Source organism: Streptomyces sp. NPDC028991, from assembly GCF_055564775.1.
Genome location: NZ_JBVHVP010000003.1, coordinates 283522 through 339379 on the forward strand (window position 1 = coordinate 283522; position 55858 = coordinate 339379).

A 55858-nucleotide genomic window follows, 5' to 3' on the forward strand; every position below is an offset into this window, starting at 1 on the left:
CTCGGGCCCCGACGGCACGCACTGCAAGTACTCGCCGTCCGACATCACCTACAAGTGACACGGCGCGTGACCGTGCGCTGATGCCGCCCCTCAGGTCCGGGCGCCCCGCGCCCGGACCTGTCCGGCCTGCTCCCGCTGGTAGTCCGTGTAGGCGTCGCGCAGGGCCGTGCCCGGCCAGCGGGCCGGGAGGAGCTCCGCGGGCAGGACCGGGTCGGCGAGCAGGTGACGCACGACGGCCGCGAAGGCGGTGAGACGGTCGGCCGGACGCCGGGCCCGGTCGACATGGGCGAGCAGCGCCCGGGCCGTGGCGGACCAGTCGTCCAGCGGCCACAGGCCCCCGGCCAGTTCGGCGGCCGGACGGCCGGGGCGTGCGGCACAGCGCTCGGCCACCAGATCGAGCTCGGCGGGCAGCGGCCGGCGCAGGTTGGCGGGGCGCAGCCAGACGCCCTCGCGGAGTTCGGCGAGGCGCAGGGCGGTCAGCCGGGCACGCAGGTCGGAGCGTTCGGCGGGACCGCGCCCCGTCGCGGTGATCACGACCATCTCCCAGTCGCCCTCCCACGCGCGCGTGTGCGGGCGCACGGCCTCGTCCTGGCGCCGCTGGCGCTCCAGCAGCCGCTCGCTGAGGCGGTAGCCGGTGTCCGTGCGCCGCAGGTCTCCGGCGGCGACCATCCGGCTCAGCGCGGCCCGCACGGTGGACCCGCCGACGTCGAAGCCCTCGACGAGCCGCACCAGCTCCCGCACCGGCAGTTCGGGGGGATGGGTGCCGAGCAGCAGACTCAGGACGACCGACCGCGCGGACAGCGGGCGCAGGGTGAGCCCGCCGGGGACCGCCGAGTCGTTCATCCGCGCGGGCACGTGTCGTCCATCCACATGAGCACGTACTGTACGCGCGCTCCCGGTGTTGCACTATTGCTGCGCCTGTAGAAATGGTGCAACACTCGAACCATGACGACACGCGCGCAGGAGCCGTACGAGGAGCCCGCGGGCCATCCGGAGGGGTGCGCCACACACGAGGTCACCAACCAGCCCCCGCCCCTGGCCCCTTACGACGCCTCCGACGACCCGGCCCTGCTGGAGGGCCTGCGGCGGGAGGACGCCGGGTGGGCCGAGGAGGACCTGCGGCGGCTGGGCAGGCGGGCGGGGAGCGCTCAGGCGCAGGAGTGGGGGGACCTGGCCAACCGCCACGAGCCCGTGCTGCGCACGCACGACCGGTACGGCAACCGGGTCGACGAGGTCGAGTACCACCCGAGCTGGCACCACCTGATGCGCGTGGCGGTCGGCGAGGGGCTGGCGGGTGCGCCCTGGGCCGACGACCGGCCGGGCGCCCACGCCGCCCGGACCGCCGGCGGGCTGGTGTGGGGGCACACCGAGGCCGGCCACGGGTGCCCGACCTCGATGACCTACGCGGCCGTCCCCGCGCTGCGTGCGCAGCCCGAGCTCGCGAAGGTCTACGAGCCGCTGCTGACCGGCCGGGAGTACGAACCGGGGCTGCGCACGCCCACGGAGAAGCGTGGTCTGCTGGCCGGCATGGGGATGACCGAGAAGCAGGGCGGCTCCGACGTCCGTACGAACACCACGGCGGCCACCCCGACCGCCGAACCCGGCGTCTACACGCTGCGCGGGCACAAGTGGTTCACGTCGGCGCCGATGTGCGACGTGTTCCTGGTGCTGGCCCAGGCGCCAGGGGGCCTGTCCTGCTTCCTGGTGCCGCGCGTGCTGCCCGACGGCGGTCGCAACACCTTCCGCATCCAGCGGCTGAAGGACAAGCTCGGCAACCGGTCCAACGCCTCGTCCGAGCCCGAGTTCGACGGGACGGTCGCCTGGCTGGTCGGGCCCGAGGGCCAGGGCGTCAAGACGATCATCGAGATGGTCAACTGCACCCGGCTGGACTGCGTGATGTCCTCGGCGACGCTGATGCGCAAGACCCTCGTCGAGGCCGGGCACCACGTACGGCACCGCAGCGCGTTCGGCGCCCGGCTGGTCGACCAGCCGCTGATGCGCAACGTGCTGGCGGACCTGGCACTGGAGTCCGAGGCGGCGACGACGCTCACCCTGCGACTCGCCGGCGCCGCGGACCGTTCGGTCCGCGGGGACGCCGGGGAGACGGCGTTCCGGCGGATCGCCACCGCCGTCGGCAAGTACTGGGTGACCAAGCGGGGCCCGGCGTTCACCGCGGAGGCCCTGGAGTGCCTCGGCGGCAACGGCTACGTGGAGGAGTCGGGCATGCCCCGGCACTACCGCGAGGCTCCCCTGCTGTCGATCTGGGAGGGCTCGGGCAACGTCAACGCCCTCGACGTGCTGCGGGCGCTCGGCCGCTCCCCCGCCAGCACGCACGCCCTCTTCGGGGAACTCGCCCTCGCCCGCGGGGCGGACGCCCGGCTGGACGCCGCCGTGGCCCGGCTGGAGTCGGGGCTGACGCAGGCCTCCGAGACCGGTGCCCGCCGCCTGGTGGAGCTGATGGCCCTGACCCTCCAGGCCTCCCTGCTGGTCCGGCACGCCCCGCCCGCCGTCGCGGACGCGTTCTGCGCCAGCCGGCTCGGCGGCGACTGGGGGCACGCCTTCGGCACGCTGCCGGCCGGGGCCGACCTCGGCGGCATCCTGGCGCGGGCGCTGCCCGGCGAGGGCTGAGCGGCGAAAGCTGAGCGGCTCATGCGGCGGGACCTCTCGCCGGACCCGACGTCACCGTCCTGACCTGCTACGACAGCCCTTCCAGAGGTGACTGTCAGTGCCGGGGTGCAGACTGGCCCGTGTCCGAGACAAAGGCGTCGACGACGACGCCGCGGAGGTGATCGGCATGACCGAGGTACTGCTCGCCGTGGGCACCCGCAAGGGCCTGTTCATCGGGCGCCGGCGGGGTGGCACCTGGGAGTTCGACGAGAGTCCCTACTTCAACGCACAGGCCGTCTACTCGGTCGCCCTCGACACCCGCGGCGACACCCCTCGGCTGCTGGCCGGCGGGGACAGCGCACACTGGGGCCCGTCGGTGTTCCACTCCGACGACCTGGGCCGCACCTGGACCGAACCGGGGCAGCCGGCCGTCAAGTTCCCCAAGGAGACCGGCGCTTCGCTGGAGCGGGTGTGGCAGCTGCACCCGGCCGCCGCCGAGCCGGACGTGGTGTACGCGGGCACGGAGCCGGCCGCGCTGTACCGCTCGGAGGACCGGGGCGAGAGCTTCGAGCTGATCCGCCCCCTGTGGGAGCATCCCACGCGCTCCCAGTGGATGCCGGGCGGCGGCGGCGAAGGGCTGCACACCGTGCTCACCGACCAACGGGACCCGAAGTCGGTCACGGTCGCCGTCTCGACCGCCGGCGTGTTCCGGACAGCCGACGGCGGCGCGAGCTGGGCGCCGTCCAACTCCGGTGTCTCCGCGGTCTTCCTGCCGGACCCGAACCCGGAGTTCGGCCAGTGCGTGCACAAGGTGGCACGGGACGCGGCGACCCCGGACCGGCTGTATCTGCAGAACCACTGGGGTGTGTACCGCAGCGACGACGCGGGCGGGCACTGGACGGACATCGGCGAGGGCCTGCCGTCCACGTTCGGTTTCGCCGTCGCGGCCCATCCGCACCGCGGCGACACGGCGTACGTCTTCCCGATCAACGCCGACGCGGACCGGGTCCCGGCCGACCACCGCTGCCGGGTGTTCCGGACGGCGGACGCGGGCAAGAGCTGGGAGCCGCTCACGGCGGGGCTGCCCCGGGAGGACCACTACGGCACGGTGCTGCGCGACGCGCTGTGCACCGACGACGTGGAACAGGCGGGCGTGTACTTCGGCAACCGCAACGGCGAGGTGTTCGCGTCCGCCGACGACGGCGACAGCTGGCGGCAGTTGGCGTCCCACCTGCCGGACGTGCTGTGCGTGCGGGCCGCGACCGTCGGGTGAGGCGGACCCCGGGGGCGGCCTCGGGGGGCGGCCTCGGCCACCGGTTGATGGGCGTCACCCGTACGGCAGTAGGGTGACGCCCGTGGCACCACGACCCTTGCATGAAATCGTCGAAGCGGGCTGGGCGAAGGCCCTGGAACCCGTCGCCGGGCGCATCACCTCCATGGGTGAGTTCCTGCGCGCGGAGATCTCCGCCGGACGCACCTACCTACCAGCCGGAGCGAACGTCCTGCGGGCCTTCCAACAGCCCTTCGACGACGTCCGGGTCCTGATCGTCGGGCAGGACCCCTACCCGACCCCGGGACACGCGGTGGGGCTGTCGTTCTCGGTCGCACCCGAGGTGCGCCCCCTGCCCGGCAGTCTCGTCAACATCTTCCGGGAGCTGAACACCGACCTCGGTCTTCCGCAGCCCTCCAACGGGGACCTGACCCCGTGGACACGGCAGGGCGTGCTCCTGCTCAACAGGGCGCTCACCACGGCCCCGCGCAAGCCCGCCGCCCACCGCGGCAAGGGCTGGGAGGAGGTCACGGAACAGGCGATCCGCGCCCTGGCGGCGCGCGGCAAGCCGATGGTGTCCATCCTGTGGGGCCGCGACGCCCGCAATCTGCGGCCGCTGCTCGGCGACCTGCCGGCCGTCGAGTCCGCGCACCCTTCCCCGATGTCGGCCGACCGGGGCTTCTTCGGCTCCCGCCCCTTCAGCCGGGCCAACGACCTGCTGGTCCGGCTCGGAGGTCAGCCGGTCGACTGGCGCCTGCCGTGAGCGGCGGTTTCCTGGCCGTGGACTCCGGCGGCTCGGGCCTGCGCGTCGCCGTCGGCACGGCCGGGGACGACGCGGGCGGCGGCGGTCCGGAGGGGCTCGGGCGGCGGACCTCGCGGGAACCGGTCCGCACCGGTGCGCGCGGCATCGATCCCGAGCATCTGATGGCGCAACTGGTCCCCATGGCCAGGGCGTTGACCGCCGAGACCGGGGTGACCGGGTTCGGCACCGTCGTCGTCGGGGCCGCCGGGCTCGCCACGCTGGGCGACGCCCTGCGCGCCGAACTGCCGGGCGCGCTGGCCCGGGAGCTGGGCGCGCGCACGGTCGCACTGGCCGCCGACGCCGTCACCGCCTATGCCGGTGCGATCGGCCCCCGGGCGGGAGCGGTGGTCGCCGCCGGCACCGGGCTGATCGCCACCGGCACGGACCTGACCCGCTGGCGCCGGGCGGACGGCTGGGGACACCTGCTGGGCGACTGCGGGGGCGGCGCCTGGATCGGGCGGGCCGGCCTGGAGGCCGCGCTACGCGCCCACGACGGGCGCCAGGGCGGCTCAGCGCTGCTCCTGGCCCGCGCCGAGGAACGGTTCGGGCCGGTCGCGGGCCTGCCCGGTCAGCTGTATCCGCGTACCGACCGTCCCGCCGTCCTCGCCTCCTTCGCGCCCGAGGTGGCCGCCTGCGCCGCCGACGACCCCGTCGCCGCGGACGTCCTGCGGGCCGCCGCCCGGCACATGGCCGACTCGGCCGCCGCGGTCTGCCCGTCCGGCGGCGAGCCCCGCGTCGCGGTCACCGGTGGCCTGCTGAAGATGGGCGATCCCCTCGTCGTACCGCTGGAGCAGGAGCTGGCGAAGCGGCTGCCGCACGCACGGCGGACGGCCGCCGAGGGTGATCCACTGGACGGTTCGGTGCGGATCGCGGCCGCCCTGACGACCGGATCGCTCACTCTCCCGAGTGACGACGGGATGCTGTGGGTGACGACGGTGCCGGGCGGCCGATTTTCGGTCCGCCGGTGAGGTGAATCGTGCCGATGTCGTCCGATCCGTACATCACTCATCAGACAAAACCGGACGGATACCGCTCACCTGCACCCTCCCCGAACAGGGAAACCCAGGAAACCAGTAACATGCGGCGCCATGAGCTCCCCCACTGGGCCCGCGTCCGGCCTGCCAGTACGAATGCCGCGCCCCCGCCAGCCCGGACGGCACCGCCGTCCCGAACCCCTGGTGGCTCCCGAGGGCGCGCCGGCGCTCGTCCTCGCGGTGCCGGGGACGCCCAGTAGCGCCACCCGAGGCCTCGCCGACGAGGTCATCAGCATCGCCCGCTCCGAACTTCCCGGCCTCGACGCCCGAATCGGCCACCTCGACGGGGACGACGAGGAATTCTTCACCCTGTCGACCGTCCTCGTGCGTGCCGCCGAGGAGCGCACCGCCCGCTACGAGCAGGCACGCGCCGCCGGCCTGGAGGTGAAGGAGCCCGAGGGCCCCGTCGCCGTCGTCGTGCCGCTGCTCGCCGGCCCGGACGGCGCGCTGCTGCGTCGCATCCGGCAGGCCGTCATGGACAGCCGGATCGCGGCCGAGCTGACCGACGTGCTCGGCCCGCACCCGCTGCTGGCCGAGGCGCTGCACGTGCGGCTCTCCGAGTCCGGTCTGGCCCGCGCCGACCGTGCCCGCCTGTTCACCGTGGCGACCGCCGCGGACGGCATCATCCTGGCCTCCGTGGGCGGTGACGAGGCCGTCCAGGCGGCCGGGATCACCGGCATGCTCCTCGCCGCGCGCCTCGCCGTGCCGGTGATGGCGGCGGCGCTGGACGAGGAGGGCTCGATCGCGTCCGTGGCCGAGCAGCTGCGTTCCTCGGGCTCGCAGCAGCTGGCGCTGGCGCCGTACCTGATCGGTCCGGAGATCGAGGCTTCCCTGCTGGAGGAGGCGGCCAAGGAGGTGGGCTGCTCCACCGCCGAGCCGCTCGGCCCGTACCCGGCGATCGGCAAGCTGGCGCTGGCCAAGTACACGACGGCGCTCGGCATCTCGCCGCAGCAGCCGCAGGGCACGCCCGTCCGCTGACGCGCGGGCGCGCGAGAGACGCACGACCGAGAGACGCACGACTGAAAGGGCCCGCTCCGGTGCAGGAGCGGGCCCTTCGTCATGGTCGGGCCTTCCCCGTTCCATGCCGTCCCATGCCGTCCCATGCCCGCCTCGTGCCCGCCTCGTGCCCGCCTCCTGCCCGCCCGGTCTTCGCCTCGTCCCGCCTCGTGCTCGTCCGGTGCGGCGCACGTGCGGGGGGGGAGCCACGGGGCCGCCGCCGGGTCAGCCGAAGACCACGCAGGACGCCGCCGGTACCGCGAGCGAGCCGGAGCGCCTCGGTACGCCGGTCTCCGGGTCGAGGTCGAACCAGGTCACGTCTCCGGAACGCTCGTTGGCCGCGTACAGGAAGCCGTCCGACTCGGCGATCTCCCGCGGCCAGTGCCCGCCGCAGGGCACGGTCCCGAACAGCCGGAGCCCGTCCGGCTCCACCACGAGGACGGACACGACGTCCTCTCCCCGGGTCGCGGTCCACACGAAACGGCCGTCGGGCGAGACCACGATGCCGGACGGGAAGGCGTCGCCGGCCGGGGCACCCGGCAGTACCGGTACCTCGGTGAGGGGCTGGAGTACGCCGTCGGCGGCGTCCCAGCGGCAGACGGTGACGGTGGGGGCCAGTTCGTTGACCACGTAGGCGCGGGCGCCGTCGGGGTGGAAGGCCAGGTGGCGCGGGCCCGAGCCGGGGCGCAGCGCGATCTCCCGGTGCACGGCGAGGGCGCCGTCCGTCAGGGTGCAGACCCGCACGGAGTCGGTGCCGAGATCCACGCTGACGGCCCACCGCCCGCTGGGGTCGGGCCGCACCTGGTGGGCGTGCGGTCCCTGCTGGCGCTGGGCGTGCGGACCCGATCCGGTGTGCTGGAGGAGGCCGGACGCGGACCGGGCGAGGGCGCCGTCCGGGCGGACCGGCACGGCGGTGACGCTGCCGGAGCCGTAGTTGGCGGTCAGGACGTGCCCGGCGTACAGGCTGAGGTGAGTGGGCCCGTCCCCTCCCACGGGTACGGGCCGTCCGGCGGGTTCGGGCTTGTCCCCGGCCACGCGGTAGGCGGCCACGGCGCCCTCGGCCGTCTCACTTACGGCGTAGAGCATGTCCCCGTCGGGCGCCAGCGCCAGGTAGGAGGGGTCGGGCACCCGGTCCGTGCCGCTCAGGACCGTGAGCGCGCCGCTGTCGGGTGCGACGGCCGCCGTCAGGATTCCGGGGCCGCCGGCCGCCGTGAACGACCCGATGTACGCCCGCCGCTGCCGCCTCTCACCGTCCGCCACCGCTGCCGCCTCTCGTCACGCGTCGTCCCGCGTCGTCCCGCGCCTCGGTGAGTGCCTCGGCGCGAGTGCCGCTGATCGTCTGCCCCGGGGCGACGGTAGCAGTCGATCAGATTCGGTCTAGACCAAATGGGTGGCGCGTGCCCGGACGGCTCAGGCGCCGACGAGCGGCGAGCCGGAGGGAGCGCGCAGGGGTGCGGCGAGTTCGGCCAGGGCGCGCTCCAGGCCGTGGAGGTGGGCCAACGCGGGTTCGGTGGCGCGTGGCCCGCCCGCGTGGGCGGGGACGGTCCCACCACCGGTGAGCGCCTCGACCGCGCTTTCGACACGCCAGCAGGCTGCGGCCAGCCGGGCGTCGTGCGAGGCCTCCGGGTCGGCGGCGACGGCGACCAGGCCGCGGATCTCCCGGGCGCAGTCGTCGAGCAGGGCGAGTACCCGGCGGGCACGCCGCTTGCGGCCGTACATCGGGTTCAGGGGGTGCACGAGCGGGGCGACCGACAGCCGCACCCGGCCGAGCAGCTGTTCCAGTTCGGCCACCCGCGGTGCGGGGTCCGCGCCCTCGGTGCCGGCGAGGCGGGCGGCGGCCTCGGCGGTGCAGGCGTGGACGCAGCGCAGGGCGCGCTGGATCCAGGCGTCGGTGACGGCGTGCGTGGTGACGGGCAGGACGAGGAGCACCGCGAGTACGGCGCCGAGCGCGCCCACGCCGGTCTCGGCGAGCCGCAGGGCGAGCAGGCCGGGACTGAGGAGGTCCAGGAGGCCGTAGAGCAGCTCGGCGAGCAGGGTCACGCAGAGCATCATCCAGGTGTAGGAGACCGCGGCGGTGTAGAAGATCCCGAAGACGCAGGCGGCGACGAGCACGGCCGTGGGCACCGCGGATCCGGCCAGCGGCACGGCGATCAGGAAGCCGAGGCCGATGCCGACGACGGTGCCGAGGACCCGGCGGAAGCCGCGGACCAGGGTCTCGCCGCGCGAGGTGGTGTTGACGAACACCCACCAGGTGGCGCCGACGGCCCAGTACCAGCGCTCCTCGGACACCAGCTGGCCCACGACCAGAGCGAACCCGGCGCCGACGGTGGCCTGGACCGCCTGGCGGGTGGTGATCCGGGCGAGTCCGGTACCGGCGGGCGGTGCGGGGGCGATGGGCGGGGGCAGGCGGCGCTCGTAGCACCACAGGCCGAAGCGCACCGCGGCGGCGGCGGTCACGGACAGCAGGACGGCGGCGAACATCTCGGGCAGCCGGTCCGTGGTCGCGTGCAGGAACTGGGCGATGAAGAAGGTCATGAAGGCGAACACGCCGAGGCTGTGCCCGCGCGGGCCCCAGCGCCGGGCGTACACGCCCGCGCCGACGACGGCGAGGAAGGTGAGGTCCCTGGCGACCGGGAGGTCGTGCAGCGCGGCCGCGGCGGTCAGCACGGGCAGTCCGGTGACCGGCAGCAGCGCGGTGGTGACCGCCTGCCCGCGCACGGTGGCGTCGGTGACGGTGAACAGCGCGAGCAGCGCGGCGAGCCCGCCGATGACGGCACCCACGAGAGAGGTACCGGCCAGGCCGCAGACGACGACGGCCAGCCCGATGCCGAGGACGGCCCGAGCGGCGAACCGCAACCGGGACCGGCCCGGATCCGGGCTCACGAACACCTTCTTCAGCACTGCTTACCGCCCCCTCGCACACTGGCGCACTCTGACCCGAGGTCATTGGCATGTCACTGGCATGTCACTGGCATGAAAAAGGCGCCACGGGATCCGCAGCGCCATCGACCCTCCTATAGGAGCATCCCCGCCACCAGTGGCTCAACTGGCTCGTGCCAGAGTGGGCCATTGGTACAGTACTGGTGGCATTCCTACGGCCACCGAAGAGCCAATGGCCGACGAGGGGACCCGGGCCGCCATGGCAGTCGACGAACTCGACACCCGCATCCTGCGGCTGCTGCTGGAGCAGCCGCGCACCAGCGTGCGCGAGTACGCCCGCCTTCTGGGGATCGCCCGCGGCACGCTCCAGGCCCGGCTCGACCGGCTGGAGCGGGACGGCGTGATCACCGGCACCGCACCGTCCCTCTCCCCCGCCGCGCTGGGCCACCCGGTGCTCGCCTTCGTGCACATCGAGGTCACCCAGGGCCACCTGGACGAGGTGGGCGAGGCACTGGCGGCCGTGCCGGAGATCGTGGAGGCCTTCTCCATCACCGGCGGCGGAGACCTGCTGACCCGCGTCGTGGCGCGCGACAACGCGCACCTGGAGGACGTGGTCCAGAAGCTGATCAGCCTGCCGGGGGTGGTCCGCACCCGCAGCGAGGTGGTGCTGCGCGAGCGCGTCGCGCACCGGCTGCTGCCCTTGGTGGAGTCGATCGGGCGCACGGCACGAAAGTGAGCGCCGGGCCCTTGGCATGCTGGGCCTCATGAGCACTCTCGGCGGCATCTCGGTCATCTTCGATCTCGACGGAACGCTCGTGGACAGCGAGCCGAACTACTACGAGGCGGGCCGGCGGACCCTCGCCGAGTACGGCGTACCGGACTTCACCTGGGCGGACCACGAGGGATACGTGGGCATCAGCACCCAGGAGACGGTCGCCGACTGGAAGCGGCGGTACGGCCTGCGCGCCCCGGTGAAGGAACTGCTCGCCGTCAAGAACCGCCACTACCTGGACCTGGCCCGCGCCTCCGCCCGCGCGTACCCGGAGATGCGCGCGTTCGTCGAACTGCTGGCGGGCGAGGGCGTGCCGCTGGCGGTGGCGTCGGGATCCTCGCCCGAGGCCATCGAGGCGATCCTGTCCCGCACCGGCCTGGACGCGCATCTGCGCACGGTCGTCTCGGCCGACGAGGTCGCGCGGGGCAAGCCCGCGCCCGACGTCTTCCTGGAGGCGGCGCGCCGGCTCCGGGCGGACCCGCGGGACTGCGTGGTCCTGGAGGACGCCGCCCCCGGGGCCGCCGCCGCGCACGCGGCCGGGATGCGCTGCATCGCGGTCCCGTACGTCGCGGCGCAGGCCGACGCCCCGGAATTCACCACCGCCGGGCTGCTGCTGCGCGGTGGTCAGGGCGAGTTCACCGCGCGGGCGGCGTACGACTGGCTCGCCCGGGCGGTCCGGGCCGGCTGACCGTACTGACGGGAGGCCGACGAGGGCCGACGGGGCGGGCGAGGGCAGACGAGGCGGGCGAGGGCAGACGAGGGACGGGGCAGACGAGGGGCAGGGGCAGAGGGGCGGAGGGCCGACAGGCGGAGGGCCGACAGGCGGAGGGCCGACAGGCGGAGGCAGAGGGGCGGGGGCCGACGGGCGGGGCGGGCGGGAGCAAGTTTTTACCCGCGGAGGTGATCGGTCGGCCGTTCGTATCCGTACCTCCTGGTGTCCGAGCCTGTCTTGCCCCAGGAGGCACGATGCGCATCACGCGCACCACGGCAGGGACCGCCTTCGTGGCCGGTGCCCTGGTCCTCACCCTCACCGCGCTCGCCTACCCGACGATGCTCGGGGTGCAGAACACGGCCAGTACGCAGGACCGTGTCATCACCAACACGGTGTACGGGCCACTCACCGAGGCAGACCGGGACTTCGTGGTGAAGGTCCGGGCCGCGGGACTGTGGGAACACCCCCTGGGCCTGATGGCCATGGAGCGGGGCTCGTCTCCCGAGATGAAGGAGGCCGGCGAGCACCTGGTCGTCGGGCATGCCCGCCTCGACGCGACCTGCCGCAAGATCGCGCCCGAGCTGGGCGTCACCCTGCCCAACCAGGCGTCCCCGCAGCAGCAGCAGTTCGTGTCGACCGTGGACGGGACCACGGGCAAGCAGTTCGACACCACCGCGGTCAACATCATGCGGATCACGCACGGCCAGATCTTCCCGGTCATCGCCAAGGTCCGGGCCAACACCAAGAACAGCCTGGTGCGGCAGTTGGCCGATCAGGCCAACGACACCGTGCTCGACCACATCACCGTGCTGGAGAAGACCGGCCTGGTCAACTTCGACCAGGTCAACTTCCAGCAGTCGGCCCCGCCGAGCCTGCCCAAGGTGCAGCTCACCCCGCCGGCTCCGCAGCCGGGTGAGCCTGTGCTCTCCCTCACCGCGCCGCCGGGGCTGGAGGTCAACACCTCGGCGCCGACGCCCAGCCCGACGGTCCGCTGACGCCGTTCGGGAGCGCCGGGGGCATCAACCGCGGCGAGGCTTGCCGCGCCTGCCGCTCTTGGTACCGCCGCTCTTGGCGCCGCCCTTGCCGCTCTTGCCGCCGGTGCGGGTACTGCCGGCCGCGCCGCGCCGTGCCCCGCCGGCCTGCTTCCCGGTCGGCGGTTTGCGCCGCGCGGGGGACGTCTCGGTGCGCTCGCCCTTCGCGGGTGCCTGGGCGGGCTGCCGGCCGCGGGTGCTGTTGACGGTCCGGCCCCGGACGATGCCGATGAAGTCCTCCACCCGGTCCGTGTGCGCGTCCTCGGGCCAGGACAGCGCCACGTCCGACTCGGGGGCGTCCGTGACCGTCCGGTACGTGAGGTCCTTGCGGTGGTGCAGCCGGGCCAGCGACAGGGGCACGAGCAGCACGCCGATCCCGGCCGCCACCAGCTCGACGGCGTCCGCCGTGGTGGCCGGACGCTCGAGGGCGGGCCGGCCCGGCAGCCGCTCCCAGCCGAGGACGTCGTCCAGGGGGTGCAGCACGATCTCGTCGGCCAGGTCCTCGACGGTCACCTCGTCGGCCGCGGTGACGAGGTGGTCCTTGGGGGTCACCACCACCGTGGTCTCGGTGTAGAGGGGGATCGCGCTGAGGACGGTCCGGTCGACGGGGAGCCGCACCAGCCCGGCGTCGGCTTCGCCGCCCCGCAGCACGTCGTCCGCCTCGACGGCGGGCACCTGGGTCAACGACAGCGGGATGTCGGGCAGTCGCTCGTTCCAGATGCGCACCCATTTGTCGGGCGTCACCCCCGGGACGTAAGCGAGCCGGAACGAGGGGGGTTCTTCCGAGCCTGTCACCCGGCCAGGTTACCGGGCGTGGTCGAGTACGGCGGCCACCAGGCACGGCCGGAGCCGCGGTCACCGGGCGTGGTCGGCGGTCGCGCAGACGATCGATACCCTTGACACCATGACGTCGCACCAGAACACCCAGACCATGAAGCCCGCGACCGCGGCGAAGAAGCTGGGTGTGTACCTCGAGGCCACACCCGCCGAGTTCCGGGAGGGCGTCGTCACGCGCGCCGAGCTGAACGCGCTCCAGACCGATCCGCCCGCGTGGCTGCGGGAGCTGCGGCGCGACGGTCCGCACCCGCGCCCGGTGGTCGCGGCCAAGCTGGGCGTCTCCATCGCGGGTCTGCACCGGGGCGGGGTCACGGAACCGCTCACCACGGAACAGATCGAGACGCTGAAGGAAGAGCGCCCGGAGTGGCTGGAGCGGGAGCAGGCCGTCCAGGCCGACGTCCGCAAGGAGGCGGCTCGGGTGAAGCAGCTGCACGCCGAGCGGGCGGAGCGGGCCGAACGCGCGGAGCGCGACTGACGGTACCGACGGGCGGCGCGCTCGTGCAGCCCGCCGCTCGTGCAGCCCGCCGCTCGCGCACTGCGCGCTCCTCACTCGGCCGCCCCTCGGGCATGCCCCCTCTCGGTCACCCCTCGGCCTTCTGCTCCGTCACACTCCACGCGTACTGCAGCCAGTCCGACACCACGACGGCACTCAGGCCGGCACACAGCAGCCGGGCGGCACGGGGCGCGGCGGCATAGGTGCCGACGAGCCCGCCGGCCACCCAGGCGGAGGTGCAGAACGGGCAGGAAACCAGGTCGCCGACTGCGCGACGCAGCCCGTCGCCACGCGGCGCGTCCATCACCTCGTTGGCGTTGCTTTCGCGCTCGCGCCGCGTGAACGGGGCCCGCAGAAAGCTGGTGACCTTGTCCTTGGTCAGCAGCCGGGACGCCTTGAACGTCGCCACCCCCAGCAGTGCCACATCCCAGGCCGGGACGGTTTCGGGCAGCCGCACTCCACGGCGCCACGCGGTCGCGGCGAAGACCCCGGCACCCGCCGCGAAGGTGGTCGCGAGCGTCGCATAGCCCGCCAGCGGCGTGTCCCCCTCTTCGTCATAGCGTGCGTCGGGGCGGTCATCGCGGCGTTCGCCGGGGTGCTGCTCGCCGTCCGTCATCAATGCCTCCTCGCGGGTACCGTCTCTTCGGCCGGGACCGGGTGCCCGCTTCCCGCCCTCTTCAACGCGGGCGCGCGGACCGCCTCTCAGTACGGTGCCGGTCCGCCGAAGAGATCGGCGCAGTCCGCGGGCAGGTGGGCCAGGAGACGGTCGACGTGTTCGCCGGGGACCGCTTCGGTGAGGGTCGAGAGCACGGCGCCCGCGTCCCATTCCGCGGTGCGCGGCCGGGCGCCCGTCTGCTGAGCCACGCGCCGCAGGAACTCCTCGCGGTCGAAGGACTCGGGACGCCCGCGCTCCAGGCGCAGCGCGTCGTTCAGGGGCGCGGGCAGGTCGGCGGCCAGGCCCGCGGCCTCCTCCGGGCCGACGCGGGACGCGATCACCCACAGGACTGCCGTACTGACCTGCTCGGCCTCCTCGTCGCTGTGGTACTCGCCGCGGTCGCGGACCAGGGTCAGGAATTCGTCGAGCCGCACGGCGTCGCCTCCTTCGCCGGTTCACGCTCCGGGCCGGGTGCCCACCGACCGGGCCGGGGAAACGGGCGCGGTCTCACCGGTGTGCGCGCTCGACGTCGGCGAGGGCGGTCACCCGGGCCACCGCGTCGTCCGTGAACAGCGCGTGCCCGGCGGCGATCCGTTCCCGCCGGGCCGGGCCCGGGGCGGTGAGCCGCCGCAGCGCGCCGAGCAGCGCGGTCCCGTTCTCGGCAAGGTCCGAAACACCCAGCGCGGCCATCCGCCGGACACCGTCCGCGCCGTGTCCGGGTATCGGACGGTAACCCACGACCGGCAGTCCGGCGGCGAGCGCCTGTACGGCGGTCTGGCCGGCGGCGTTGTCGATCAGGGCACGGGCGGCGTGCAGCAGGCCGGGCATGTCCGTCACCCAGCCCAACGCGGCCACGTCCGGTGCGCCGGACAGCTCACGGCGCAGCCGTTGGTTGTCCCCGCAGAGTACGACCGGCAGGAAGCCGTGGTCCGTCAGGAGCCGGACGGTGGCGTCCAGGTGTGAGCCGACCCCCCAGGCACCGGCGGACAGCACCACGGCGGACCGCCCCGGACCGATCCGGTCGAACAGCCCCTGCCACTCGGCCGCTCCAGGAGCGAAAGGAGCGGAAGGAGCGGAAGGAAAAGGGGAGGCGGAGGAAACAGGTGGAGCGGAGGAAGCGGGGGTGTCGGGCGCGGGAGCGCCGGGAGTGGGGATATCGCGCGTGGCGGAATCGCGCGTGGCGGAATCGCGAGTGGGAGCGTCGGCGAAGAACTCCGGAGCGACGACCGGACCGCACGTCCACGCGGACGCGGACGCGCCGATACTCTCCCGCACCTCGCGCGCCGCGTCCTCCGTGAGGCACAGGTGGTGGTCGTTGCCGGGATGCAGCCACTGCCGGTGGACGGCGAAGTCGATCACGAGGACGACGCTGGGCACCGACAACAGCCCGCGTGCGCGGAGATGGCCGGTCAGCTGGGCGCCGAGATGGAAGACGGGGACCACCACGTCCGCACCCCAGCGCTCGGCCAGCTCGCGCAGCCGGCCGCCGGCGAGCCGGGCGAGGGGTGTACCGCCGGGCCGGCGACCGGCACCGGGACGCAGGAACAGGCGGTACAGGACGGCGTAGACCCAGGGGAAGTGGCGTACCGAACCGCGGTAGAAGTGCCGCAGCGCACTGCCCAGCCCGTACGGCAGCAGCGTGAGGACGTCGACGATCAGGGCCTCGTCCCCGCGTTCCCGGGTCCGGCGGACCAGTTCGGCCGCGACCGTGTCGTGCCCGGCGCCCATGCTCGCGCTGACCACCAGCACACGCCTTCCGGCCCGGGGGGCGCGTGGGCTCGTGGGCCGGTGGGGCGCCGGTGAGCTGCGAGGATGCACGGCGGTTCAAGTTACCTTTCCGGCATGTCCCAAACCACTGCACAAGTGGGCGTTTCGTGCGTTACAGCAGGGATACTCCGTGACCGCCCGTCCGGTCGAGCGCCGGAGCCCGACCGTCCGGTCGGTTTCTCCCGGTGTCCGCCCCGAGCCAAGGTGGTCCTCATGGTCCATGCGTTCTCCCGCCCCCGGGCCGCGCCCGGGACGCAGGTCGCCGCGTCCGACGCGGATCACGCCAGGACCCGTCGGGAGCCCGTCGGCATCCGGAGCACGCGGACGCGTACCGCGCTCGTGACGGGCGCGTCGTCCGGCATCGGCGCGGCCTTGGCCCGACGGCTGAGTGACGAGGGCGGCTGGCGGATGGTGCTCAGCGGACGCGATCCTTCCCGGCTGCGCGAGGTGGCCGAGGACGCCTCGGCCACCGCCTTCGCCGCGGACCTCACCCTGCCCGGCACCGACCGGCAGCTCGCCGACTTCACGCTGGCCACGGTGGGGCCGGTGGACCTCCTGGTGGCAGGTGCCGGGGTCGGCTGGGCCGGGGAGTTCCTGGACATGCCCCCGCACACCGTCGACGAGGTGCTCGACATCAACGTGCTGGCCACCCTGCGGCTGGTGCGACTCGTGCTGCCGGGCATGGTGGCGGCGGGATCGGGGCGGGTGGTGCTCATCGGATCGCTGGCGGGGAGTGTGGCGGTGCGCGACGAGGCCGTGTACTCCGCCGCCAAGGCCGCGGTCGGCGCCTTCGCGGACGCCCTGCGCTATGAGCTGCGCGGCACTGGCGTGGGGGTCACCCACGTGGTGCCCGGTGTCGTCGACACACCGTTCTTCGAGCGTCGCGGCACCCCCTACCTTCGGTCCCGACCGCGTCCGGTGCCCGCCGAGCGCGTTGCCGACGCGGTGCGGACCGCGGTGGTGCGGGGCCGGGACGAGGTCTACGTCCCCGGCTGGCTGCGCCTGCCGTGCCGGGTGCGGGGCGCGGCTCCGGGTCTGTACCGGCGGCTGGCCACGCGGTTCGGGTGAGCTCCGGATGAGCGGGAGCGCGCGGCGGTGAGTGTCCTCACCGTCGTCCTGGCCCTGTTCGCGGCGTTGTCCAACGCGGCGGCGTCGGTGCTGCAGCGCCGGGCCGCCGCGCAGGACGAGGACCGGGCCGGCGCCGTCCACACGGTGGTGCGCTCGCTGCTGCGGCTGGTGCGCGACCCGTACTGGGTGGCCGGCGCGGCGCTGCTCGCCCTGACGACGGTGCTGCAGGCGGCCGCACTGGCGGTGGGCAGTCTGGCCGTGGTCCAGCCGCTGATGGCCAGTGAGCTGCTGTTCACCCTGATGGTCGGCAGCGTGGTCTTCCACCGGCGTCCCGACCCGCGGACCTGGCTGGCGTTCGTCGCCCTGGCCGGGGGGCTCGCGCTGTTCCTGGGTAGCGCCGCGCCGGCGGCCGGCCATGACACGGCGACTCCGGGGCGGTGGGGCTGGGCCGGCCTGGCGCTGTTCGTCGTGGTGACGGCCCTCGCCTCGATCGGCAGCCTGGTACGGGGTGCTCCCCGCGCCGCGCTGTTCGGATCGGCGTCCGCGGTGGCGTTCGGTGGTACGGCGGGCCTGCTCAAGGAGGTCACCGGGCGGCTCCCGCAAGGGGTGGGCGCCGTCCTGACCCAGTGGCCGCCGTACGCCACGGCGGTGGTCGGTGTGATCAGCTTCCTGCTGCTGCAAAGCGCGCTGCGGGCCGGGACCCTCGCGGCGTCGCAGCCGGCGCTGACCCTCGGCGACGCGCTGACCAGCGTCGCCCTCGGCTGGGCCCTGTTCGGCGAACAGATCGCCCTCGGGGTCCGGGTGCTGCCCGAGCTGATCGGCGTGGCGCTGATCGGGCTCGGCAGCGTCGGACTGGCCCGCGCACCGTCGGTGCACGGCGCGTGGGACACGGCGCCGGCGGCACGGGACGGGCCGGATCCGTCCCGAAGTCACGACGCCACGAAGTAATGAAGCAAGAAAGCAAGAAAGCAACAAAGTATCGAAGTATCGAAGTAACAAAGTGACGAAGTGACGAAGTGACGAAGTGACGGAACAGACTGGAGCAGACGGATGCGTGAGGGCTTCCATGCCGGGCGGGCGGCCTGCGCCGTCGCGCCGGCCGTCGCCGCCGCCGCGCTGGCCCACATCGGTCCGGCCGCCACCTGGCTGCCGGAGCTGCGTCGGCGCCGGTTCCCGGGCCTGGCCGGACAGGGCCGCCCCGACCACGTCGCCCTCACCTTCGACGACGGCCCCCATCCGGCGTCCACACCGCACTTCCTCGACGTACTGGACGGGCTCGGTGTGCGGGCCACGTTCTTCGTGCTGGGCGAGAACGTCGTGCGCCACCCGGAGCCGGCCCTCGAGCTGGCCCGACGGGGGCACGAACTCGCCGTCCACGGCTGGGCGCACGACCGCCCTTGGCTGCCCTCGCCGACGCGTGACGCGCGCGAGCTGCGGCGTACGGTCCACGCGGTGGGCGAGGTCGCCGGGTGTCTCCCACGCTGGTACCGCCCGCCCTACGGCATCCTCACCTCCGGCCGCTGGGCCGCCGCCCGCCGGGCGGGGCTGCGGCCGGTGCTGTGGACGACGTGGGGCAAGGACTGGCGGCCGGACGCCACGCCCGCCTCGGTACGGGCCACCGTGGCGGCGGACCTGCGTGGGGGCGGCACGATTCTCCTTCACGACACCGACCACGTCTGCGCCCCGGGCAGCTGGCGGGCCGCCCTCGGTGCCCTGCCCGGCATCGTGCGCGACTGTCGAGAGGCGGGGCTCGTGGTGGGGCCGCTGGGCGAGCACGGGGTGGTCGGGGCGGAGGAGCGGGGGCAGGGACGCGCCGGGGCGGGCATGACGGCGGGCGTGGACTCGGGGCCGAGGACGGGTTCGGGCGCGAGCCCGTGAACGCGCGGTGCGGCTGTGGGGGGTGCGCGATGCGGCTGCGGGGTGTGCGCGGTGCGGTGAACGGGACGGCCGGCACGGGCCGGCTCAGGCGGGACGGCCGGCGCGCGACCACCGAAACGGGTCGGTCAGGGCGGGACGGGCCGCACTGGGGGCCGCCGAGACGGGCCGCACGGGGAGCGGCCGACACGGGGCGGCCACACGGAGTGGGCCGCGTCGGCGGGCGGCGGGCATCCCGGTGACGTCGGGAGCGTCGCCGTTTCGGTCTCCGGCGCCGGGATAGCCGTAGCGTCATGAACGACAGCGGCGATCAGCGTGCGGCGGGCCCGGACCCGTCGTGCCCTCCCTGGGCCCTGCGCGAGTACGCCGTGCTGGCCGACGGTGAGCGGGGAGCGGTCCTGGACCCCCGGGGCCGGATCGTGTGGCTGTGCGCGCCACGCTGGCACGACGACGCGGTGTTCTCCGCGCTCATCGGCGGGGCCGGGCACTTCAACGTGGAGCCGGCCGACCCCTGGCACGTCTGGGGCGGCTCCTACGAGGAGGGCACGCTGATCCGGGTGAGCCGGTGGGTGACCTCCGGGTGCGTGATCGAGTGCCGTGAGGCCCTCGCCCTGCCGGCCCGCACCGACCGGCTCGTGCTGCTGCGCCGGATGCGTGTGGAGCGGGGCGAGGCACGGCTGGCCCTGGACCTGGACCCGCGACCCGGCTTCGGGAACGGCCGGTTGCGCGGCCCCCGGCTGGAGAACGGGGTGTGGACGGCCGAGGCGGCAGGGCTGCGGATGCGGTTCGCCGGGGCGCCCGAGGCCGTCTGGCGGGCCGGCGGCGGCCTGTGCGGGGAGTTCCGGCTGCGCGAGGGCGAGATGCACGACCTGGTGCTGGAACTGTCCGAGCGCCGGGAGACCGGACCGCTCGACGCCGACGCGTTGTGGCGGTCCACGGAGCGCGCGTGGCGGCGGGCCGTGCCGGACTGCTCGCGGCTGGTCGCGCCACGCGACGCCCGGCACGCGTACGCCGTGCTGCGCGGGCTGACCAGCGTCTCCGGCGGCATGGTGGCCGCCGCGACCACGTCGCTGCCGGAGCGGGCCAACAGCGGACGCAACTACGACTACCGCTTCGCGTGGCTGCGCGACCAGTGCTACGCCGGTCTCGCGGTCGCCGCGCACGGCCCCCACCCGCTGGTCGACGACGCCGTGCGCTTCGTCGCCGAGCGCATCCTCGAGGACGGTGACAAGGTCCGCCCCGCCTACACGGTCGACGGGCTGCCGGTGGGCGGAGAACGCCCGCTGCGGCTGCCCGGCTATCCCGGCGGCGCCGACCACGTCGGCAACGACGCGGGGGCCCAGTTCCAGCTGGACACCTTCGGCGAGGCGCTGCAGCTCTTCGCCGCGGCCGCCGCGTACGACCGGCTGACCGAGGAGGCGGAACGTGCCGCCGCCGTCGCCGTGGACGTCGTGGAACGGCAGTGGCTCAAGCCGGACGCCGGACTGTGGGAGCTGGAGGACCGGTGGTGGACCCATTCGCGGCTGAGCGTGGTGTGCGGTCTGCGGCGGATGGCGCAGGTACTGCCCGGGGCGGCGGGGCGGCGCTGCGCCGCACTCGCCGACGCCGTGCTGCGGGAGACCCGGCGCCGGTGCCTGGGCGCCGACGGCCGCTGGTGGCGGGCCGCCGACGACGACGGGCCGGAGGCCGCGCTGCTGGTGCCGATGGCCCGCGGCTGCGCGTTGGGGGACGACGATGGTGCGGCCACCCGCGCGTACATCCGGTCCCGGCTGGCCGAGGACGGGTATCTGTACCGCTTCGAACACACCGGAGAGCCGCTCGGTGACGCCGAGGGGGCCTTCCTGCTCTGCGGCTTCATGATGGCCCTCGCCACGCACCGGAGCGGCGACCGGGCCGGCGCCTTCCGCTGGTTCGAGCGCACCCGGGCGGCCTGCGGGCCGTCCGGGCTGTTCGCCGAGGAGTACGACGTGCGCCAGCGGCAGTTGCGCGGCAATCTTCCACAGGCCTTCGTGCACGCGGCGATGCTGGAGTGCGCCGTTCGTCTGGCCGACGAGTCGGCGCTGCCGTGACCCGGCCGCCGGAGCGCGCCCCGCCCCGGCACGGAACGACGGCTGCCCGCCGGCCCGTGGGGACGACAGCGCCCGGGCCGACCCGTGGGTACGACAGCGCCGGGCCGCCGGGTGCCGCCTGCCGGGACCGGCGGGCGGCCTGCCGGCGGCGCCCGGTCAGGCTGCCGCCCCGGCCACTTCCCGGTGGATCGGCGCCGCCCCGCCCGTCAGTGGCACGCCCGTTCCGCCGCGCCGGGCGGCGACGATCTCCGCCGTGATGGAGAGCGCGGTCTCCTCGGGCGTCCGCGCGCCGAGGTCGAGGCCGATCGGTGAGCGGAGCCGGGACAGCTCGCGCTCGGTCAGGCCCGCCTCACGGAGCCGGCGATTCCGCTCCTCGTGGGTGCGGCGCGAGCCCATCGCGCCGACGAACGCGACCGGCATGCGCAGGGCCTCCGTCAGCAGCGGTACGTCGAACCTGGCGTCGTGGGTGAGTACGCACAGCACCGTGCGCCCGTCGGTCGGCGTGCTCCGCAGGTAGCGGTGCGGCCAGTCGACCACCACCTCGTCGGCCTCGGGGAAGCGGGCCGGTGTGGCGAAGACGGGCCGGGCGTCGCACACGGTCACGTGGTGGCCGAGGAATTTACCGGCCCGCACCAGTGCCGCCGCGAAGTCGACCGCGCCGAAGACGATCATGCGGGGCGGTGGCACGCTCGACTCGACGAGCAGCGTCAGCCCGCCGGGGCAGTGCGAGCCGTCCGCCGAGAGGCCGACCGTGCCGGTGCGGCCGGCGTCCAGCAGCGCGCCGGCCTCGGCCACCGCCGTGCGGTCCAGGTCCAGGTGGCCGCCGAGACCGCCCTCGTACGAGCCGTCGGGGCGGACGAGCAGGGCCCGGCCCAGGAGTCCGGACGGGCCCCGGACGACCCGGGCGAGGGCCGCGGTACCGCCGTCGGCGGCGATCGACAGCGCCGCCCGGAACACCTTCCGCGAGGGCGCGTCCACGCCGACCGGCGTGACCATCACGTCGATGATCCCGCCGCAGGTCAGCCCGACCGCGAAGGCGTCCTCGTCGCTGTAGCCGAACCGTTCGCGCACCGTCTCGCCGCTGAGGAGGGCGTCGGAGCACAGCTCGTACACCGCGCCCTCCACGCAGCCGCCGGAGACGGAGCCGATCACCGTGCCCTCACTGTCGACGGCGAGGGCGGCGCCGGGCCCGCGCGGTGCGCTGCCGCCGACGGAGACGACGGTCGCGACGGCGAACTCCCGGCCCTCGGCGAGCCAGCGGTTCAGCTCGTCGGCGATGTCAAGCATCGGCCGCTCCCCCACCCGCGTCGGCCGCCTTCCCGTCCTCGGACAGCGCCGCCGACAGCACACGGTCGGGCCGGATCGGCAGGTTCCGGTGGCGGACGCCGGTGGCGTGCCAGACGGCGTTCGCGACGGCCGCCGCGGCGCCGACGATGCCGATCTCCCCGACGCCCTTGATGCCGACCGGATCGTCCGCGTCGGGGTCGTCCACCCAGTCGGCCTCGACGTCCGGGACGTCGGCGTGCGTGGCGACGTGGTAGCCGGCGAGGTCGGGGCCGTAGAGACCGCCGCTCGCCCGGTCCCGGACCGCTTCCTCGTGCAGGGCCATGGAGATGCCCCAGACCATGCCGCCGACGAGCTGGTTGCGGGCGGTGAGCGGGTTGACGATGCGGCCCGCCGCGAAGATGCCGAGCATGCGCCGCACCCGTACCTCGCCGGTCGCGGTGTCCACGGCCACCTCGGCGAACTGTGCCCCGAAGGAGTGCCGTTCCTTCTGTGCGAGGGCGCCGAGGGCCGCGGTGGTGTCGGAGCGCACGGTGATGCCCTCCGGCGGTACGGTCGTGCCCAGCGCGAGCCGTTCCCGAAGTTCGCGGGCCGCCATCGTGACCGCCCACGCCCAGGAACGGGTGCCCATCGAGCCGCCCGCGATCATCGCCGGCCCGAAGTCGCTGTCCCCGATCCGGACCCGGACGCGTTCGGGCGCGACCTCCAGTGCGTCGGCGGCGACCAGGGTGAGCGCGGTACGGGCGCCGGTGCCGATGTCGGCGGCGGCGATGCGCACGGTGAAGGTGCCGTCGGCCTCGGCGCTCACGAGGGCCGTGGAGGGGCCGGCGCCGGCCGGGAAGGAGGCCGCGGCCGTGCCGGTGCCCAGCAGCCAGCGTCCGTCGCGGCGCAGGCCGGGGCGCGGGTCGCGGTCGGCCCAGCCGAACCGGCGGGCGCCCTCGCGGAAGCAGGCGGCGAGGTTGCGGCCGCTGAACGGCTGTCCGGAGACCGGGCCCACCTCGGGCTCGTTGCGCAGACGCAGTTCGACCGGGTCGACGCCGCAGCGCTCGGCGAGTTCGTCGAGGGCCGCCTCGATGGCGAAGGAGCCCGGCGCCTCGCCCGGCGCGCGCATGAAGGTCGGGGACGGCACGTCGAGCCGTACGACGTGGTTGGCCGTGCGGTGGGCCTCGGCGTCGTACATCACCCTGGCGACACCGGCACTGGGCTCGACGAACTCGTACACGGTCGACGTCTGGCTCAGTGAGCGGTGCTCGAGGGCGCGCAGCCGTCCGTCGGAGTCGGCGCCGAGCCGCACACGCTGGGTGGTGGGGCTGCGGTAGCCGGCCAGCGAGAACATCTGCCGCCGGGTCATGACCACGCGCACCGGCCGCTGCAGGACGGTCGCGGCCATCACGGCGCAGACCTGGTGGGCGCGCAGGCCCTTGCTGCCGAAGCCGCCGCCGACGTGTTCGGACCGCACCCGCACGGAGGACTCGTCGAGGGAGAAGAGCTTGGCCAGCTCGCCCTGGATCCAGGTGGTGCCCTGGTTGGAGTCGACGACCTCCAGCCGGCCGCCGTCCCAGAGGGCGGTGGCCGCGTGCGGCTCCATCATGCTGTGGTGCTCTTCGGGGGTCGTGTACTCCGCGTCCAGGACGACGGCGGACGCGGCCAGTTGGGCCGCCAGGTCGCCCTTCTCGGTCTCCGCGGGCATGTGTCCGTCGACCGGATAGGCGTCGGGGTGGTCGGCGGTGAGCGTGATGTCGTGCGGTTCCTCGTCGTACGCGACGACGAGTGCCTCGGCGGCCTCCCGGGCCTGCTCGGGCGTCTCGGCGACGACGAGGGCGACCGGCCAGCCCGCGTGCGCCACCCGGTCGTTCTGGAAGACGGCGGCGGTCGGGTCCGGCCGGATGCCCAGCATGCCGACGTAGTCGGTGTCGACGCGGGGGGCGTTGCCGTGGTGCAGGACGGCGAGCACGCCCGGCATGCCGAGCACGGCGTCGGTGTCGATCGAGCGGATGCGGCCGCGGGCGACGGTGGACAGCGCCAGCCAGCCGTGCGCGAGGTCGGCGAAGGGGATCTCGCCGGCGTAGCGGGCCGCTCCGGTGACCTTGTCTCGGCCCTCCACGCGCGTGTGCGCGGTGCCGACGGCGCCCTTCGCCGTCGTACGGCCGGTCGTGGCGGTGGTCATCGGGCGGCCTCCTCTGCGAGTTCGGTCAGGACGGCCACCACGAGGTTGCGCATGAGGGGCACCTTGTATCCGTTGTCGGGCAGCGGCCTGGCGGCCGCGAGTTCGGCGTCCGCGGCGGCGGCGAAGGCCGCGCCGTCGGCCGGCCGGCCGGTCAGCACGTCTTCGGCGGCACGGGCCCGCCAGGGACGGGAGGCGACCGCGCCGAAGGCCAGCCGCGCGTCGCGTACGACGCCGTCCTCGACGTCGAGCGCGGCGGCGACCGAACCGGTCGCGAAGGCGTAAGAGGCGCGCTCGCGGACCTTGCGGTAGCGGGAGCGGGCGGCGACCGGGGCGTTCGGCAGGGTGACGCCGGTGATCAGCGCGCCGGGCGGCAGTGCGGTCTCCCGGTGCGGGGTGTCCCCGACGGGGAGGTAGAAGTCGGCCAGCGGCAACTCGCCCGGTCCGTCGGGTGTTTCGTAGGTGACGACGGCGTCGAAGGCGGTGAGGGCCACTCCCATGTCCGAGGGGTGCACGGCAACGCAGTGGTCGGTGGCACCCAGGACGGCGTGATTGCGGTGCTCGCCCGTGACGGCCGAGCAACCGCTGCCGGGCACCCGCTTGTTGCACGGCGCGCTGACGTCGGTGAAGTAGCCGCAGCGGGTGCGCTGGAGCAGGTTGCCGCCGACGGTGGCCATGTTGCGCAGCTGCCCGGAGGCGCCGGCCAGCACCGCTTGGGACAACGCCGGGTAGCGGCGCCGCACTTCGGGGTGTGCGGCGAGGTCGCTGTTGGTGACGGTCGCGCCGACGCGCAGGCCGCCGCCGGCGGTCGGCTCGATGCCGTCCAAGGGGAGTCCGCGGACGTCGACGAGCCGGGTGGGTCGTTCGACGCCGGTCTTCATCAGGTCGACGAGGTTGGTGCCGCCGCCGAGGAAGCGGGCGTCCGGGTCGGCGGCGAGCAGTGCCACCGCGCCGGAGACGTCGTCGGCGCGCTGGTAGCCGAACTCCCTCATGCCGCCGCCTCCTTCGCGGTCTCCGCCTCGGGCCCGCCCTGGGTCTTCTCATGGGCCTCGGCGGCTCGGGCGACCGCCTGGACGATGGAGACGTAGGCGCCGCAGCGGCACAGATTGCCGCTCATCCGTTCGCGGATCTCATCCGGCGTCAGGGGTGGCGGTCCCGCCTCGGGCCGTACGTCTTCGGTGGCGGCGCTGGGCCAGCCCGCCGCGTGTTCCTCGATGACGGCCACGGCCGAGCAGATCTGGCCGGGTGTGCAGTAGCCGCACTGGTAGCCGTCGAGGTCGAGGAAGGCCTGCTGCACGGGGTGCAGTCCGTCACCGTCGGCCATTCCCTCGATGGTGGTGATCTCGCGCCCCTCGGCGGCAACGGCCAGGTTCAGGCAGGAGACCGTGCGGCGCCCGTCGACCAGGACGGTGCAGGCACCGCATTGCCCCTGGTCACAGCCCTTCTTGGTACCGGTCAGATCGAGTCGCTCGCGCAGGGCGTCGAGCAGGGTGGTGCGGTGGTCGACGGTCAGGTGGTGCTTCTCGCCGTTGATGTTCAGGACGACCGCGCTGGACGTCGACGAGGGCGCTGGGGCCATGGTCAGCCTTCTTTGGTGTCTGGTGACAGGGAAATGGGCTGTAGGCAGTGGGTTCGACATGGCCGTAGGCCACCGGCCGGTCCTGCCGGCCGCATCCGCCGCTAAAGTGGGCGGGTAACCGGACAACTGTCCGCTCACTGAAAACGTAACGGACAGCTGTCCGCTTAGCAAGCACGGGATTCGGCCACGAAACCCGGGAGGAGGACGAGTGCCACCGCCGAAGAAGGACCAGCAGGAACAGAAGGAACAGACGGAACAAAGGGGCACTGACACTCCGTTGCGCTCGGACGCCCAGCGCAACCGCGAACGCATCCTTCAGGTGGCGACGGAGGAGCTGACGCGCCGCGCGGACGCCCCCCTGAGCGCCATCGCCAAGAAGGCGGGCGTCGGGCAGGGCACCTTCTACCGCAACTTCCCGAACCGCGAGGCGCTCGTCCTGGAGGTCTACCGCTACGAGATGCGGCAGGTGGCGGATGCCGCGCCCCAACTGCTCGCCACGCGGGAGCCCGGGCGGGCCCTGCGCGAGTGGATGGACCGTCTCGCCGGGTTCGCCATGACCAAGGCCGGGCTGGCGGACGCGATCCGGCTGGTCACCAGCGCGCCCGGAGGGCCGGAGAAACCGCGCCCCACCCCGGTCATGGACGCGGCCCGGCTCCTGTTGCGCGCCAACGAGGAGGCCGGCACCATCCGTCCCGGCATCTCCGCGGACGACTTCTTCCTGGTCATCGGTGGTCTCTGGCTGATCGACCCCGGCGAGGACTGGCAGCCGCGGGCCACCCGGTTCCTGGACTTCGTCATGGACGGACTGCGGGCGGGAGCACCAGGCCGGTGACCGCGCCACGGAATCGGTAGCGGCGTTCGGGACGGCCCGCCACGCCGTAGCGCAGGGAGACCTCCGCGCTGCCCACGGTGTGGAAGTACTCCAGGTAGCGGCGGGCACTGACCCGGGAGACGCCGGTCAGCGAGGCGCACTCACTCGCCGAGAGGGTGCCGTCGGCCTCGCGGAGAGTGCGCTCGACCAGGTCGGCGGTCTCCACACTCATGCCCTTGGGCAGCGCCGGGGCCGGGGCGGCCGGCGCCGCTCCCGCCAGTACGCGGTCGACGTCCGCCTGACTGTGCACCACCGTGCCGAGCAGCCGGCCCCGCTGGACGGCGTAGCGCTCCAGCCGGACCCGCAGGTCCTCGAACTCGAACGGTTTGAGCAGGTAGTCCACCGCGCCGTGCCGGACGGCGCCGCGCACCGCGTCCGCCTCCCGGGCCGCGCTGATCACCATGACGTCGCAGTCGTGGCCGGCGGCGCGCAGCCGGGGGATGACGTCGAGGCCGAAGCCGTCCGGCAGGTAGAGGTCGAGCAGGACCAGGTCGGGGCGGAGTTCCCCGACGGCGGCGATCGCCTGCTCCCCGGTGCCGGCGACCCCGACGACCCGGAAGGGGTCGACGCGCTCGACGAAGGCGCGGTGGACCCGGGCCACCATGAAGTCGTCGTCGACCACCAGCACGCCGATCGCGGCGTCGACGGCACGGGGCGCCGCACCGACCGGGGCGGCCGGAGCGGTGGGGGCGGCCGGTGCGGCCGGTGCGGCCGGTGCGGCCGTGGGTTCCGTACCGGTCGTAGGGGTGTGGTGCCCGGCACCGGTCGCAGCGGTGTCGCGCGCCCTACCGGTCGCAGCGGTGTGGCGCCCCCTGCCGGTCGCAGCGGTCGCGTGGGCCGGGCCGCTCGTACCCGTCATGGTGTTGCTCCTTCCGCCACCGCGTCGGCGAGGTGGCTGACGGTCATGCGTGCGGTGAACATGGCACCCTCCGGGGTGTTGGTCACCGAGATCTCACCGCCGTGACGCTCGCAGACCAGCCTGGTCAGCGCCAGGCCGATGCCGCGCTCGCCCTGCCAGGCGGCCTTGGTGGTGAAGCCGTGGGAGAAGACCTCACGGGCCAGTTCGGGCGCCACGCCGGGCCCGGAGTCCCGGACCACGATCTCGACGCTGGAGGCGTCCTGTCTCAGCTCGACCTCGACCCATGCCTCGTGGTCGTCACCGGTCGCCGCGGCGGCGTCCACGGCGTTGTCGACGAGGTTGCCGACCACGGTCGCCACGTCCGCGGCGTCCTCGGGGGCGAGCCGGTCTAGGGCCGTACGGTCCGATACGCGCAGGGCGACCCGCCGCTCGGCCGCGAGGGAGGACTTCGCCGTGAGCAGCGCGGCGACCGCGGTGTCCCGGACCCGGCGGCTGAGGGTGACGTCCAGGGACTGGCGGCGCTGGTTGAGCGCGCGGATATAGCGGACGACCTCGTCCTGCTCGCCGATCTGGATGAGTCCGGAGATGGTGTGCAGCTGGTTGGCGAACTCGTGGGCCTGGGCGCGCAGCAGCTCGGAGGTGCTGCGGAAGGAGCCGATCTCCCGTTCCAGGCGAGCCAGTTCGGTACGGTCGCGCAGAGTGGTGACCGAGCCGAGCGGACGGCCCTCCTTGGTGACGGTCATACGGTTCATCACGAGGACCCGGCCGTGGCGGATGACGACCTCGTCGCGCGGCTCGGCCTGGTGAGCCGTGACGCCGGCCAGGACGTCGCGCAGCCGTCCGTCGATGCCGAGCCCGTCCAGACTCTGCCCCACACAGTCGGCGGGCAGGTCGAGCAGGTGCCGGCCCACCTCGTTGACCAGGGTGAGCCGGTGCTGCGGATCGAGGGCGACGACGCCCTCGGCGATGCCGTAGAGCATGGCCTCCCGGTGCTCGGCGAGCCCGGCGATCTCGCGCGGCTCGAGACCGAGTGTCTGCCGTTTGACGCGCCGGGCGAGCAGCCAGGAGCCGGCCACGCCGAGACCGCTTGCGATGCCGAGGTAGGCGAGGAGGTAGGAGGAGGCACCGCTGAGGCGCTGCCACACCGTCGGGTCGGCCGCGCCGACCATCACCGTGCCGAGGTGCCGGCCGAGAGTCTGCCGGGTGGCGCCGTACACCGGGACCTGGGCGACGAGCTCACGGCTGCCGTGGAAGGTCAGCGGTCCCGACCAGCCGCGCCCTTCGGCGGCACCGTCGCCGCGCGGCAGCCGGCCGCCGATCACGGTGGGGTCGGTGGAGCTGACAACGCGGCCGTCGGCGTCGGCCACCGTGACCGAGGTGACCCCGGACTGCGTCTGCGTGGAGTTCACCAGCGGGGCGAGGGCCTCCTGCGGCACGGGGCGCAGGAGCTGGCTGCGTACGAGGGGCGTGGCGGCGAGCTGCTCGGCCAGGGCGGTGACCCGGCGGCCCTCGACGCGGTTGAAGGTGGCCTTGGACTGGGCGAGCGAGACGGCGGCGACCGCGAGCAGGACCACCACGACGATGGCGAGCTGGAGGACCAGCATCTCGCCCGCGAGGGTCTGACGGCGGAAGGTGGGGACCACGGCGGACTCGATCTCGGCTGACGGGGGAACGGGGCTGACCGGCGGGTGCGCCGCGTCGCCATCATGGCGTCCACCTGCGGCGAAGGAAAGGGATGTGCTGTCTTCGCAATGAACCGGCGATCCGCCGGCGACCTTCGGAACGCTCCACCGGCGACGTACCGACGACGTACCGGCGATGTACCGACGACGTACCGTGACGACGTACCGGCGATATACCGGCGACGTACCGACGACGTACCGTGACGACGTACCGGCGATATACCGGCGACGTGTCAGGACGCGGCACCGGCCATCCACCCGGACACTCCCCGCGACCTGCCACGCCCCTCCACCGGTGCTGTGCCGGGGACGATCCACCGGGACCCGACCGGACGCCGGTCCGCCAGCCCTCCACCAGGCGGCCCCGATCTCTCCACCAGGCGGCCCCGATCTCTCCACCGGGCGGGACCCGGCCCTCGCGGGCGGACTCCCTGGGCGCCACGGGCGGACTTCGTGGGCGCCCTCCCCCGGCGACCGCAAAGACCACAACCTCCCTTGGTTCCGCAAGGAAGACAGGCCGTCGGCGTCCAGGCACCATGTGGCCCACGTCACCCTCCCCCACAGGGTTCTCCCCTTATCGCTCTACCCAACCGACAGGTGGTGTCATACGTGCGCCTGCGCACCCCCCTTGCCCTGCTCGGGGCCGCCGTGCTCGTGCTCGCGGGACCGCCGCTGCTTTCCACGGGCAGCGACGCCGAGACCGGCACGCAGATCCCCGGCCTGCGCTTCATGGTTCCCAACACGCCGGGCGGCGGATACGACATCACCGCTCGCACGGCCGCGAAGAACGCCGAGGACGCCGGGCTCACCCACAACATCGAGGTGTTCAACCTGCCGGGCGCGGGCGGCACCGTGGGCCTGAGCCGGCTGGTGAGCGAGCACGGCAACGGCAAGCTCGCCATGTCCATGGGACTCGGCGTCGTCGGCGCGGCCCGCTCCAACCACGCGCCCAAGACCCTCGCCGACACCACGCCGATCGCACGGCTCACCGAGGAGCAGGACGTCGTCGTGGTCGGCAAGGACTCGCCGTACAAGACGATCGACCAGCTGATCACCGCCTGGAAGAAGGCCCCGGGCAAGATCCCGGTCGGCGGCGGTTCGTCGCCGGGCGGGCCCGACCACCTCGCCCCGATGCTGATGGCGCAGGCCGCCGGGATCTCTCCCAAGTCGGTCAATTACATCCCCTTCGACGGCGGCGGCGAGCTGCTCGCCTCGATCCTCGGCAACAAGGTCGGCTTCGGTGTCTCAGGCGTCGGCGAGTACCTGGACCAGATCAAGGCGGGCGAGCTGAGGGTCCTCGCGGTGACCGGTCCGGAGCGGGTCGACGACCTCAAGGACGCGCCCACGCTCAAGGAGTCCGGCTACGACGTGGACTTCACCAACTGGCGCGGCATCGTCGCCCCGCCAGGCCTCTCGGAGGCGGAGCGGAACAAGCTGACCCGCCTCGTCGAGGAGTTGCACGACTCTCCCGAATGGAAGAAGTCCTTGGACCAGAACGGCTGGGACGACGCCTTCCTCACCGGTGACGAGTTCGGCGCGTTCCTGGAAGCCCAGGACAAGCGTGTGGTGTCGGTACTGAAGGAGCTGGGACTGTGACGACGCGGACCGACTCTTCCCCGGCGCCCGACCCGGCCCCGGCTCCGGCGGCCGAGCGGCGCTCGTGGCTGCGCGACCACTCCGAACTGGGCGTGTGCGTGCTCCTGCTGGCGCTCGGCGCCCTGGTGCTGACCGACGCGCTCACGATGGACGTCGACATCACGCAGCGCGGGCCGGTGGGCCCGAAGACCGTCCCGATCGCGGTCGGCATCGGGTTGCTGGTGATCGCCGCGCTGCTCGCCGTCGACGTCCTGCGCGGCGGCCGGGGCGAGGCCGAGGGCGGCGAGGACATCGACCTCTCCGAGCCGGCCGACTGGCGCACGGTGCTCCTGCTCTCCGGGATCTTCCTCGGCGCGGCGGTGCTCATCGAGCCGGCCGGCTTCCCCGTCGCCGGGGCCCTGCTCTTCTGGGGTGCCGCCTTCGCCCTGGGCAGCCGCCGTCCGGACCGCGATCCGCTGATCGCCGCGGTGCTGTCCCTGTTCACCTACGTCGTCTTCGACAAGCTGCTCGGCGTGCCGCTGCCCGGTGGTCCGCTGATGGGAGTGCTCTGACATGAACGCCCTCAACTCCCTCATGGACGGCTTCGGTACGGCCCTCACGCCGCTCAATCTCCTGTGGGCCGCCGTCGGTGTGCTGCTCGGGACCGCGATCGGCGTCCTGCCCGGCATCGGCCCCGCGATGGCGGTGGCACTGCTGCTGCCGGTGACGTACGGACTCGACCCGGTCGCCGCGTTCATCATGTTCGCCGGCATCTACTACGGCGCGATGTTCGGCGGTTCGACCACCTCCATCCTGCTCAACACCCCCGGCGAGAGCGCGGCCGTGGTCGCCGCCATGGAAGGCAACCCCATGGCCAAGGCGGGGCGCGGTGCCCAGGCCTTGGCCGCCGCCGCCATCGGTCACTTCGCGGGCGGCATGATCGGCACGATCCTGCTGGTGGCGCTGGCGCCGACGGTCGCCGACCTGGCGGTGGACATCGGTGCGCCGGACTACTTCGCCATCATGGTGCTGGCGTTCATAGCCGTGACGTCGGTGCTGGGCTCCTCGCGCGTCAGAGGCCTGGCCTCCCTGCTGATCGGACTGACGATCGGCCTGGTGGGCCTGGACCAGATGACGGGCCAGCAGCGGCTTACCTTCGGTTCGCTGCAACTCGCGGACGGCGTCGACGTGGTGATCGTCGCGGTCGGTCTGTTCGCGATCGGCGAGGCGCTGTGGGTGGCGGCGCACCTGCGGCGCGGGGCGGCCGAGCCGATCCCGGTGGGCCGTCCCTGGCTCGGCCGTGGTGATCTGAAGCGGACCTGGAAGTCCTGGCTGCGCGGGCCGTTCATCGGCTTCCCGTTCGGCGCGATCCCGGCGGGCGGCGCGGAGATCCCCACGTTCCTGTCGTATGTCACGGAGAAGCGGCTGTCCAAGAACAAGGACGAGTGGGGCAAGGGCGCCATCGAGGGCGTGGCGGGCCCGGAGTCGGCGGCGTCGGCCTCGGCGGCGGGCACACTGGTGTCCATGCTGACGCTGGGCCTGCCGACGACGGCGGTCGCGGCGGTCATGCTGGCCGCCTTCCAGCAGTACGGCATCCAGCCGGGACCGCTGCTCTTCGACCGCGAACCCGAACTGGTGTGGGGCCTGATCGCGTCCCTCTTCGTCGGCATGGTGCTGCTGCTCGCGCTCAACCTGCCGTTGGCGCCGGTGTGGGCCAAGCTGCTGCGCATCCCCCGCCCGTACCTCTACGCGGGGATCATGTTCTTCGCGGCGGTCGGCGCCTACGCGGTCGGCGGCGAGGTCGTCGACCTGGTGACGCTGCTGATCATCGGCCTCGTCGGTTTCGGCATGCGGCGCTACGGCCTGCCCATCCTGCCCGCGGTGATCGGCGTCATCCTCGGCCCGAACGCCGAACAGCAGTTGCGCCGCGCCCTGCAGATCAGCGACGGGAGTGTGACTGGCCTGGTCAACACGCCGTTCGCGGTGACGGTGTACGCGGTGATCGTCCTGCTGCTGGCGTGGCCGTTGCTCAAGCGCCTGGTGCGGCGGGTGCGCCCCTGACGGTGTCGCCGTGCCGCCGGGCCCGGCCGGTGACGGGCCCGGCGGCACCGTCCGCCGTCCCCGCCGGCCGGGTCGGAGCCGTACCGGACATCGACCAGCCGACCCCGCATGGGCGCAGCCGCCTCCCCTGCTCGATCGCTCTTCTCGACCGAGCGTGCGCCACCGGCGGCAGAGGAGGCCCTACCCGAGGAATGACAACCGCACCTGGCGGTCGGGATTGTCCTTGTTGGTATCCACCAGGCACACCGACTGCCAGGTTCCCAGTTCCAGCCGTCCACCGATCACCGGCAGCGTCGCGTGCGGTGGTACGAAGGCCGGCAGGACGTGATCCCGGCCGTGGCCGGGGCTGCCGTGGCGGTGCTGCCAGCGGTCGTCGGCGGGGAGCAGGGTGTGCAGGGCGGCCAGCAGGTCGTTGTCGCTGCCCGCTCCCGTCTCGATGATCGCGATCCCGGCGGTGGCGTGCGGGACGAAGACGTTGAGCAGGCCGTCGCGCCCGGCCGCCGCCTCGCGCAGGAAGGACTCGCAGTCACCGGTGATGTCGGCGACCCGCTCAGCCGAGCCGGTGGCCACGTTCAGTACTCGGGTGATGAAGGAATCTGGCATGTCTCCCATCCTGACGCACCCGGCGGGCCGGGCGCGGGAGCCTCGGGCGGTGATCACACCGGGGCGGAGCGGGGAAGACCGAGGCCCTCGCCTCCGTTGGTAGAAGTGTGAACAACACACACGAGGTCGGGACGCCCGGGACCGGGGCGTACGGGGCCGGGACGCACGGGACCGGGACGCACGGAACCGGGGCGTACGGGACCGGGGCGTACGGGGTCGGGACGCACGGGGTGGGGACACGTGAGGCCGAGACAGGTGAGGCCGGTACCCGTGAGGTCGAGGTCGTCGTCATCGGTGCCGGTCAGGCGGGCCTCGCCGCGGCCTACCACCTGCGGCGCACCGGGTTCGAGCCGGAACGCGACTTCGTGGTGCTCGACCACTCCCCCGGACCCGGCGGCGCCTGGCAGTTCCGCTGGCCGTCGCTGACGTACGGCAAGGTGCACGGGATGCACGCCCTCCCGGGCATGGAGCTGACCGGGGCGGACCCGGCGCGGCCGTCCGCCGAGGTGGTCGGCGAGTACTTCGCGGCTTACGAGCGGACCTTCGGCCTGCGAGTGCGGCGGCCCGTCGACGTCCGCGCGGTGCGCGAGGGGACGGGCGGGCGGCTGCTCGTCGAGACGTCTGCCGGGGCCTGGTCGACACGGGCGCTGATCAACGCGACCGGCACCTGGGACCGGCCCTTCTGGCCGCGCTATCCGGGGCAGGAGACCTTCCGGGGGCGGCAACTGCACACCGCGCGGTACGCCGGTCCCGAGGAGTTCGCCGGGCAGCGCGTGCTCGTGGTGGGCGGGGGCGCCTCGGGGACGCAGCATCTGCTGGAGATCGCCCCGTACGCCGCTGCCACCACGTGGGTGACCAGGCGGCCGCCGGTCTTCCGCGAAGGTCCCTTCGACGAGGACGCGGGCCGGGCCGCGGTGGCGCTGGTGGAGGAACGGGTGCGGCAGGGACTGCCGCCGAAGAGCGTGGTGTCGGTGACGGGGCTACCGCTGAACGACGCGATCCGGGCGGGGCTGGAGTCGGGAGTGCTGGACCGGCGGCCCATGTTCCAGCGGATCACGCCCGAGGGGGCCGAGTGGAGCGGCGGGCGGCGGGTGGCCGCCGACGTCATCCTGTGGGCGACCGGGTTCCGGGCCGCCATCGACCACCTGCGGCCGCTGCGGCTGCGGGAGGCGGGTGGCGGGATCCGGGTCGAGGGGACGCGCGCGGTCGCCGACCCGCGTATCCACCTGGTCGGCTACGGACCGTCGGCCAGCACCATCGGCGCCAACCGGGCCGGACGCGCCGCCGTACGGGACATCAGGCGGCTGCTGGCCGAGGGGGAGCCGGTCGCCGCGTGACGCCCCGCCGGCTCACTTGGCCGCGGCCGCCTCCTTCGAGGCGCTCTCCCGAGTGCGGTTGAACTCGGCGACGTTGCGCTGGTGTTCGGCGTAGTCGGCGGTGAATCGGGTGTCGCCGGGCTTGACCGTGACGAAGTACAGCCAGTCGCCGGGGGTCGGGTTGATCGCGGCACTCATCGCCTCGTCGCCGGGGTTGGCGATGGGAGTGGGCGGCAGCCCCATGCGCTGGTAGGAGTTGTAGGGGCTGTCGATCCTGGTGTCCTTGGTGGTGGTCTTCAGGGTGGAACGGCCCAGGGCGTAGTTGATGGTGGAGTCCATCTGCAGCGGCATGCCGCGTTCCAGCCGGTTGAAGATCACCCGGGCCACCTTGCCCATGTCCTCCTTGGCGGCGGCCTCCGCCTGCACGATGCTGGCGATGGTGACCGCCTGATAGACGTTCAGCGCGTTGCGCTGGGCGCCCGCGGCGATCGGCGCGCCGGTGAACTTCTCGTTCGCCGTGTCGACCATGGCCGTCAGCAGCTTCTCCGGCGTCGGGCTCTCACCGAGCGGGTAGGTCGCCGGGAAGAGATAACCCTCGGGGTTGCCCTCGGCGTCGTTCGGCAGCTTGAGGTTGGCCTTGGCGAGGGACTTCTTGGTGGTGCCCGGGGGCAGGGCGAGGATCTTGTCGACGGCCTCGTAGACCTGGGTCGCGCGCCAGCCCTCCGGGATGACCAGGGACGTCGGGCGGGACTCGCCCTCGTCGTCCGTCGTCAGCAGCGGCACCGCCACGGCGGTACCGGCCACGACGGCGCCGGTCACGATCAGGGCGATGCGGCCCCGGCGCGTCAGTCGGATCGTTCTCCTGCTGCCTCTCGTGCTCCGTCGCGGAGTGTTCGTCTGCATGCGGGCACGGTAACCCCCATTCGCACGCAAACCTGGCATATCGTCATCTTGTCGGCTCCAGTCGGGCGTCCCTGCGGACCAGCGCCGCATACCGCCCGTCCCGCTCCAGCAGCTCCTCGTGCCTGCCCTGCTCGGCCAGGCGCCCGGAGTCGAGGACCACGATCCGGTCGGCGCCCCGGACGGTGGACAGCCGGTGCGCGATGGTGATCGTGGTGCGGTTGGCGGAGAGGGCGTCGATGGCGTCCTGCACCGCGGCCTCGGTACGGGTGTCCAGGGCACTGGTCGCCTCGTCGAGGACCAGGACGGGCGGGTCGCGCAGGATGGTGCGGGCGATGGCCAGACGCTGCTTCTCACCGCCGGAGAATCGGTGCCCGCGTTCGCCGACCACCGTGTCGTAGCCGTCGGGCAGGCCGGCGATGTGGTCGTGGATCTGGGCCGCCCGCGCCGCCTCCTCCAGTTCCGCGTCGGTGGCGTCCGGCTTGGCGAAGCGCAGGTTCTCGGCGACCGAGGCGTGGAAGAGGTACGTCTCCTGCGAGACGACGCCGACGGCACGGGCGACGGTGTCGAAGTCCAGGTCACGCACGTCGACCCCGTCGAGGGTGACCCGGCCGCCGGTCACGTCGTACAGCCTGGGCACCAGGTGGCCCAGCGTGGACTTGCCGGCGCCGGTCGGGCCGACGACGGCCAGACTGCTGCCGGCCGGAACGGTGATGTCGATGCCGTCGAGGATCGGGGCGGCCTTGCCGTCGTAACGGAACTCGACGTTCTCGAAGCGGACCTCGCCCTTGACGTGGTCGAGGTGGACGGCGTCGTCCCGCTCGGTGATGTCGACCGGCAGGTCGAGGTACTCGAAGATGCGCTGGAAGAGCGCGAGCGACGCCTGGATCTGGACGCCGGTCGACAGCAGGCTCACGGCAGGCCGGAAGAGTCCCTGCTGGAGCGAGACGAAGGCGACGATCGTGCCGAGGGAGACGCCCGGACCGCCGAGTTGCAGGGCGATGCCCGCGGTCCAGTAGATGACGGCCGGCATGGCCGCCATGACGATCGTGATGACGGCCATCCGCCAGCGCCCCGCCATGTTCGACCTCACTTCGAGGTCGACCAGACTCTCGGACTCGTCGGAGAAGGCGCGGCTGAGCGAGTCGGAGCGGCCCATGGTGCGACCGAGCAGGATGCCGCTGACGGAGAGCGACTCGGTGACCGTGGCGGCCATCGCCGCCATCTGCTTCTGCCGCCGGGTGGTGATCTTCCGGCGCTCCCTGCCGACCCTGCGGCTGATCCACACGAAGACGGGGAGCAGGACTAGCGAGACGACGGTCAGGCGCCAGTCGAGGACCACCATCGCGACGATCGTGGCGACCACGCTGGTGAGGTTGGAGACCAGGGAGGTCGCCGTGGAGGTGACGGTGGCCTGCATGCCGCCGATGTCGTTGGCGATGCGGGACTGGACCTCACCGGTTCGGGTGCGGGTGAAGAAGGCGAGGGACATCCGTTGCAGCCGGCCGTAGACGGCGGTGCGCAGGTCGTGCATGACGCGCTGGCCGACGGTCGTGGAGATCAGCGTCTGCAGCACGCCGAAGACGCTGGTGAGGACGGCGCCGAGGATCATGCCGAGGGCGAGCAGGCTCAGCAGGCCCGTGCGCCCCTCGGGGAGCGCGACGTCGAGGATCTCCTTGAGCAGGAACGGGGTGGCGACCGACACCAGCGACGCGGCACCGACCAGGAGTCCGACGACCGCGAGGCGGCCGCGGTAGGGGCGGAACAGCTTGAGGATGCGGCGCACCTGCCGGGGCTGTTCCTCGGCGTCGGCCGGTGCGGTCGAGGTGGATTCGCGATCGGGGTGCATGGGCTCCTTCGGAAGGCCGCGCGTCTGTCGGGGGCCTAACGGATCGTAGGTCATTGTTACCTATACTCACAATGAACATCATCCTGATATTGTTCCCGTATGACCGCCCCCGATTCCGACGGCCTGCTCGCCGAGCAGTTGCTGCGGCTCACCCGCCGGGTGCACCGCATCCAGAAGCGCCACCTGGAGCACCGCGACCTCGGCATCACACCGGCCCAGTCCCGGCTGCTGCGCACCCTGGCGCACTACGACTCGCCGCCTCGGATGGCCGATCTGGCCGAGCGCCTGGAAGTCGTGCCGCGGGCGGTGACGACGCTGGTCGACGGGCTGGAGGCCGCCGGCAAGGCACGCCGCGTCCCGGACCCCGCCAACCGCCGGGTGATCCGGATCGAGCTCACCGACGACGGGCGCGCGGCCTTGCGGGAACTGCACGGCGCGCGCCGGTCCGCAGCCGAGGAGATCCTGGCCCCGCTGACCGACGAGCAGCGCACGGTGCTCGGCGGGCTGTTGGACACGCTGATCGACGGACCGGAAGCCGGGCGAGGCCGACCAGGGGCGTGACCTCGGGGCGGGCGAGGCCGGCGGGAGGCGTGTTCCCGAGGCGCGTGGTCAGGCCCTCAGATGCGCCCGGTCCCCCATGACCGTCACCGGGTGCCGGTCCGGATCCAGCGTGCGGAGCAGGTACTCCATCGCCGGTTCGGGCAGGCTGACGCAGCCCGAAGTACCGCTGCCGTGGTCCATGTGCAGCCAGATCCCGCCGCCCTTGGACGCGCCCTCCGGACGGGTCGGGTCGTTCGGCGGAGTGCCCCTGACCCGGTTGTAGTCGACGGCGATGACGTAGTCGAAGTCGTGCCAGTACGCCTTGTCCCACCACCTCGGTGCCGCCAAGGCGGCGGACCGGGTGTACGGCAGCCCGGCGCCGGGGGCCGGTTCCGGGTCCGGGAGGACACCGCCCGCGTCGCTGAGCGTGAACACACCGACGGGGCTGCGCCTGTCGTTCTCGTGGTGGTCGGTCGTCCATCCCTTCGTGCCGTTGTGCGCCGCCCAACTGCGGGCCCGGTGCCAGGCGGAACCCCGCTTCGTGTACAGCACCACGGTCGAGTCGGCGGAGTCCCTGCCGTCGCCGTACACCGCGACGACCTGACGGGAGTCCGCGGGGATGCGGCTCTGGAGCCGGTCGCCGACGCCGGGGATCCGTGTCGGGCCGGCCGTGGTGGCACCGCTTCGGCCCGCGCCGTCGCCGGCGGGATCGCTCGGCGGCGGCCCGTCCGCGCCGTGCCCGGACGGGCCGCCGCACGCGGACAGCGCCGTCATCAGGGTTCCGAGGGCCACCATCGCGACCGCCGTACGCCGTGCTCCACCGCTCCGCATCGGCCCATGGTCGCACTCGCGATCGGTCCGGCACGGGAGCGGTGCGAGGGACGGCAGCCGGATTCGTACCCCACCGCGGAAAACCGCTTGATTTTGAGCGCCCCGCGACGCGAACCTTTCACGGTTTGCAGTCTCTTGATGCCGCATCGCAACGGCACTTCCTGACACGAGCCACTGGGACGTCATGCAGATCCAAGACCTTCCGTATCCCGACCCGGGCGTGCCGGACGCACGCTCGGGCCCTCGATTCCTGTGGTGGCTGTTCCGCAACCAGCTGGGTGGACAACTCAGGTCACTGGCCTGGGGTCTGCTGCACTTCGCCTCCGTGTCCGCCCTGCCCTTCTGCGTCGGTCTCGCCATCCAGGCCGTCGTCGACCGGTCCGGCACCCGGCTCGCCCTCGCCGGCGGGGTCATGGTGCTGTGCTGCGCGGGCAACGCGATCGGCGACACCTTCCTGCACCGCGCCGCCGTCACCAACTGGATCACCGCCGCGGCCCGCGTCCAGCAACTGCTGGCCCGCAAGACCGCGCTGCTGGGCTCGGCACTGACCCGACGCGTCGCGGCGGGCGAGGTCGTGGCCGTGTCCACCGGCGACGTCGAGAAGATCGGCTGGTTCGTGGAGGCCGTCTCCCGCTTCACCGCGGCGGCCGTGACCATCGTCCTGGTCTGCGTGGCCCTGGTCGTCTACGAACCGGCGCTCGGCGTCGTCGTGATCCTGGGCCTGCCGGTGCTGGCCCTCGCGGTACTGCCCCTGCTGCCCCGGGCGACCCGGCGGGCCGACGTCCAGCGCGAGAAGGCCGGCCGCGCCACCGAACTCGCCTCGGACACGGTCGCGGGACTGCGCGTGCTCCGCGGCATCGGCGGCGAGGAGCTCTTCCTCGACCGCTACCGCGGTGCCTCCCAGGAGGTACGTCACGCGGCCGTACGCAGCGCGCGCATGTGGTCCCTGATCTCCGCGATCCAGGTCCTGCTGCCGGGCCTGCTGCTGATCGCGGTGGTCTGGCACGGCGTCCACCTGGCTCGCGAGGGCCGCATCGGCGTCGGCGAACTCGTCACCGTCTACAGCTCCGTCATGATCCTCACCTACCCGCTTCGGCACTTCGAGGAGATCGCGATGGCGTACTCCTTCTCGCGGCCCTCGGCCAAGCGGGCCGCACGGGTGCTGGCGCTGGAGCGGGCCACCGACACCGCGGGGTCGCGCGCCGCCGAGGTCCCGGCCGGGGACCTGTACGACCCCACCACCGGTCTCCTCGCCCCGGCGGGCCGGTTCACCGCCGTGGTCTGCGGCGACCCCGACCAGGCCGGACGCCTGGCGGAACGGCTCGGCGGGCACCCCTCGGAACAGGGAGCCTCGGCGCTGCTGGGCGGGGTACCGCTCGACGAGCTGCCACTGAACTCCGCGCGCACCGCGGTCCTGGTCCAGGACAAGGACCCGGTGCTGCTCTCCGGAACACTGCGTGAGCTGCTCGACGTGCCCGCGTCCGGTGCGGTCGGTGCCGAGGACGCCCTCGCCGCCGCCCAGTGCGACGACGTCCTGGCGGCACTCGCGCAGGGATCGCTCGGCGCCGAGGACCCGATGGACGCCCGCATCACCGAGCGGGGCCGCTCACTGTCGGGTGGCCAGCGCCAGCGGCTGGCCCTGGCCCGGTCCCTGATCACGGACCCGGGGGCGCTGGTCCTCGACGAGCCGACCTCCGCCGTGGACTCGCACACCGAGGCACGGATCGCGCAGGGGCTGCGTACCCTGCGCGCCGGACGCACCACGGTGGTCTTCACCTCGTCGCCGCTGCTGCTGGACCGCGCGGACCGGATCGTGTTCCTGCACCAGGGCGAGGTCGCGGCGGTCGGCACGCACCGGGACCTGCTGCACACCGAGCCCCGGTACCGGGCGGTGGTGACCCGCGAGACCGACGGGGAGACCGCGACGCACCGGAACGGGCCGCCGGCCGGGGACCAGCCGGCGAAGGCCCTCCAGGAGAGCCTCGGCAAGGCCCCGGACGGCGATGCCCTCGGCGACGACGACGTACTGCACCGACTGGAAGAGATCGAGGAGACGGCATGATCGGCGTCGCGCCACCGTCCTACGACCCGGCGGTCCCGACGACGGCGAGCACCCTGCCCGTCGGCGCGCCCGCGACCGTACGCGCGTACGCGGGAGAACTGCTGCGCCGGCACCGCCGCGCGTTCCTCTTCCTCGTCACCGTCAACACCGTCGCCGTGATCGCCTCGATGGCGGGCCCCTACCTGCTGGGCGGGCTCGTGGAACGGGTCTCGGACGACGCGCGCGAGCTGCACCTCGGTCTCACGGCCGCACTGTTCGTGCTCGCGCTCGTCGTACAGGCCGTGTTCGTACGCGAGGTGCGGCTGCGCGGGGCCATGCTCGGCGAGCGGATGCTGGCCGACCTGCGCGAGGACTTCCTCGTGCGGTCGGTCGGCCTGCCGCCCGGCGTGCTGGAACGGGCCGGCACGGGCGATCTGCTCTCCCGGATCACCACCGACATCGACCGGCTCGCCAACGCCATGCGCGAGGCCGTGCCCCAGCTCGCCATCGGCGTGGTGTGGGTGGTGCTGCTGCTCGGCGGGCTCGTGGTCACGGCCCCGCCGCTGGCGCCCGCGGTACTCATCGCGGTGCCGCTGCTGGTGGTCGGCTGCCGGTGGTACTTCCGGCGGGCGCCCTCCGCCTACCGCTCGGAGGCCGCGGGGTACGCCGCCGTGGCCGCGGCGCTCGCCGAGACCGTGGACGCCGGGCGCACCGTCGAGTCCCACCGCCTGGACGCCCGTCGCATCGAGCTGTCGGAGCGGCGGATCGAGGAGTGGACGGCCTGGGAACGCTACACGCTCTGGCTGCGGTCGGTGCTCTTCCCGGTCATCAACGTCACCCATGTGACCGTGCTCGCCTCCGTCCTGATGATCGGTGGTGTGTTCGTCCTGCAGGGCTGGATCGGAGTCGGTCAGCTGACCACCGCGGCCCTGATCGCGCAGATGCTCGTCGACCCGGTCGGCATCATCCTGCGCTGGTACGACGAGCTCCAGGTGGCCCAGGTGTCGCTGGCCCGGCTGGTGGGCGTGCGGGACATCGAGCCGGACGCCGGTGACCCTTCGCTGGCGCCCGACGGACGGCACGTGCACGCCGACCGCGTGCACTTCGGCTACCTGGAGGGCGTGGACGTCCTGCGCAAGGTGTCGCTGGAGGTCGCCCCCGGCACGAGGCTCGCGCTGGTCGGTCCCTCGGGCGCCGGCAAGTCCACGCTGGGCAGGCTGCTGGCCGGCATCTACGGCCCCCGCGACGGCCGGATCACCCTGGGCGGCGCGGAGCTGTCCCGGATGTCCGCCGAACGGGTCCGCTCGCACGTCGCCCTCGTCAACCAGGAGCATCACGTGTTCGTGGGCTCGCTGCGCGACAACCTCCGCCTCGCCCGGACCGGCGCCACCGACGCCGAGCTGTGGGCGGCGCTGGGCGCGGTCGACGCGGACGACTGGTCCCGCGCTCTCGAGGACGGCCTGGACACCGAGGTCGGCTCGGGCGGCTTCGCGCTCACCCCGGCGCAGGCCCAGCAGATCGCGCTGGCCCGCCTGGTGCTGGCCGACCCGCACACCCTGGTGCTGGACGAGGCGACGTCCCTGCTCGATCCACGGGCCGCTCGCCACCTCGAACGGTCCCTTGCCCGGGTCCTGGACGGCCGCACGGTGGTCGCGATCGCCCACCGGCTGCACACCGCCCACGACGCGGACGTCATCGCCGTCGTCGAGAAGGGCCGGATCAGCGAGCTGGGAAGCCACGACGAGCTCGTCGCGGCGGACGGCGCCTACGCGGCGCTGTGGCGGTCGTGGCACGGGTGAGCACGCTCCTTGGGTCGACTGCCCGGTCGGTGCGACACAGGCCGGCCGGGCCGCCGAGGCCGGCGTCGGGCGGCTGGATCGGTCGCGGCGGGTTGCGGCCGGCCGCGGTCGGCGCTGTCTGGACCCGGTCGGGCGCGACGAGTCGCGACGGACGCTGTGGGTGCCTGGCCGGCCGGAGCGGGCCCCCGGTCGGCCTGCCGGGGCGCGGGTGCCGGGGCGCCGCTCGGCGGCCGTGCCGTTGCGCGGTCCCGAACGGGAGTGGAAGTCTGGGAGGAGGCACCGGCTCGGGGTAGGCCCGGGAACCGTGCGGTTCCGAGACGGGTGACGCTTGTGCCCCGTGCAGCGGCGGCCCGCCGCGGTCCACGGCGAGAAGGGGCCCGTCCCCACCCCCTGGAGGTATCCGTGAAAAGCGCCGACGGATGGGGAGATGACGTCTACCAGCCCGACGGATCCGAGCAGCGGGAGGACACCGGCCTGCTCGACGGCGAGGACACCCTCGAGTACGACGGTGTCGACGATCCCCTCGACCGGGGCTGGTCCCCGCCCGAACGCCCCTGGGCGGTGGAGCACACCGGGGTGACGGCCGCCGAACGGCACCGGGGCGAAACCCTCGAGCAGCGGCTCGCCGAGGAACGGCCGGACGTGCTCGCACCCGACGGCGACGGACTGGGCGACTCCGACGGCACCGACGGGGAACTGCTGGACAACGAGGTCGGCGCAGACCGTTCCGGCCGGCTCGTGGCACCCGACGAGGGAGCGCACGAGGACGAGGAGCCGGCGCTGGTCGCCATGGACGTGGGCATCGACGGCGCGGCCGCCTCCGCCGAGGAGGCCGCGATGCACGTCGTCGACGAGGACTCCCTGCCCGGCTGACGCCACCCACGGCGGCGTTCGAGCGCCGTCACCCCGGTCATCCGCGTGATCCGCCTCGTACGAGGAGCAGCCATGCAGCAGGACAAGCATCCCGACTACCGGCCCGTCGTCTTCCGTGACCGCAGCGCCGGATACGCCTTCCTCACCCGGTCCACCGCGACCAGCGACCAGACCATCGCGTGGGACGACGGTGAGACCTACCCGGTGGTGGACGTGGAGATCTCCTCGGAGAGCCACCCCTTCTACACGGGCAAGGCCCGGACGGTCGACTCGGAGGGGCGCGTCGCCCGCTTCGAGCGGCGCTACGGCCAGGACGGGACGCAGGGTGCCGACGGAGCCGGCTGAGCGGACCGGATCCCGCTCGTTTCTCAGATGAAGTTGAGTGCCGCCGCGCCGCCCACTCCCCCGAGCAGCATGAACGCCGGCATCAGTACCTTCAGCTCGACCCAGCTGCCCGCCCGGAACCGCATGGCCTTCGGTGGGCCTATGGGGTACCAGCGCTTGCGGCCCACGGGTATCGGCCAGAGTATGGGGCAGCCCGAGACGGTCAGCGCGTCCCCGATGTCGTGCACCAGCGCGCCGAGCACGATCGGCAGCCCCAGCCACAGGTACTCCTGGCCCGGTGCGGTGAACAGCCAGTCCGCGCCGCCGTCCGGCTTGTCCAGTATCCCGGCGAGGATCCAGGCGCTGGTCCCGGCCAGCAGCCAGACCAGTACGTCGCTGCTGGAGCCGCGGGTCGCCCGCCAGAGCAGGCCCTCGATCGCCAGCACCATGTGCACGAAGAGGATCGCCAGGACCGCCCAGCGACCACCGGTGATGGCCAGGACCGAAGTGCCCCCGCCGATCAGGACGGCCCACAGCCAGGTGTGCGTCAGCGTGCGGTGCCCGCCGGAGCGGCGCGGGTCGCCCTGCTTCTTCGTGGCCTTGTAGACGGCGTACGACAGCTTGTCGACGATTTCGCACAGCCCCCGTGAGACCGGTCCGAAGGCCCGGGAGATGGTGGCCGCCTTGTGATCGAGGTCCGGGGCGAGCGCTGCTCCGGCACAGATCAGGGCTCCGGCGAGCAGCACCGGCCAGGGCATCGAGTGCCCCGCGGCGGCTGTCGCCGCCCCGACGCCGAGCCACGCCGCGGCGCCCGACAGTGAGTGCGCTGGTCCCATCATCGCCGTTGCCCGCCCCATTCCTCGTGTGCCGCTGTGCAGTTGTCCTGGTCCGCTGATGTCCCGCCGGCGACCCAGCGTAGCGTTCGTGATCTTCATACGGACAGCCGATTCCCTCATCACGGCCGAGGCCAGGCAAGATGGGTGCGTGACCCTCATCGATCAGCTGCCGCGGACCGCCGACCCCGATGCCCTGTACGAAGCCTTCGAGGCGTGGGCCCAGGAACGCGGTCTCACGCTCTACCCCCATCAGGAGGAGGCGCTGATCGAGGTGGTCTCCGGCGCGAACGTGATCGTGTCGACGCCCACGGGCTCCGGCAAGAGCATGATCGCGGCGGGCGCCCACTTCGCCGCCCTGGCCCGGGACGAGGTCACCTTCTACACGGCCCCGATCAAGGCGCTGGTGTCGGAGAAGTTCTTCGAGCTGTGCAAGATCTTCGGCACCGAGAACGTCGGCATGCTGACCGGCGACGCCTCCGTCAACGCGGACGCCCCCGTCATCTGCTGCACCGCCGAGGTCCTGGCGTCCATCGCGCTGCGTGACGGCAAGCACGCGGACATCGGCCAGGTCGTCATGGACGAGTTCCACTTCTACGCGGAACCGGACCGCGGCTGGGCCTGGCAGATTCCCCTGCTGGAACTGCCGCAGGCCCAGTTCGTCCTGATGTCGGCCACACTCGGTGACGTCTCCTTCTTCGAGAAGGACCTCGCGCGCCGCACCGGCCGTCCCACGGCGGTGGTCCGATCGGCCACCCGGCCCGTGCCGCTGTCCTACGAGTACCGCTACACGCCGCTCACCGAGACGCTCACCGATCTGCTGGCGGCCCGGCAGGCTCCCGTCTACATCGTGCACTTCACCCAGGCGCAGGCCGTGGAGCGGGCGCAGGCTCTGATGAGCATCAACATGTGCACGCGGGAGGAGAAGGAGCGGATCGCCGAACTGATCGGCAACTTCCGCTTCACCACGAAGTTCGGCCGCAATCTCTCCCGTTACGTCCGGCACGGCATCGGTGTCCATCACGCCGGCATGCTGCCCAAGTACCGGCGGCTGGTGGAAAAGCTCGCGCAGGCCGGCCTGCTGAAGGTGATCTGCGGAACGGACACGCTCGGCGTGGGTGTCAACGTCCCCATCCGCACCGTGCTGTTCACGGCGCTGAGCAAGTACGACGGCACCCGGGTGCGCACGCTGCGGGCCCGGGAGTTCCACCAGATCGCCGGCCGGGCCGGGCGCGCGGGATTCGACACGGAGGGCTTCGTCGTCGCCCAGGCACCCGAGCACGTCGTCGAGAACGAGAAGGCTCTCGCCAAGGCCGGTGACGATCCGAAGAAGCGTCGGAAGGTCGTCCGCAAGAAGGCCCCCGAGGGCTTCGTGGCCTGGTCGGAAAGCTCGTTCGAGAAGCTCATCACCTCCGAGCCGGAGCCGCTGACGTCCCGTTTCCGGGTCACGCACACCATGCTGCTGTCGGTGATCGCCCGGCCCGGTGACGCCTTCGCGGCGATGCGGCACCTGCTGGAGGACAACCACGAGCCGCGCAAGCAGCAGCTCAGGCACATTCGTCGGGCGATCGCCATCTACCGCTCGCTGCTGGACGGCGGCATCGTCGAGAAGCTCGACCAGCCGGACGCCGAGGGGCGCGTCGTCCGGCTCACGGTGGACCTGCAGCACGACTTCGCGCTGAACCAGCCGCTCTCCACGTTCGCCCTGGCCGCCTTCGAGCTGCTGGATCCCGAGTCGCCGTCGTACGCGCTGGACATGGTTTCCGTCGTGGAGTCCACGCTGGACGACCCGCGGCAGATCCTCGCCGCCCAGCAGAACAAGGCACGTGGTGAGGCCGTGGCCGCGATGAAGGCGGACGGCGTCGAGTACGAGGAGCGCATGGAGCGCCTCCAGGACGTCACGTACCCGAAGCCCCTGGAGGAGCTGCTCTTCCACGCCTACGACACCTACCGCAGGAGCCACCCCTGGGTCGGTGACCACCCGCTGTCGCCGAAGTCCGTCATCCGGGACATGTACGAGCGGGCGCTGACCTTCACGGAGCTGGTCTCCCACTACGAGCTGGCCCGCACCGAGGGCATCGTGCTGCGCTACCTGGCGAGCGCCTACAAGGCCCTCGACCACACCGTCCCGGACGACCTGAAGTCCGACGACCTGCAGGATCTGATCGAGTGGCTCGGTGAGATGGTGCGCCAGGTCGACTCCAGCCTGCTGGACGAGTGGGAGCAGCTCGCCAATCCGGAGGAGATGACCGCCGAGGAGGCGCAGGAGAAGGCCGACCAGGTGCGGCCGGTCACCGCCAACGCGCGCGCCTTCCGTGTCCTGGTCCGCAACGCCATGTTCCGCCGCGTCGAGTTGGCCGCCCTCGACCAGGTCGAGGCACTGGGCGAGATGGACTCCGACGCCGGCTGGGACGCCGACGCGTGGGGCGAGGCCATGGACAAGTACTGGGACGAGTACGACGACCTCGGCACCGGTCCCGACGCCCGGGGTCCCAAGCTGCTGGTGATCGAGGAGGAGCCGCAGAACGGCCTGTGGCGCGTACGCCAGATCTTCGACGACCCGAACGACGACCACGACTGGGGCATCAGCGCGGAGGTCGACCTCACGGCCTCCGACGCGGAGGGCCGGGCGGTCGTCCGCGTCACCGATGTCGGCCAGCTTTGAGCACAGGAGAATCCCACCGATGACGAATCCGGCCGAGAGCCTCGTCGCCCTGCTCGACCTGGAGCAGATCGAGGTCAACATCTTCCGTGGCCGCAGCCCCGAGGAGTCGCTGCAGCGGGTCTTCGGCGGCCAGGTGGCCGGCCAGGCGCTGGTCGCCGCGGGCCGAACGACCGAGGGCGACCGCCCGGTGCACTCGCTGCACGCGTACTTCCTGCGCCCGGGACGCCCGGGCGTGCCGATCGTGTACCAGGTGGAACGGGATCGGGACGGGCGGTCGTTCACGACCCGCCGGGTCACCGCCGTGCAGCAGGGCCGCACGATCTTCACGCTCACCGCCTCCTTTCACAGACCTGAGCAGGGAAGTTTCGAGCACCAGTTGCCTCCGGCCCGCAAGGTCCCGGACCCCGAGTCCCTGCCGACGGTCGCCGACGAGGTGCGGGAGCACCTGGGCGCACTGCCGGAGCAGTTCGAGCGGATGGCCCGCCGCCAGCCCTTCGACATCCGCTATGTGGACCGGCTGCGCTGGAGTGCCGAGGAGGTCGAGGACGCCGAGCCCCGCAGCGCGGTGTGGATGCGCGCGGTCGGGCCGCTCGGCGACGACCCGCTCGTGCACACCTGCGCCCTGACCTACGCCAGCGACATGACCCTCCTGGACGCCGTACGCATCCCGGTGGAACCTCTGTGGGGTCCGCGTGGATTCGACATGGCGTCGCTGGACCACGCCATGTGGTTCCACCGGCCGTTCCGCGCGGACGAGTGGTTCCTGTACGACCAGGAGTCGCCGATCGCGACCGGCGGGCGGGGTCTGGCGCGGGGACGGATCTATGACGCGGAGGGACGCATGCTGGTGTCCGTCGTCCAGGAAGGGCTGTTCCGAGCCCTGTAGGTCAGGATTCTCTGCCCAACAGCCGGCCGAGCAGGCCGCGGAACCGTCCGGATTCCTCCGCCTCGTGCGGCGTGGGTTTCGGGGCGGGAGGGGCCGGCACGGGGCGAAGGACCGGGCGTGCTGCCGGGCGTGGTGCCGGACGCTGTCCACGAGCGGCTTCCACCGCGTCCGCCAGGTCCGCGCGGAGCCAGTCGATCTCGTCCGGGTCTGCCGCGGTCATGATCTCCTCGGCGAGCTGCGCGGCCGGGGAGCCGGGTGAACCGTGGGCAGGCGGTGCCGGGCGGAACCGAAGCAGGTGCGAGCGCTCGTACGGGTCCTTGACGACGCCGGAGACCTCGACCGGGTCGAGCAGTGACGCTACGGCCGCGGCCCGGGCCCACGGGTCCTTGGCCTGGCGGAGCAGGAACCCCAGGTGCCGCCCCCGCCAGTTGCGGGGGCGCAGGTCCAGTCCTCCCGTCAACTGGTCCCGCAGGCCCTCGGGCGTACGGCCCTTCAGCAGTGCGGCGTTCCTCTCGTCGGCCGCGAACTGTCGTAGCTCGTCGGCCGGATACAGCCAGACGACGGCGCGGTAGCGATTCACGTAGAAGCGCACGGGCACCAGCAGTCCCAGTCGTGCGAGGCGGGTGTACCGGGCCCTGGTCACTTCCATGAGGGCCGCGCCCTCCGTGGTCCCGACGGCCCGCACGCTGTCCCTCAGCGCCTGGGGGAAGCCTTCAGCCGCCCGGATCCTTTCGATCTCGTCCCGTGCGACGCGCCTGCCGCCTCCTCCCTCGTCGGGTACGGTGCGGATGCGGCCGAGGTGGACGGCGAGGTCGAACTCACTGCGCCTGAGGCCCAGCTCTCGTGCGGCGCGGTTCAGTGCGAGCGAGGTGCCGCGAGCGGTGCCGATCTGCTCGGCGGCGGGCCTGGTCTCGTACGTGGTGGTGTTCTGGGACATGGTCGTCTCCCCCGTGGAGTGTGTGGCCGAGCGGCGTACGCGCCCGACTGACACAAGACCGTAGCCGCTGCCGCGTCCTCCGTGGCGAGCCTGTGGAAAACTCTGACGCCACCTCCTCCGAAGCAGGAAAAGCGCAGCTCAGAGATCTGTTGGCGATATCCGCCCCGGCTGTCGCGCGTCGACGTCGAGGTGTTCACCGACCCGGTTCACGAGGAGGGTCATCTCGTAGGCGATCTGGCCGATGTCGGCTTCCGCGCCGCTGAGCACGCACAGGCAACTGCCCGAGCCCGCAGCCGTGACGAAGAGCACGGCGTCGTCGAACTCGACCATCGTCTGCCGTACCTGTCCCGCGCCGAAGTGGCGACCCGAGCCCTTGGCCAGGCTGTGCAGGCCGGACGAGACGGCGGCGAGATGTTCGGCGTCCTCGCGTCGCAGGCCCGTACTCGCGCCGGTCACCAGCCCGTCGTTGGACAACACCAGCGCATGCCGGACGTGTTCGACGCGTTCGGTCAGGTCGTCCAGCAGCCAGCCGAGTCCCTGGTTCTGCACCATGGTCCGATCTCCCCGTGTTGTCCCCGTGTGCGTACTCTCCTCCTGGCCGGAGGATCTGCCCGCCAGCCTTCACCACGCTTGTGCTCCGGGCAAGGAGGATGGGGGCATGGCACAGAAGATGACCGATGAGGAATGGCGGGCGTTCGTCTCGGACGGCACCCGCACCGGGAAGCTCTCCACCGTTCGTGCGGACGGCAGCCCGCACGTGGCTCCGATCTGGTTCCTGCTGGACGGGGACGACGTGGTGTTCAACACCGGCAAGGACACCGTCAAGGGACGCAATCTGGTCCGTGACGGCCGGGTCGCCCTATGTGTGGACGACGACCGGCCGCCCTTCGGCTTCGTCGTGCTGCAGGGGCGCGCACGGATCTCGGAGGAGCTCGGCGAACTCCGGCACTGGGCCGCCAGGATCGGGGCTCGGTACATGGGCGAGGAGCGCGCCGAGGAGTTCGGGGCCCGCAACGGCGTGCCGGGCGAGCTCCTGGTCCGCGTCACCGTGGACAAGGTCCTGGCTCAGAAGGCCGTGGCGGACTGAGCCCCTCCGGTGGGAGGGGCCTGCGGCCGGGCCGGCCGGAGGAGGCCGGCCCGGTCAGCGCACGGAGTCGAGCAGCCGGGCGGCGTGCATCCGTCCGGCGTACTCGACGAGCCGGATCAGCACCTCCTTCCCCGAGTCGGGGTCCCGGGCGTCGCACAGCACCACGGGCGTTCCGCCGTCGAGGTCGAGGGCGCGCAGGACGTCCTCGGCGTGGTAGCGGCGCGCTCCCGTGAAGCGGTTGACGGCCACCACGAACGGAATGCGCCGGTGCTCGAAGTAGTCCACCGCCGGGAAGCAGTCCGCCAGGCGCCGGGTGTCCGCGAGGACGACGGCGCCGAGCGCGCCCTGTGACAGTTGGTCCCACAGGAACCAGAAGCGGTCCCGGCCCGGTGTGCCGACCGCGAAGACGCCGGCACAGACGACGGCGATGGCGACGAGCAGGCTCGTGAGGGTCAGCGGCACGTCGTAGCGGATGTCCGTGCCGCTGACCCGGAAGCCGAGCATGGCGACGAAGTGCATCGTCCAGATGCCCGTGCCGATCGCCGAGGCCGCGGTGAGGAGCCAGTTGCGGCGCGCGCGCCCGGTGGCGGCGAGGGCGCGCACGGTGCAGCGCAACCCGAGGGCCGCGCCGGTACAGGCCATCGCGTACGAAAGCGCGGGAGTCAGCCGGCCCAGGGCGGCGTGGTCCAGGTGTCCCTTGGCCCCGGGACGCTGGTCCCGGCAAGGGCGCACAACGAGGGCGCATTTCGAAAGCTGTTGCTATCTGACACAGGAAGGCGCTGGAACGATCGCGTCACGTTCGAACTTGTGCGCTGCGGCATCCTCTGCGCCCTTGAGGGATCATGCGGAGTATGAGTGACGACGACCACACGCGTGTCCAGGAGTTCTTCGGCGCTCGCGCCGCCGACTGGGACAGCCGGTTCCCCGACGACGGCCCCGCATACGCGGCCGCGGTCGCCGAGATGGGCCTGCGGGAGGGCCAACGCGTGCTTGACGCGGGCTGCGGCACGGGCCGGGCGCTGCCTCCCTTGCGTGCGGCCGTGGGGCCGGCGGGCCTGGTTGTCGGGGCCGATCTGACGCCCGCCATGCTCCAGGCCGCCGTACGTGCCGGGAGGGGCCGCGACGGACGGCTGCTGCTGACCGATGTCACGGCGCTGCCACTGCGGTCGCGGACGCTCGACGCCGTTTTCGCGGCGGGACTCGTGGCGCACCTGCCCGATCCGGCCGGAAATCTGCGGGAGCTGGCGCGCGTCGTGCGTCCCGGCGGCGTTCTGGCGCTGTTCCATCCGATCGGAAGAGCTGCGCTGGCCGCCCGGCAGGGGCGGCGGATCACGCCGGACGACCTGCGTGCCGAACCCACTCTCCGGCCGTTGCTCGCCGGTTCCGGGTGGCGCATGACGTCGTACGTCGACGAGGATGCCCGCTTCCTGGCACTGGCGGTGCGCGAGGGCTGACCGCTCTGGCGAGGGCCGACCGCTCGCGCGAGTGCGGGCCGTCGGCACGACGATCGCCGACGGCTCGGCCCCGTCCCGCCACCGCCACCGCCACCGCGAACGCGGCGGGCCGGTCGAAGATGACGTCATGTCCGGCCCCCCGGCACGCACGCCACGCGCACGCTCGCGGCCTCCCGGGTCTACCGGCCCTCCACTGCCTCGTGGGTCGGCCGGTCCGCCGCACCAGCGCCGCCCGCAGAGGGCCGACGTCTCCAGCGCGCGTGGCCGCCCCGGACGTGATCGTCCTCGTCATGGGAAACGATGCCGTTGCGTCATGGGAAGCGATGCCGTTGCGGCCCTCGGCCGGTTCCGGGCCCGACTCAACCGGCCGCGCGAGACGGTCCGTTCACTCGACGGCCGACGTGTCGATGTGGCGGACCGGACAGCCCCGTACGCCGGGAACCGGGCGGGTGCCCAGTTCGGCCAGCCGGTAGCCGTTCGGATAGCCCTTGATCTCCCAGTTCTGCCGGGCGTGGTGCGGAGCGCGCCGCGGCGGCATCAGGCGGACCGCACGCCCGCGCAGCCGAACAGCGCGGCGTACGAGCGCGCGGGTGGCGGGGCTCGGCGGTGTGTACCGGAAGGCCCGCAGGAGGGGCTCGTCGAGCAGGGCGAGGGTCCCGGTACGCAAAACCGGTGCGAGAGGGCTCGGGTACCAGGAAGCCATGAGGTCGAGTGTGGCGTCGGAGACCCGGCGCGCGCCTTCGTCCCAGGCGAAGTGGGAGGCCTCGTAGGCGTCGAGGCAGGCTTCGAACTCCTCGTAGGACCCGGGGATGTCCTTGATGCCCATGTGCCGCCCCAGCGTGCGGTAGTGGACGGCGGAAGCGACGGTCTCGTGACGCGACATCCTGCGCCATCCGTAGGCGTCGATCCAGCGTTTGGGGGTCACGACGAACGTGCACAGGACGTACCGCATGTCGTCGTTGGTGATGTCGTACGCGCGGTGCATCTGGTTGACGCGCCGGATGGCCGTGCGGCCCTGCTCGCTGCCGAAGCCGTGCTCGACGACGGCGTCGAGCAGCAGGGCCGTGTCGTCGTACCGCTTCTGCGCCCGGTCGGTGAACTCCGCCGTCTCGGCCAGCAGTCGGCCGATGCTCGGAACGGCGTAGGTGCGGTAGAGCGCCAGTTCGAGGGCGCGGGTGAAGTCCCACGGGAACTCGTATGCCGAGGCGAGCCGATAGATCTCCGAAGCGTCCTCGTACGGGTCCATCCGCCGGATCTCTGCCAGTCGTTCGAAACGCTTCACCGTGGCCGTCCCCTTCTGCCGTCGAAAGTTCAACTCTACGTTGAGCAACAGGAGACGCACGCTCAGCCATGGCTATCGGCAGGGAGGGGTGGTCCGCTTGTTCGGCAGGATCCACGAGGCCTGGGACAAATCTCGCGCCGCTCGGCGCACGCAGCGGCGAACGGAAGCGGGACGGCGCTCGCACAATCTGTTCGAGGCCGCCGCCGCGTACGTCTCGGCGTGCGCCGACGACGACCAGGAGCGGATCGACGAGGCGTCGAGCTGGGTGTCGCCGGAGGCCCTGTCGTTCGGGGTGAACGAGTTGGCGTGCCGGGCCGTGGTCGCGCTCGCGCGGGAGCGGGACGAGTCGCCGCAGGACGTGGCCCGTGCGCTCCTGGGGCTGCCCACGGCCTGACCCGCCCGTCCGGAACAAACGGGCGATTCACCCCGTCCAGCCGGAAACCCGCAGCTCGGGTGCGTCTGGGAGTCGTGACAAGGACTTCCCCGGCGCACTAGGGTGCGCGCCATTGGACGAACCGATGGGGAGGCTGGGATGGCCGGGACGGACGAGGGCGCCGTCGCCGCCGAGGACGATGCGCTCTATGTGCTCACGGCGGTGCTGCTGACGCCGGCGAAGTTCCCGAGTGTGCTGGGCGACGACTACCCGGAGGCGTGCGCGGCGCTCGGTCTCCCCCCGCTGGCGGACGGCTACGGCCTGGTACTGGGTCAGGACGGTGACGGCGCCCGGTGGACAGTCGTCGTCGACGACGTCTCGCTGGTGGCGGTTGCCGTGGCCTCCTGGGACTGCGGCATGGAGTACGACCTCTCGCCGGACGGGCGTACGGTCGTCGCCGCGCTGCCCGGCTGGCCCCTCGCGGTCGCCGTGGCTGCCCCCGGCGTCCCCGCGCCGCACGACCCCGGTCCGGAGTCCGCCGACCAGCCCGCGCTGTCACCGCCGGACACCAGTGTGTGGGGGCCCGCGCAGCGGCGTCTGGGCGCCGACGAGATCGCCCTGCAATGGGCGCAGTGGCGGGAGCAGATCGACGACGCGGACTTCCCGGTGCCGGGCGGGGACGCCGGTTCCGTGGATGACGCGCCGGACGACGCCCGGGACGACGGCGCCGTAGGCGACGCGGGCGCCGTCGGGGGTCCCGTCGAGGGCACGGAGACCGGCGCCACGGGTGACGGTGCGACCAGGGCCACGGGCGAGGGGGCCGGTGCCGGTGTCGGTGCCGGTGCCGGGTCTTCCGGGCACGGCGGTGTCCGGCGGGTGCTCGCCGAGGCCCGCGCCTATGTCGACAAGCCCCCGCCGCTCGGCCGGGTCCGGTCCTCGTTCGCACCGGGGGACGCCCGGACGCTGCGTGCCGACGGCCCCGGCTGGTCGCTCGTCGCCAGAACCGACGACATCGCGTTCATCCTGCTCGACGAGGAACCCGGTGAGGTACTGCCGGTGGGCCGGGGGCCGTCGCTGCCCGGGCTCCTGGAGGCCCTCGACAAGATGGCCGTACGGCCGAGCTGACCCGGGCCAACCAGGCTCGTTGCCTCCGGGAAGCCGGAGCCCTCGCGTCCCCGACTGTCTTCGACCTCTATGCCCGGCCCTTTTCTCATGTGGCTCCCGCCCATGGAAGAGGACGTAGCGGGCTCGCACGATGGGGCAGCCCTCAGCTCCACTCCCCGTCGCGCCTGGAGGCCCTGATGCGTCTTCCCCGTGGTGTCCCGTTCCTCGCCGCCGTCCTGGCGGCGGTCTCGCTCATGGGGCCGCCGCCCACCTCGGCGGCAACCCGTGACGGAGACGGAGGCGGAGGCGGACACTGCGCCCGCCAGGAGCGTGTACGCGTGCCGGGCGCGGCCCTCCAGCGCGGGGCCTGCCTGGACGACCTGACCACCACCGGGCTGGCGGGGACCCCCTACACCGACCTCGCCGACCAGGCCGGGCTGACGGCCCAAGGCACCAGGACGCCGTCCGGAGTGCCCGGCATCCAGGTCGACGGATACTTCCCCGACTCCTCCCGTTTCAACGACACGCACGGATGGCGGCACGACGCGCAGTTCGTGATCCGGCTGCCGGACCACTGGAACGGCGGCCTCGTCGTCACGGGCGCTCCGGGCACCCGCAGGCAGTACGCCACGGACAGGGCGATCTCCGACCGGGCCCTCGCCCAGGGGTACGCGTACGCCGCGACCGACAAGGGCAACAGCGGAGCGGACTTCTACCGGGACGGGGTCCGGCCCGGAGACGCGGTCGCCGAGTGGAACGCACGGACCACGCAGCTCACCCGGGCCGCCCTCCGGGTGGCCGCCCAGCGCTATGGGCACGCGCCGCGTCGCACCTACATCGCCGGCATCTCCAACGGCGGCTATCTCGTCCGCTGGCAACTGGAGAACCACCCGGAGCTGTACGACGGCGGCGTGGACTGGGAGGGGGCGCTGTGGACCGCGAGCGGCCCGAGCCTCCTCACGTCCCTGCCGGTGACGGTGGCTCGGATGTTCGGCGCGGCACAGGACGAGGAACTGTACGCGGCGGGCTTCGCGCGAGGCTCCGAATTCCTCTGGCAGTACCACGAGAAGGCCTACTGGGGCCTGACGCAGAAGATCTACCGGGCCGAGTTCGACCCGTCCCGCGATCCCCGCTGCCCGGGACCGACCGCCGGGGCGACCCTGGAGGAGATCCTGGCGCCGTGCCGGTCCGACGCGACCTACGACTACGCGGAACGCC

Annotated in this window: 53 protein-coding genes (2 of these 53 running past the window's edge); 31 read left to right on the forward strand and 22 right to left on the reverse strand. The window is 72.9% G+C overall.

Annotated features, from left to right (window positions below; translation table 11 throughout):
- Positions 1 to 58 carry the final stretch of a pectate lyase gene (locus ACZ4V1_RS08890; protein ID WP_468331585.1) on the forward strand. It extends 746 nt beyond the left edge of the window, so 58 of the gene's 804 nt are visible here — the last part of the coding sequence; its start codon lies beyond the left edge, outside the window; it ends in the stop codon at positions 56 to 58.
- A 32-nt stretch (positions 59 to 90) separates the two neighbouring features.
- Here ACZ4V1_RS08890 and ACZ4V1_RS08895 read toward each other — a convergent pair whose 3' ends face one another.
- Positions 91 to 843, reverse strand: coding sequence for a PaaX family transcriptional regulator C-terminal domain-containing protein (locus tag ACZ4V1_RS08895; RefSeq protein WP_468332315.1), 753 nt, complete (start codon positions 841 to 843; stop codon positions 91 to 93).
- Positions 844 to 945: 102 nt separating this feature from the next.
- Between ACZ4V1_RS08895 and ACZ4V1_RS08900 the strand changes: the two genes are divergently transcribed.
- The 5 genes from ACZ4V1_RS08900 to ACZ4V1_RS08920 all read left to right on the forward strand — a co-directional run bounded on the left by ACZ4V1_RS08900 (position 946) and on the right by ACZ4V1_RS08920 (position 6691).
- A complete protein-coding gene (locus ACZ4V1_RS08900; protein WP_468331588.1) occupies positions 946 to 2628 on the forward strand; it encodes a DNA alkylation response protein in 1683 nt (560 codons plus the stop codon).
- A gap of 97 nt (positions 2629 to 2725) precedes the next feature.
- A complete protein-coding gene (locus tag ACZ4V1_RS08905; protein ID WP_468331591.1) occupies positions 2726 to 3880 on the forward strand; it encodes a WD40/YVTN/BNR-like repeat-containing protein in 1155 nt (384 codons plus the stop codon).
- A gap of 82 nt (positions 3881 to 3962) precedes the next feature.
- Positions 3963 to 4640, forward strand: a complete 678-nt coding sequence (locus ACZ4V1_RS08910; protein ID WP_468331594.1) for a uracil-DNA glycosylase — start codon at positions 3963 to 3965, stop codon at positions 4638 to 4640.
- Complete coding sequence (locus tag ACZ4V1_RS08915; protein ID WP_468331597.1) at positions 4637 to 5647, forward strand: N-acetylglucosamine kinase; 1011 nt, start codon at positions 4637 to 4639, stop codon at positions 5645 to 5647. Before ACZ4V1_RS08910 ends, ACZ4V1_RS08915 begins: the two co-directional genes overlap by 4 nt.
- Positions 5648 to 5767: 120 nt before the next feature.
- Positions 5768 to 6691 carry a sirohydrochlorin chelatase gene (locus tag ACZ4V1_RS08920; protein WP_468331600.1) on the forward strand — a complete coding sequence of 308 codons (924 nt, stop codon included), beginning with the start codon at positions 5768 to 5770 and terminating at the stop codon, positions 6689 to 6691.
- 243 nt (positions 6692 to 6934) lie between these two features.
- Here the strand turns inward: ACZ4V1_RS08920 and ACZ4V1_RS08925 are convergent, their stop codons facing one another.
- Positions 6935 to 7969, reverse strand: coding sequence for a lactonase family protein (locus ACZ4V1_RS08925; RefSeq protein ID WP_468331603.1), 1035 nt, complete (start codon positions 7967 to 7969; stop codon positions 6935 to 6937).
- Between the two features lie 150 nt (positions 7970 to 8119).
- The gene (locus tag ACZ4V1_RS08930; protein WP_468331606.1) at positions 8120 to 9610 is read right to left on the reverse strand and encodes an FUSC family protein; all 1491 of its coding nucleotides are present in this window, start codon (positions 9608 to 9610) and stop codon (positions 8120 to 8122) included.
- 238 nt (positions 9611 to 9848) lie between these two features.
- On the opposite strand from ACZ4V1_RS08930, the gene ACZ4V1_RS08935 reads away from it, so the two are divergent.
- The 3 genes from ACZ4V1_RS08935 to ACZ4V1_RS08945 all read left to right on the forward strand — a co-directional run bounded on the left by ACZ4V1_RS08935 (position 9849) and on the right by ACZ4V1_RS08945 (position 12068).
- A complete protein-coding gene (locus tag ACZ4V1_RS08935; protein WP_468331609.1) occupies positions 9849 to 10325 on the forward strand; it encodes an Lrp/AsnC family transcriptional regulator in 477 nt (158 codons plus the stop codon).
- A gap of 28 nt (positions 10326 to 10353) precedes the next feature.
- Entirely contained in the window at positions 10354 to 11049 is a 696-nt protein-coding gene (locus ACZ4V1_RS08940) for an HAD family hydrolase (protein WP_468331612.1), read from the forward strand.
- Positions 11050 to 11327: 278 nt separating this feature from the next.
- Positions 11328 to 12068 (forward strand): DUF4142 domain-containing protein, encoded by a 741-nt coding sequence (locus ACZ4V1_RS08945; protein ID WP_468331615.1) that lies wholly within the window; start codon positions 11328 to 11330, stop codon positions 12066 to 12068.
- Positions 12069 to 12092: 24 nt separating this feature from the next.
- Here the strand turns inward: ACZ4V1_RS08945 and ACZ4V1_RS08950 are convergent, their stop codons facing one another.
- Positions 12093 to 12899, reverse strand: a complete 807-nt coding sequence (locus ACZ4V1_RS08950; RefSeq protein ID WP_468331618.1) for a LysR family substrate-binding domain-containing protein — start codon at positions 12897 to 12899, stop codon at positions 12093 to 12095.
- Positions 12900 to 13008: 109 nt separating this feature from the next.
- Here ACZ4V1_RS08950 and ACZ4V1_RS08955 point away from each other — a divergent pair, with 109 nt between their 5' ends.
- Complete coding sequence (locus ACZ4V1_RS08955) at positions 13009 to 13416, forward strand: DUF5997 family protein (protein WP_468331621.1); 408 nt, start codon at positions 13009 to 13011, stop codon at positions 13414 to 13416.
- Between the two features lie 106 nt (positions 13417 to 13522).
- Here ACZ4V1_RS08955 and ACZ4V1_RS08960 read toward each other — a convergent pair whose 3' ends face one another.
- The 3 genes from ACZ4V1_RS08960 to ACZ4V1_RS08970 all read right to left on the reverse strand — a co-directional run bounded on the left by ACZ4V1_RS08960 (position 13523) and on the right by ACZ4V1_RS08970 (position 15832).
- On the reverse strand, positions 13523 to 14050 hold the full coding sequence (locus ACZ4V1_RS08960; RefSeq protein ID WP_468331624.1) for a DUF1360 domain-containing protein: 528 nt from the start codon (positions 14048 to 14050) through the stop codon (positions 13523 to 13525).
- 86 nt (positions 14051 to 14136) lie between these two features.
- Positions 14137 to 14523 (reverse strand): DUF2267 domain-containing protein, encoded by a 387-nt coding sequence (locus ACZ4V1_RS08965; protein WP_468331627.1) that lies wholly within the window; start codon positions 14521 to 14523, stop codon positions 14137 to 14139.
- A gap of 73 nt (positions 14524 to 14596) precedes the next feature.
- A complete protein-coding gene (locus ACZ4V1_RS08970) occupies positions 14597 to 15832 on the reverse strand; it encodes an MGDG synthase family glycosyltransferase (protein WP_468331630.1) in 1236 nt (411 codons plus the stop codon).
- 237 nt (positions 15833 to 16069) lie between these two features.
- Here ACZ4V1_RS08970 and ACZ4V1_RS08975 point away from each other — a divergent pair, with 237 nt between their 5' ends.
- The 4 genes from ACZ4V1_RS08975 (at position 16070) to ACZ4V1_RS08990 (ending at position 20868) form a co-directional block, all read left to right on the forward strand.
- On the forward strand, positions 16070 to 16924 hold the full coding sequence (locus tag ACZ4V1_RS08975) for an SDR family NAD(P)-dependent oxidoreductase (RefSeq protein ID WP_468331633.1): 855 nt from the start codon (positions 16070 to 16072) through the stop codon (positions 16922 to 16924).
- A 27-nt stretch (positions 16925 to 16951) separates the two neighbouring features.
- Complete coding sequence (locus tag ACZ4V1_RS08980; protein ID WP_468331636.1) at positions 16952 to 17872, forward strand: DMT family transporter; 921 nt, start codon at positions 16952 to 16954, stop codon at positions 17870 to 17872.
- 102 nt (positions 17873 to 17974) lie between these two features.
- Positions 17975 to 18802, forward strand: a complete 828-nt coding sequence (locus ACZ4V1_RS08985; RefSeq protein ID WP_468331640.1) for a polysaccharide deacetylase family protein — start codon at positions 17975 to 17977, stop codon at positions 18800 to 18802.
- A gap of 290 nt (positions 18803 to 19092) precedes the next feature.
- Positions 19093 to 20868, forward strand: a complete 1776-nt coding sequence (locus ACZ4V1_RS08990; RefSeq protein WP_468331643.1) for a glycoside hydrolase family 15 protein — start codon at positions 19093 to 19095, stop codon at positions 20866 to 20868.
- Between the two features lie 156 nt (positions 20869 to 21024).
- Here ACZ4V1_RS08990 and ACZ4V1_RS08995 read toward each other — a convergent pair whose 3' ends face one another.
- From ACZ4V1_RS08995 to ACZ4V1_RS09010, 4 genes are read right to left on the reverse strand one after another with little or no spacing between them, the layout of a single operon-like run.
- Positions 21025 to 22155 carry an XdhC family protein gene (locus ACZ4V1_RS08995; RefSeq protein ID WP_468331646.1) on the reverse strand — a complete coding sequence of 377 codons (1131 nt, stop codon included), beginning with the start codon at positions 22153 to 22155 and terminating at the stop codon, positions 21025 to 21027.
- A complete protein-coding gene (locus ACZ4V1_RS09000; RefSeq protein ID WP_468331649.1) occupies positions 22148 to 24319 on the reverse strand; it encodes a xanthine dehydrogenase family protein molybdopterin-binding subunit in 2172 nt (723 codons plus the stop codon). Before ACZ4V1_RS09000 ends, ACZ4V1_RS08995 begins: the two co-directional genes overlap by 8 nt.
- Entirely contained in the window at positions 24316 to 25308 is a 993-nt protein-coding gene (locus tag ACZ4V1_RS09005; RefSeq protein WP_468331652.1) for an FAD binding domain-containing protein, read from the reverse strand. Before ACZ4V1_RS09005 ends, ACZ4V1_RS09000 begins: the two co-directional genes overlap by 4 nt.
- Positions 25305 to 25895, reverse strand: coding sequence for a (2Fe-2S)-binding protein (locus tag ACZ4V1_RS09010; protein ID WP_468331655.1), 591 nt, complete (start codon positions 25893 to 25895; stop codon positions 25305 to 25307). Before ACZ4V1_RS09010 ends, ACZ4V1_RS09005 begins: the two co-directional genes overlap by 4 nt.
- Positions 25896 to 26103: 208 nt before the next feature.
- Here ACZ4V1_RS09010 and ACZ4V1_RS09015 point away from each other — a divergent pair, with 208 nt between their 5' ends.
- Positions 26104 to 26727: a TetR/AcrR family transcriptional regulator gene (locus tag ACZ4V1_RS09015; RefSeq protein WP_468331657.1), complete on the forward strand. Its 624-nt coding sequence runs from the start codon at positions 26104 to 26106 to the stop codon at positions 26725 to 26727.
- Here ACZ4V1_RS09015 and ACZ4V1_RS09020 read toward each other — a convergent pair.
- Entirely contained in the window at positions 26690 to 27400 is a 711-nt protein-coding gene (locus ACZ4V1_RS09020; RefSeq protein WP_468332318.1) for a response regulator, read from the reverse strand. The genes ACZ4V1_RS09015 and ACZ4V1_RS09020 overlap by 38 nt on opposite strands.
- Positions 27401 to 27621: 221 nt before the next feature.
- Complete coding sequence (locus ACZ4V1_RS09025; RefSeq protein ID WP_468331660.1) at positions 27622 to 29268, reverse strand: sensor histidine kinase; 1647 nt, start codon at positions 29266 to 29268, stop codon at positions 27622 to 27624.
- 648 nt (positions 29269 to 29916) lie between these two features.
- Between ACZ4V1_RS09025 and ACZ4V1_RS09030 the strand changes: the two genes are divergently transcribed.
- From ACZ4V1_RS09030 to ACZ4V1_RS09040, 3 genes are read left to right on the forward strand one after another with little or no spacing between them, the layout of a single operon-like run.
- On the forward strand, positions 29917 to 30903 hold the full coding sequence (locus ACZ4V1_RS09030; RefSeq protein ID WP_468331663.1) for a Bug family tripartite tricarboxylate transporter substrate binding protein: 987 nt from the start codon (positions 29917 to 29919) through the stop codon (positions 30901 to 30903).
- Complete coding sequence (locus ACZ4V1_RS09035; RefSeq protein ID WP_468331666.1) at positions 30900 to 31454, forward strand: tripartite tricarboxylate transporter TctB family protein; 555 nt, start codon at positions 30900 to 30902, stop codon at positions 31452 to 31454. Before ACZ4V1_RS09030 ends, ACZ4V1_RS09035 begins: the two co-directional genes overlap by 4 nt.
- A gap of 1 nt (position 31455) precedes the next feature.
- Positions 31456 to 32943 carry a tripartite tricarboxylate transporter permease gene (locus tag ACZ4V1_RS09040; RefSeq protein ID WP_468331669.1) on the forward strand — a complete coding sequence of 496 codons (1488 nt, stop codon included), beginning with the start codon at positions 31456 to 31458 and terminating at the stop codon, positions 32941 to 32943.
- 180 nt (positions 32944 to 33123) lie between these two features.
- Here ACZ4V1_RS09040 and ACZ4V1_RS09045 read toward each other — a convergent pair whose 3' ends face one another.
- The gene (locus ACZ4V1_RS09045; protein WP_468331672.1) at positions 33124 to 33546 is read right to left on the reverse strand and encodes a YjbQ family protein; all 423 of its coding nucleotides are present in this window, start codon (positions 33544 to 33546) and stop codon (positions 33124 to 33126) included.
- A gap of 230 nt (positions 33547 to 33776) precedes the next feature.
- On the opposite strand from ACZ4V1_RS09045, the gene ACZ4V1_RS09050 reads away from it, so the two are divergent.
- Complete coding sequence (locus tag ACZ4V1_RS09050; protein ID WP_468331674.1) at positions 33777 to 34883, forward strand: NAD(P)-binding domain-containing protein; 1107 nt, start codon at positions 33777 to 33779, stop codon at positions 34881 to 34883.
- Between the two features lie 12 nt (positions 34884 to 34895).
- On the opposite strand, the gene mltG is transcribed toward ACZ4V1_RS09050, so the two are convergent.
- Both mltG and ACZ4V1_RS09060 read right to left on the reverse strand, forming a co-directional pair.
- Positions 34896 to 35765 (reverse strand): endolytic transglycosylase MltG, encoded by an 870-nt coding sequence (mltG, locus tag ACZ4V1_RS09055; RefSeq protein ID WP_468331677.1) that lies wholly within the window; start codon positions 35763 to 35765, stop codon positions 34896 to 34898.
- A gap of 43 nt (positions 35766 to 35808) precedes the next feature.
- Entirely contained in the window at positions 35809 to 37611 is a 1803-nt protein-coding gene (locus ACZ4V1_RS09060) for an ABC transporter ATP-binding protein (RefSeq protein WP_468331680.1), read from the reverse strand.
- Between the two features lie 99 nt (positions 37612 to 37710).
- Here ACZ4V1_RS09060 and ACZ4V1_RS09065 point away from each other — a divergent pair, with 99 nt between their 5' ends.
- Complete coding sequence (locus ACZ4V1_RS09065) at positions 37711 to 38172, forward strand: MarR family winged helix-turn-helix transcriptional regulator (RefSeq protein WP_468331683.1); 462 nt, start codon at positions 37711 to 37713, stop codon at positions 38170 to 38172.
- Between the two features lie 48 nt (positions 38173 to 38220).
- On the opposite strand, the gene ACZ4V1_RS09070 is transcribed toward ACZ4V1_RS09065, so the two are convergent.
- Entirely contained in the window at positions 38221 to 38982 is a 762-nt protein-coding gene (locus ACZ4V1_RS09070) for a L,D-transpeptidase family protein (RefSeq protein ID WP_468331686.1), read from the reverse strand.
- A gap of 184 nt (positions 38983 to 39166) precedes the next feature.
- On the opposite strand from ACZ4V1_RS09070, the gene ACZ4V1_RS09075 reads away from it, so the two are divergent.
- The 4 genes from ACZ4V1_RS09075 (at position 39167) to ACZ4V1_RS09090 (ending at position 44040) form a co-directional block, all read left to right on the forward strand.
- Positions 39167 to 41044 (forward strand): ABC transporter ATP-binding protein, encoded by a 1878-nt coding sequence (locus ACZ4V1_RS09075; protein WP_468331689.1) that lies wholly within the window; start codon positions 39167 to 39169, stop codon positions 41042 to 41044.
- Positions 41041 to 42822 carry an ABC transporter ATP-binding protein gene (locus ACZ4V1_RS09080; protein WP_468331692.1) on the forward strand — a complete coding sequence of 594 codons (1782 nt, stop codon included), beginning with the start codon at positions 41041 to 41043 and terminating at the stop codon, positions 42820 to 42822. The genes ACZ4V1_RS09075 and ACZ4V1_RS09080 overlap by 4 nt, the downstream gene beginning before the upstream one ends.
- Positions 42823 to 43224: 402 nt before the next feature.
- Positions 43225 to 43695 (forward strand): DUF5709 domain-containing protein, encoded by a 471-nt coding sequence (locus tag ACZ4V1_RS09085; protein WP_468331695.1) that lies wholly within the window; start codon positions 43225 to 43227, stop codon positions 43693 to 43695.
- A 72-nt stretch (positions 43696 to 43767) separates the two neighbouring features.
- Positions 43768 to 44040: a type B 50S ribosomal protein L31 gene (locus ACZ4V1_RS09090; RefSeq protein WP_468331698.1), complete on the forward strand. Its 273-nt coding sequence runs from the start codon at positions 43768 to 43770 to the stop codon at positions 44038 to 44040.
- A gap of 23 nt (positions 44041 to 44063) precedes the next feature.
- Here ACZ4V1_RS09090 and ACZ4V1_RS09095 read toward each other — a convergent pair whose 3' ends face one another.
- Complete coding sequence (locus ACZ4V1_RS09095; protein WP_375916079.1) at positions 44064 to 44858, reverse strand: metal-dependent hydrolase; 795 nt, start codon at positions 44856 to 44858, stop codon at positions 44064 to 44066.
- Positions 44859 to 45003: 145 nt separating this feature from the next.
- Here ACZ4V1_RS09095 and ACZ4V1_RS09100 point away from each other — a divergent pair, with 145 nt between their 5' ends.
- Positions 45004 to 47517, forward strand: a complete 2514-nt coding sequence (locus tag ACZ4V1_RS09100) for a DEAD/DEAH box helicase (RefSeq protein WP_468331702.1) — start codon at positions 45004 to 45006, stop codon at positions 47515 to 47517.
- Between the two features lie 19 nt (positions 47518 to 47536).
- Positions 47537 to 48403 carry an acyl-CoA thioesterase gene (locus tag ACZ4V1_RS09105; RefSeq protein WP_468331705.1) on the forward strand — a complete coding sequence of 289 codons (867 nt, stop codon included), beginning with the start codon at positions 47537 to 47539 and terminating at the stop codon, positions 48401 to 48403.
- 1 nt (position 48404) lies between these two features.
- Here the strand turns inward: ACZ4V1_RS09105 and ACZ4V1_RS09110 are convergent, their stop codons facing one another.
- Both ACZ4V1_RS09110 and ACZ4V1_RS09115 read right to left on the reverse strand, forming a co-directional pair.
- A complete protein-coding gene (locus ACZ4V1_RS09110; RefSeq protein WP_468331708.1) occupies positions 48405 to 49340 on the reverse strand; it encodes a DUF6397 family protein in 936 nt (311 codons plus the stop codon).
- Positions 49341 to 49478: 138 nt separating this feature from the next.
- Positions 49479 to 49892 (reverse strand): roadblock/LC7 domain-containing protein, encoded by a 414-nt coding sequence (locus ACZ4V1_RS09115; protein ID WP_468331711.1) that lies wholly within the window; start codon positions 49890 to 49892, stop codon positions 49479 to 49481.
- Positions 49893 to 49998: 106 nt separating this feature from the next.
- Between ACZ4V1_RS09115 and ACZ4V1_RS09120 the strand changes: the two genes are divergently transcribed.
- The gene (locus ACZ4V1_RS09120) at positions 49999 to 50427 is read left to right on the forward strand and encodes a PPOX class F420-dependent oxidoreductase (RefSeq protein ID WP_468331714.1); all 429 of its coding nucleotides are present in this window, start codon (positions 49999 to 50001) and stop codon (positions 50425 to 50427) included.
- Between the two features lie 54 nt (positions 50428 to 50481).
- On the opposite strand, the gene ACZ4V1_RS09125 is transcribed toward ACZ4V1_RS09120, so the two are convergent.
- Positions 50482 to 51069, reverse strand: a complete 588-nt coding sequence (locus ACZ4V1_RS09125; RefSeq protein ID WP_468331717.1) for a GTP-binding protein — start codon at positions 51067 to 51069, stop codon at positions 50482 to 50484.
- 200 nt (positions 51070 to 51269) lie between these two features.
- Between ACZ4V1_RS09125 and ACZ4V1_RS09130 the strand changes: the two genes are divergently transcribed.
- Positions 51270 to 51881 (forward strand): class I SAM-dependent methyltransferase, encoded by a 612-nt coding sequence (locus ACZ4V1_RS09130; RefSeq protein WP_468331720.1) that lies wholly within the window; start codon positions 51270 to 51272, stop codon positions 51879 to 51881.
- Positions 51882 to 52266: 385 nt separating this feature from the next.
- On the opposite strand, the gene ACZ4V1_RS09135 is transcribed toward ACZ4V1_RS09130, so the two are convergent.
- Positions 52267 to 53163, reverse strand: a complete 897-nt coding sequence (locus tag ACZ4V1_RS09135) for an oxygenase MpaB family protein (RefSeq protein WP_468331723.1) — start codon at positions 53161 to 53163, stop codon at positions 52267 to 52269.
- A gap of 97 nt (positions 53164 to 53260) precedes the next feature.
- Between ACZ4V1_RS09135 and ACZ4V1_RS09140 the strand changes: the two genes are divergently transcribed.
- The 3 genes from ACZ4V1_RS09140 to ACZ4V1_RS09150 all read left to right on the forward strand — a co-directional run.
- Positions 53261 to 53557, forward strand: coding sequence for a hypothetical protein (locus tag ACZ4V1_RS09140; protein WP_468331726.1), 297 nt, complete (start codon positions 53261 to 53263; stop codon positions 53555 to 53557).
- Between the two features lie 138 nt (positions 53558 to 53695).
- Positions 53696 to 54661, forward strand: a complete 966-nt coding sequence (locus tag ACZ4V1_RS09145) for a hypothetical protein (protein ID WP_468331729.1) — start codon at positions 53696 to 53698, stop codon at positions 54659 to 54661.
- Between the two features lie 176 nt (positions 54662 to 54837).
- On the forward strand, positions 54838 to 55858 hold the 5' portion of the coding sequence (locus tag ACZ4V1_RS09150) for a tannase/feruloyl esterase family alpha/beta hydrolase (protein ID WP_468331732.1). Its footprint extends 455 nt past the window's final position; only the first 1021 of its 1476 coding nucleotides appear in the window; it begins with the start codon at positions 54838 to 54840; the stop codon falls past the right edge of the window.

Excerpts from the sequence above, each read along its gene's own strand:
- ACZ4V1_RS08895 (WP_468332315.1), bottom strand. The coding sequence starts at position 843 with ATGAACGACTCGGCGGTCCCCGGCGGGCTCACCCTGCGCCCGCTGTCC.
- ACZ4V1_RS08900 (WP_468331588.1), top strand. The coding sequence starts at position 946 with ATGACGACACGCGCGCAGGAGCCGTACGAGGAGCCCGCGGGCCATCCG.
- ACZ4V1_RS08920 (WP_468331600.1), top strand. The coding sequence starts at position 5,768 with ATGAGCTCCCCCACTGGGCCCGCGTCCGGCCTGCCAGTACGAATGCCG.
- ACZ4V1_RS08935 (WP_468331609.1), top strand. The coding sequence starts at position 9,849 with ATGGCAGTCGACGAACTCGACACCCGCATCCTGCGGCTGCTGCTGGAG.
- ACZ4V1_RS08940 (WP_468331612.1), top strand. The coding sequence starts at position 10,354 with ATGAGCACTCTCGGCGGCATCTCGGTCATCTTCGATCTCGACGGAACG.
- ACZ4V1_RS08945 (WP_468331615.1), top strand. The coding sequence starts at position 11,328 with ATGCGCATCACGCGCACCACGGCAGGGACCGCCTTCGTGGCCGGTGCC.
- ACZ4V1_RS08955 (WP_468331621.1), top strand. The coding sequence starts at position 13,009 with ATGACGTCGCACCAGAACACCCAGACCATGAAGCCCGCGACCGCGGCG.
- ACZ4V1_RS08960 (WP_468331624.1), bottom strand. The coding sequence starts at position 14,050 with ATGACGGACGGCGAGCAGCACCCCGGCGAACGCCGCGATGACCGCCCC.
- ACZ4V1_RS08975 (WP_468331633.1), top strand. The coding sequence starts at position 16,070 with ATGGTCCATGCGTTCTCCCGCCCCCGGGCCGCGCCCGGGACGCAGGTC.
- ACZ4V1_RS08985 (WP_468331640.1), top strand. The coding sequence starts at position 17,975 with ATGCGTGAGGGCTTCCATGCCGGGCGGGCGGCCTGCGCCGTCGCGCCG.
- ACZ4V1_RS08990 (WP_468331643.1), top strand. The coding sequence starts at position 19,093 with ATGAACGACAGCGGCGATCAGCGTGCGGCGGGCCCGGACCCGTCGTGC.
- ACZ4V1_RS08995 (WP_468331646.1), bottom strand. The coding sequence starts at position 22,155 with ATGCTTGACATCGCCGACGAGCTGAACCGCTGGCTCGCCGAGGGCCGG.
- ACZ4V1_RS09000 (WP_468331649.1), bottom strand. The coding sequence starts at position 24,319 with ATGACCACCGCCACGACCGGCCGTACGACGGCGAAGGGCGCCGTCGGC.
- ACZ4V1_RS09005 (WP_468331652.1), bottom strand. The coding sequence starts at position 25,308 with ATGAGGGAGTTCGGCTACCAGCGCGCCGACGACGTCTCCGGCGCGGTG.
- ACZ4V1_RS09010 (WP_468331655.1), bottom strand. The coding sequence starts at position 25,895 with ATGGCCCCAGCGCCCTCGTCGACGTCCAGCGCGGTCGTCCTGAACATC.
- ACZ4V1_RS09040 (WP_468331669.1), top strand. The coding sequence starts at position 31,456 with ATGAACGCCCTCAACTCCCTCATGGACGGCTTCGGTACGGCCCTCACG.
- ACZ4V1_RS09045 (WP_468331672.1), bottom strand. The coding sequence starts at position 33,546 with ATGCCAGATTCCTTCATCACCCGAGTACTGAACGTGGCCACCGGCTCG.
- mltG (WP_468331677.1), bottom strand. The coding sequence starts at position 35,765 with ATGCAGACGAACACTCCGCGACGGAGCACGAGAGGCAGCAGGAGAACG.
- ACZ4V1_RS09060 (WP_468331680.1), bottom strand. The coding sequence starts at position 37,611 with ATGCACCCCGATCGCGAATCCACCTCGACCGCACCGGCCGACGCCGAG.
- ACZ4V1_RS09065 (WP_468331683.1), top strand. The coding sequence starts at position 37,711 with ATGACCGCCCCCGATTCCGACGGCCTGCTCGCCGAGCAGTTGCTGCGG.
- ACZ4V1_RS09070 (WP_468331686.1), bottom strand. The coding sequence starts at position 38,982 with ATGCGGAGCGGTGGAGCACGGCGTACGGCGGTCGCGATGGTGGCCCTC.
- ACZ4V1_RS09075 (WP_468331689.1), top strand. The coding sequence starts at position 39,167 with ATGCAGATCCAAGACCTTCCGTATCCCGACCCGGGCGTGCCGGACGCA.
- ACZ4V1_RS09080 (WP_468331692.1), top strand. The coding sequence starts at position 41,041 with ATGATCGGCGTCGCGCCACCGTCCTACGACCCGGCGGTCCCGACGACG.
- ACZ4V1_RS09090 (WP_468331698.1), top strand. The coding sequence starts at position 43,768 with ATGCAGCAGGACAAGCATCCCGACTACCGGCCCGTCGTCTTCCGTGAC.
- ACZ4V1_RS09095 (WP_375916079.1), bottom strand. The coding sequence starts at position 44,858 with ATGATGGGACCAGCGCACTCACTGTCGGGCGCCGCGGCGTGGCTCGGC.
- ACZ4V1_RS09105 (WP_468331705.1), top strand. The coding sequence starts at position 47,537 with ATGACGAATCCGGCCGAGAGCCTCGTCGCCCTGCTCGACCTGGAGCAG.
- ACZ4V1_RS09110 (WP_468331708.1), bottom strand. The coding sequence starts at position 49,340 with ATGTCCCAGAACACCACCACGTACGAGACCAGGCCCGCCGCCGAGCAG.
- ACZ4V1_RS09115 (WP_468331711.1), bottom strand. The coding sequence starts at position 49,892 with ATGGTGCAGAACCAGGGACTCGGCTGGCTGCTGGACGACCTGACCGAA.
- ACZ4V1_RS09120 (WP_468331714.1), top strand. The coding sequence starts at position 49,999 with ATGGCACAGAAGATGACCGATGAGGAATGGCGGGCGTTCGTCTCGGAC.
- ACZ4V1_RS09125 (WP_468331717.1), bottom strand. The coding sequence starts at position 51,069 with ATGGCCTGTACCGGCGCGGCCCTCGGGTTGCGCTGCACCGTGCGCGCC.
- ACZ4V1_RS09130 (WP_468331720.1), top strand. The coding sequence starts at position 51,270 with ATGCGGAGTATGAGTGACGACGACCACACGCGTGTCCAGGAGTTCTTC.
- ACZ4V1_RS09145 (WP_468331729.1), top strand. The coding sequence starts at position 53,696 with ATGGCCGGGACGGACGAGGGCGCCGTCGCCGCCGAGGACGATGCGCTC.